This window comes from Caulobacter sp. GW821-FHT09H08 (assembly GCF_059415885.1).
Genome location: NZ_JBWKOC010000001.1, coordinates 998,326 through 1,053,335, shown reverse-complemented (window position 1 = coordinate 1,053,335; position 55,010 = coordinate 998,326). Strand labels below are relative to the sequence as shown.

Genomic DNA, 55,010 nt, shown 5'->3' with positions numbered 1-55,010 from the left:
GGGCGCAGGTGCTCCCTCTTGAATTGCGGGCAGGCCCATGCATTGTCTGCGCCCGTCCGACCTTGAGCGCTCTGGAAATACAGGCGCTTGGGGCTCGTTTCGCCCCGGAGGCGTCCTGCGGCGAAACGACACATCGGGCGATAAGCGAGCAACTCGGGAGCTCGCGGGCGTATTGATGGTAACGCCGTTCTCCAAGGCCTCCGGGCGTTTGGGTCGGCGCAAGAAGTCTTGGCGTGGTCTCCCGAACCTGGTTCGGCCGCCCGACGCCTGACCGGTCACGTCGCGCAACGGAGCGCGGCTGAATGGGGGACGGAACAGGTATGCCGCACAGGCTGGCTCTGCATGAACAGAGACGTCAGACCGCCCTGCTGCTGGGCCTGTCCGTCGCTGTCGTGGCCAGCATGGTGTTCAGCGAGTACCTGACCCGCACCGTCCTCGGCGTCGCCGCCTTCTGGCCCGCCAACGCCCTGATGGCCGCCGGCCTGATCGCCCTGAACGGCTCGCGCCGGGTGTCGCTGGCGATCGTCTTCGCGGTCTTCCACTTCTCGATCGGCCTGCTGGTCGGCGACAGCCTGGTCCGGGCGCTCGTCTACACGGCGGTCGACGGGTTGGAGGCCGTGGCCATCTGGCTTGTGTGCCTGCGGATCTGGCGCGGCGCGCCGCGTCTCCGCTCGATGCGCTCCCTGGCCCTGCTGCCGGCGGTTACCACGCCGGTCGCGGCGGCGATCAGCCTGTCGTGCGCGAGCATACTGGCTGTCGCGTTCGGGGAGCCGTTCCTGCCCAGCCTGCTGGACTGGTTCCTGCGCGGCGCCCTGGGCCTGGCGATCGCCCTGCCCGCCACCCTGGTGCTGATCGACGCCGAGCATCGCCGCTCGTTCCACCGGTCCTGGCGCGAGCAGCTGTTGCTGATGTTCGCCGTCGCCGCCGTCACCCTGCTTTGCGCCCACCCCGCCTCGAGCGCGCCGCCCTTCCTGATCTTCCCGATCGTCCTGGCCACGGCCTATCGCCTGGGCGCGCGCGGCGCGGCCATGGCGTCGTTGATCGTGGCCGTGATCACCCTGCCGATCGCCATCGCCGGGACCTCTCCCCGCTTCAACGGCGCCATGGGCGCGGTCGCGCAGACCCGTACGATCCAGATCTTCATCGCGGTGCTGTTCTACACCAGCCTCGCCGCCGGCCTGGCCCTGGCCCAGCAGGATCGCCTCAAGCGCCTGCTGCTCCGCCGCGAGCAGTTGACCCGCGCCGCCCGCAGCCGGGCGCTGGCCGCCACCGAGGCCAAGACCGAGTTCCTGGCCACGATGAGCCACGAAATCCGCACGCCGCTGAACAGCGTGCTCGGCTTCGCCCAGCTCCTGGCGACGCGTGACGACCTGGCCCCGGAGGTCCGTCGCCAGGTCAATCTGATCGACAGCGCCGGCGCGGCCCTGCTGACCGTGGTCAACGACATCCTCGACTTCTCGCGGGTCGAGGCGGGCCTGATCGAGCTCTTGCCGCAACCGACCTCGGCCGCGACCCTGCTGCGCGACACCGTGGCGATCATGGCCCCCGAGGCCCGCGCCAAGGGCCTGACCTTGGACCTGGAGATCATCGATCCGGTCGACGCCCTGCACGACCTGGACGCCGACCGCATGCGCCAGGTGCTGATCAACCTGCTGAACAACGCCGTGAAGTTCACCGACGAGGGTCGCATCGACGCGCGGCTGGTGATCGAGCCCGGCGACATCGAGGACCGCCTGCGGTTCGAGATCATCGACACCGGCGTCGGCATCGAGCTCGACAAGCAGGCCCTGCTGTTCCAGCGCTTCTCGCAGGCCGACAGCTCGATGAGCCGGCTGCACGGCGGGGCCGGCCTGGGCCTGGCCATCTGCCGGGCGCTGGTCGAGGTGATGGGCGGCAAGATCGGCGTCGACAGCGTGCCGGGGCGCGGCTCGTGCTTCTGGGTCGAGCTGAACGCCCCCACCGCCGAACCGATCGCCGTCCCCGAGCGCCCCAAGACCACGACACCGGGCGCGGCCAAGATCCTGATCGTCGACGACCACCCGATCAATCTGGAGATCGGCGCGGCGCTGCTGACCCTGGTCGGCTGCGAGGTCGACGTCGCCGAGAACGGCAAGGAAGCCGTCGAGCGCGCCGAGACCGGCGACTACGACATCATCCTGATGGACATCCACATGCCGCAGATGGACGGGCTGCAGGCGACCCGGGCGATCAAGGCCCTGCGCACCCCGGCCGGCAAGGTCCCGATCATCGCCATGAGCGCCGACGCCCTGCCCCGGCAGGTCGAGCGCTGCTACGCCGCCGGCATGGTCGACCACATCGCCAAGCCCATCCAGCGCGAGGTGCTGTACGCCAAGGTCGAGCGCTGGCTGAACCATCACAAGGCTGGGGTGGAGGCTTAAGGCTCTCACCAAACTCAGGCGCCGTCATTCCCGCCCTTGTGGCGGGAATGACGGGATGAAATGTGGTGTGCGTTCTGACTTGGAACTCGATCACGCCGCCTCTACCTTCCTCCTCAAATCGAGGGGAACACATTTCATGCAGCGCCGCGCCTTTGTCGCCACTGGGGCCGCCCTGGGCCTGATGGCCCTCCTCGCCGCTTGTTCTCCGGCCAAGAAGGAAGCCACCGCCCCTGCAGGCGAAACCAAGCTGAAGCTGGCCACCGACTGGCGCGGCGAGGCCGAGCTGGGCGGCTACTACCAGGCGCTGGCGACCGGCGAGTACAAGAAGCGCGGCCTGGACGTGACCCTGATCCAGGGCGGGCCGGCGGTGAACGTGCCCCAGCTGCTGGCCACCGGCGCTGTCGATGTCGGGGTCGGCTCCAACAGCTTCATCGTCATGAACCTGGCCCAGCAGAATACGCCGGTGAAGGCCGTCGCCGCCTTCATGCAGAAGGACCCGCAGGTGCTGATCGCCCACCCGGATCAAGGCATCAACGGCATCGCCGACATGAAGGGCCGACCGATCCTGCTGTCGGACGCCTCGATCACCGCCTTCTGGGTCTGGCTGAAGGCCAAGTACCAGTTCAGCGACGACCAGGTGCGCAAGTACAACTACTCGTCCGCGCCGTTCTTGGCCGACAAGCGCGTGATCCAGCAGGGTTATGCCACCAGCGAGCCGTACCTCATCGAGAAGGAAGGCAAGATCAAGCCGGCGGTCTTCCTGCTGGCCGACAGCGGCTATCCCGCCTACGCCTCGATGGCGCTGGTCCCCGACAGCCTGATCGCCAAGAACCCAGCGGCCGTGCAGGCCTTCGTCGAGGCCACGGCGGCGGGCTGGAAGTCCTATCTCTACGGCGACGCCAAGCCCGGCGACGCGGCGATCCTGAAGGACAATCCGGAGATGACCCAGGACGTCCTCGACCAGGCCCGCGAGAAGATGCGCAGCTACGGCATCGTCGGGAAGGACGGCGAGATCGGCCAGATGAGCGACGCCCGCTGGGCCGAGTTCTTCAAGGTCGCCTCCGAGCAGGGCGTCTATCCCAAGGACATGGACTTCAAGCAGGCCTACACGCTGCAGTTCCTGCCCAAGGGCCAGTAGCCGCCGCCATGGACGTCAAGCCTCCGCACGACTCCGGCCAATACCTGCCGCTGCTGGCGATCGCCGTCGCGCTCGCGGGCTGGCTGGCGGCTGCGTTGTGGGCCGGCAGGGTCGGGCTTCCGGGTGTCGGCTGGGTGCGACGCGCCGAGCGGCCGATCACGTTCTGGACGGGCGCTGGCGTCGTGCTGGTCGCCGCCCTGGCGCTCCTGGCTTACTTCCTGAACAGCCAGCCCTGCATATGACCAGCGTCATCGCCAGCCTCTCCGGCGTCGAGGTCGACTACGCCCGGGGCCGCGCCCTGGGGCCGGTCGATCTGGCGCTCGCGCCCGGTGAGATCGTCGCCCTGGTCGGGCCGTCGGGCTGCGGCAAGTCCACGGCGCTGCGGCTGCTGGCGGGCCTCGAAGCCCCGACGCGCGGGAGCGTGACCCGCGCCGCCGGCAAGGGCGAGACGTCGGTCGTCTTCCAGTCCCACACCCTGGCCCCATGGCTGCCGGCGCGGGACAATGTCGCCCTGCCGCTCGAATTGGCGGGAATAGCCAGAACCCAAGCGCGCGCCTCGGCCGATGAAGCCCTGGCCAAGGTCGGCCTCGCCGCCGCGCTCAACGCCCGCCCCGCTCAGCTGTCCGGCGGCATGGCCATGCGCGCGTCACTGGCCCGGGCCCTGGTCACCCGTCCGCGCCTGCTGTTGCTGGACGAGCCGTTCGCCGCGCTGGACGAGATCACCCGCCGCGCCCTGGCCGACGACGTCCTGGCGCTGGCCGACGAACTGAACCCCGCCGTCGTCTTCGTGACCCACAATGTCGAGGAGGCCGTCTACATGGCCCGCCGCGTGGTGGTCATGACCCCCGGCCCCGGCCGCATCGCCGGCGAGGTCGCCATCGAGGGTCCAGTCGTGCGTCCGGCGGGCTTCCGCACCACCGAGGCCTTCCGCGCCGCCGCCGAGGCGGTGTCGTCCCTGCTGGCGCAAGCCACGGAGCGGGCAGCGTGAAGCGCGTTCTGGCCCCGCTGATCCTGATCGCCGTCCTACTGGGCGGTTGGGAGATCGCCTGCCGCGCCCTGGCCACGCCCGCCTATCTGCTGCCCGCGCCCAGCGCGATCTGGACGGCGCTGCTGCAGTCCTGGCCGTTGCTGCTGGGCTCGGCCTGGGCGACGCTGTCGACGGCTCTGCTAGCCTTGGTGATTTCCAGCCTGGTCGCGTGCGCTCTGGCTCTGGCCGTCAGCCTCAACGGCCTGCTGGAAGACGCCGTCCGCCCGATCGCCGTGACCCTGCAGGTGACGCCCCTGGTGGCCATCGCGCCGCTGGTCACCATCTGGGCCGGCATCGACCACCCCGAGCGCGCCGTGATCGGCCTGGCGGCCGTCGTCGCCTTCTTCCCGATCTTCTCGGGCGCGCTCACCGGCCTGAAGGCGGTCGATCCGGACCTGGCCCGACTGTTCGATCTCTATGGCGCGACGCCCTGGCAGCGCCTGATCCGCCTGCGCCTGCCCTCGGCCGTGCCCGCCCTGCTGGAGGGACACAAGGTCGCAGCGGGCCTGGCCGTCATCGGCGCCGTAGTGGCCGAGTTCGTGGCCGGTTCGGGCGGCGCTCAAGGCCTGGCCTGGCGGATTCTGGAGGCCTACAACCGCCTGCAGACGGCCAAGGTGTTCGCCGCCCTGCTGACCCTGGCCGTCCTGGGCGTCGTGCTGCACGCGGCCATGGAATGGGCCGAGCGTCGACTTCTGGACTCTTGGCGCGGGCGTTAGCCCAAGATTAAGCGGCGCGGCCTAGGAAAGGAATTCGATACGAATTCCGTCCGGACCGATCCATGCGTTCCGCCGCCCTCATCGCCGCAATCGTCTGCGCCGCCCTGACCTCCGTGTCGGCGACCGCGCATGCCGATGACGCGCGCGAGAGCCGCTACGGTCCAGCCCCCGATCGCCCTCCCGCGCCACTGGCGGGCCAAGGCCCCGGCTACACCGGCGCGACCTACAGCGGCCAGATGCTGGGCTGGGGCGGCAAGCGCGAGATCGTCGCGCCCGAGGTCCAGGCGGAGCCCGTGCAGCAGCCTTGGTGGGCGCAACAGCAGCCGCAGGTCGCCCCGCAACCGCAGCCCGCTCCGCGCTACGTTCCCCAGGCGCAGTATCAGTCGCAACCGCAATACCAGCAGCCGGTCCAGGCGCCGCAGCCCCAGCAGGCCTACGCCCCCGCGCCGCGCCCACTGCCGCAGACGATCTACGACGCCCCCCAGGCCGCCCCTCAGGCCGCGCCGCCGGCTCCGACGCAGATCGCCTATGCCGCCCCGGTCCAGCAACAGGCGCCGCAGCCGCGCGCGCTGCAGCCCGGCCAGGTCGGCGTGCGCACCTATTCCGTGGGCCGCCAGTTCGGCATGGCTCCCGATCCCATCCCCGCCGCCGGTCCGCCGCGCATGGTCCTGATCGCTCCGCCCGCCACCGCGCCGGACGACGACAAGCCGCGCGAAGACGACGACCGCGACTGGCCGAGCCAGTCGGGCAAGAGCAAGAAGGACAGCGACCAGTGATGCAGTCGCGTCTCAACGACCTGATCTCGTTGGCCAACGAGCCCTCCAGCGCCAAGCGCCGGGAGCTGCTGCGCGGCGTCACCGACATGTTCTTCGAGGGCGAAGGCCATAACGGCGTCGAGATGGGCCTGTTCGACGACGTCATGAGCCAGCTGGCCGGCGAGATGGAAGAAGCCGTGAAGGCCGAGCTGGCCGAGCGCCTCAGCGACGCCCCGGCTCCCCCGCGCGGCCTGTCGCGCGCCCTGGCCTCGGACTCGATCACCGTCGCCGCGCCGATCCTGCGCAACTCGGCCGCCCTGACCGACGAAGATCTGCTGCACGTGGCCCGTACCCAGGGCCAGGATCACCTGCGCGCCATCTCGCAGCGTCCCAGCGTTTCCAGCACCGTCTCGGACGCCATCGTGGCGCGCGGCGACGACGACACCCTGGGCGTGCTGCTGCGCAACGACGGCGCGGTGCTGTCGCGCGAGGCGCACGAGACGGTCGTCGACCGCGCCGCCGCCAATCCGGCCCTGCACGAGGCGGTCATCGACCGCCAGAGCCTGCCGGTCGACCTGCTGAACGAGATGTACTTCATGGTTGAGGCGCGGCTGCGCGACCGGATCATGGAGAAGAACGCCGGGGTCGACCCCGCCACCCTGGAGGCGGCCCTGGCCGCCGGCCGCAAGCGTGTCGCCACCGACGACGGCGCCCTGCCGCCCGACCACGCCGAGGCCGAGAAGGAATTCCGCAGCCTCCGCGCCAAGGCGCAGATCTCGCCGCAGATGCTGGCCAACATGCTGCGCAACAAGAAGACGACGCTGTTCCTGGTGGCCCTGGCCGACATGGCGGACGTCGACTTCCACACCGCTCGCAAGATCCTGGAACGCCGCGAGATGGACGCCCTGGCGGTCATCTGCAAGGCGGCCAACTTCGACCGTCCGCTGTTCCTGACTTTCGCCCTGCTGATCCTGGAACCCTCGGACGAGGTGATGCTGCGGGCCAAGGCGTATGGCGAGCTCTATGCCGCTCTGCCCCGCGAGTCGGCCCTGCGCACGATCCGCTTCTGGCGCCTGCGCCGCCAGACCGGCGACGTGGCGGCGGCCTAACCTCTCCACACTCCAATTTCCCCGGCGAATGCCGGGGCCCAGATGGAAGAGCGTTTGCGTTGGCTCTATGAGCGCCGCGCTCCTCCAATCAGCCCCAGCGCCTTGAGATCTGGGTCCCGGCATTCGCCGGGAAGATCGGATGTTTGGTAGCGGCGTTGAACTTCAGCCTTTCTCGCGCCTTGCTTGCGCCATGGCGGACGGTCAAGGTGCCGCCCTCTGAAATTCTCCTGCCCTGGATTCTCGATGATCAGCGCTTCGCGCTTGGCGCTCGTCGCCGCCGCCGGCCTTTCGGTCGCTGCTTGCTCGCACCTTCCCAAGCCTTCCCTGCCCTTCGCCAAGAAGGACGAGGCCGCCGCTCCCGCCGCCGCCGCGCCGAAGGGCGCTCCGGAAGCGCCCGCCCTGGCCGGGCCCAAGATCACCGACCTCAAGCCCGGGCAGTGGGCGCAGGAGATTTCCGACGTCGCGCCCGATCCGGCCTGGCGTTTCGGCGTGCTGCCCAACGGCATGCGCTACGCCCTGCGCAAGAACGCCACCCCGCCCGGCCAGGCCTCGGTGCGCCTGTGGTTCGACGCCGGCTCGATGATGGAGGCCGACGACCAGCAGGGCCTGGCCCACTTCCTCGAGCACATGGCCTTCAACGGTTCCAAGAACGTGCCCGAAGGCGAGATGATCAAGATCCTGGAGCGCCACGGCCTGGCGTTCGGGGCCGACACCAACGCCTCGACCAGCTTCGACGAGACCATCTACCAGCTGGACCTGCCCAAGACGGACAACGACACGGTCGACACCTCGCTGATGCTGCTGCGGGAAGCCGCCGGCGAGCTGACCATCGCCCCCGAGGCCGTCGACCGCGAGCGCGGCGTGGTGCTGTCGGAGGAACGCACCCGCGACAGCCCCGGCTATCGCGTCGCCATCGCCACCCTGTCGGCCCAGATGGAAGGCCAGCTGCCGCCCAAGCGGATCCCGATCGGCAAGACCGACGTCCTGAAGACCGCGCCCGCCCAGCGCATCCGCGACTTCTACGAGGCCTATTACCGTCCCGAGCGGGCGGTGCTGGTGATGGTGGGCGACTTCGACGTCGACGCCATGGAAGCCAAGGTCAAGACCAAGTTCGGCGACTGGGTCGGCAAGGGCGCCAACGGCAAGAACCCCGACGTCGGCCCGGTGGCCAAGCGCGGCCCGACCGCCAAGCTGCTGGTCGAGGCCGGCTCGCCCTGGTCGGTGCAGATGACCTGGATGCGCAAGCCCGACGGCCTCTTGGAAACCAAGGCCGTCGACGAGCGCGATATGCTGGAGAACCTGGGCTTCGCGGTGCTGAACCGTCGGATGCAGGCCCTCGGCCGCTCGGCCGAGCCGCCGTTCATCGCCGGCGGCGCCTTCAAGGGCGACCAGTACGGCGCGGTGCGCGTGACGACCTTCGGCGCCACGGCCCAGCCGGGCAAGTGGCGCGAGGCCATGACCGCCCTCGACGCTGAACAGCGCCGCGCCGTCCAGTACGGCGTGCGCCAGGACGAACTGGATCGCGAGATCGCCGGCCTGCGCGCCGGCCTGGTCGCGGCCGTGGCGGGCGAGGCCACCCAGCGCACGCCAAACCTGGCCAACCAGCTGGTCAACACCCTGGGCGATGGCGAGGTCGTCACCTCGCCCACCCAGAACCTCGCGGCCTTCGACGTCCTGGTGAAGGGCCTGACCGCCGATCGCGTCAACGCCGTGCTGAAGTCCGCCTTCGCCGGCAACGGCCCGCTGGTCGTCATCGCCGCTCCGACCAATGTCGAAGGCGGCGAGCCGGCGATCCTGAAGGCCTATGACGAGCTGAAGAAGACGCCCGTCACGCCGCCGGCCGCGCCCGGCGTGACCGTGTGGCCGTATTCCAGCTTCGGCCCGACCGGCAAGGTCGCCGAGCAGAAGGACGTCACCGACCTCGACACCGTCTTCGTGCGGTTCGAGAACGGCGTGAAGCTGACGATCAAGCCGACCAAGTTCCGCAACGACCAGGTGCTGGTGAAGGTCCGCTCGGGCCGCGGCCTGCTGGACATGGCGTCCGACAAGCAGAGCCCGCTGTGGTCCGGCTCGGCCTTCATCGAGGGCGGCCTCAAGCAGATCAACGCCCAGGACATGGAGCGGGTGCTGACCGGCAAGATCTGGAACGCCGCGCTGGCGGTCGAGGACGACGCCTTCGTCCTGAACGGCCGCACGCGTCCGGAAGACCTGTCGACCGAGATGCAGGTGCTGGCGGCCTTCGCCAGCGAGCCGGGCTGGCGGCCCGAGCCCTTCAATCGGATCAAGACCGCCTACGGCACCATCCACGACCAGCTGCAGAGCACGACCGGCGGCGTCTTCGGTCGCGACCTGGGCGGGCTGATGCACGGCGGCGACCAGCGCTGGACCTTCCCGTCGCGCGAACAGATCGCCGCCTCGTCGCTGGACGAGCTGAAGTCGGCGGTGGCCAACCCGCTGGCCAAGGGCGACCTGGAGATCGTCATCGTCGGCGACACCACGGTCGACAAGGCCATCGCGGCGGTGGCCGACACCTTCGGCGCCCTGCCCGCCCGTCCTGGCGATCCGGCCCTGCCCGGCGCCGAGAAGGCTCCGTTCCCGGCCCCGTCGGCCGAGCCGGTGGTGCGCACCCACAAGGGCCGCGCCGACCAGGCGGCCCTGTTCATGGCCTGGCGCACGGACGATCTGTTCTCGAACCTGCAGCGCTCGCGCGACGTCTCGATCCTGGGCCAGGTGGTGCAGCTGCGCCTGATCGACGAGCTGCGCGAGAAGCAGGGCGCGACCTACTCGCCCAACGCCTCGTCGACGGCCAGCGTCGTCTTCAAGAACTGGGGCTATCTGGCGGTCAGCATGGAGGTGCCGCCCGAGAAGCTGGACGGCGTCGTGGCCTCGATCCGCAAGATCGCCGCCGACCTGCGCGACAAGCCGATCACCGACGACGAGCTGGAGCGGGCCAAGAAGCCGCGCATCGACGCCATCGAGAAGTCGCGCGTGACCAACGAGTACTGGGTCAGCACGCTCTCGGGCGCCCAGAACGATCCGCGCCTGCTGGACGCCACGCGTTCGGTGGTGGCGGGTCTGTCCCGCGTCACCCCGGCCGACGTGCAGAAGGCGGCCAAGACCTACCTGCCCGACGACAAGTCGTGGCTGCTGCTGGTGAAGCCGGAAGCCGGAGCTCCGGCGGCCAAGTAGGGCGCAAACAAAAAGGCCCTCCCGATCGGGAGGGCCTTTTCAGTTCCAGGCTTTCGAAGCGTCCTAGTAGACGACCCCGCCCACGCCGCCGTCCAGGCTGAAGCTGGTCGTCAGGGTCTGGCGCTCCTGGATCACTTCCTCGCGGTAGGCGGTGTATTTCTCGGTGCTGATGATCGTCAGGACCTTCACGCCGGCGCCGAAGCGACGCAGCAGCGAGCGCTCGTTGCAGTCACGGGCCGGCCGTTGCGGGCGGCAGACCAGGCTGCCGGCGCTGCCTTCGCCGCCGGCCAGGCCGGCGCCGCCGCGACCACCACCCATGCCGGGCACGTGGTACAGGGCTTCGTTCTTCTGGCAGACATAGGTCTGGCCGCCGCCGCTGGTCGAGATGTCGATCCGGCCTTCGTAGTCGGCGATGAAGTACTGCATGCGCGAGCCGGCGATGCAGCGATAGAGCTCGCCATCGTACAGGTCGTCGATGTCGCGGTCGGGGGTGACCTGCGAGGCCGGGTGCGGCACGTCGCGGTCATCCAGGCAGACGGCGCGGATGATCACGCGGCGCATCTTGGTGCGGGTGGCTTCATAGGCCTGGCGACGGCGGGCTTCGCCGCCCTCGACGTTCAGACCCTGGATGTAGCCGGAGGCCATGGGCCCCGAATAGTAGCCGCCGTGACCGCCGCCGCCGTAATAGTTGACCGTGCCGGCGCCCGCGCCAGCCACCGCGCCCGAACCGGCGGCCGCGCCGCTGGTGGCCGAGGCGCTGGCGTTGGCGTTCACGATCACGGTCGCGCCGATGTTCACGTTCACGCCGGGAATGTTGACCTTGTGGCCGCCGCCGCAGCAGTTCGTCGGCGGGGTCGGAGGCTTCGGCGGAGGCGGCGGAGGCTTGCAACACGTCGGAGGCGTGGGCGTGCAGCCGGTGGTGCACCCCGCCGCATAGGCCGCGCCGCCGATCAGCAGGCCGCCCAGCAGGGCGCCCAATGCGATCATCCAGCTTCGCGTGTTCAGTTTCGGCGCCTTCATCGGCGGTTCCCTTCACATCGGGTCGTCTCGCTCTCGGTTAAGCAAGAATCGGGCCGCAACCCTCCGTTCCGCCTGGTTTGCGCCAGAATGGGACGGTCGGGGCCTTGGCCCGGTTCTCCCAGCAAGCTCCGTGCGGTCAAAAACCGGCCGCGCGGGACCCGCCAGGGGACGACGATGTTCCATCCAAGCACGGAACGGTTGATAGACTATTGGCGTGACAAGAAGGGCGACGCCGCCTTGCCCCAGCGCGCGGACATCAATCCGGGCGATTTCCTGGAGCTGCTGCCGCAGGTCTTCATCCTGGGCAAGGACGGCGGCAAGCTGCCTTTCCGCCTGGCCGGGGGCTTCGTCACCGACCTTCACGCCCGCGACCTGAGGGGTCAGGACGCCTTGTCCCTGTGGGCCCTGGCCCATCGCCTGGAGCTGAAAAGCGCCCTGGACGTGGCCCGCAAGCGCCGCACGGCCATGGTGGTCACCGCCGACATCCGCGCCCATGGCGTGCCGTCGGTGGGCATGGAGGTGCTGTTCGCGCCGCTGCAGGGCGCGTCGGGCGAGACCGACCGCTTCCTGGGCCTCTACCAGCCGATCGCCATGATGGCCCGCCTGATGGGTCGTCCGGCCTATGAACTGGGCCTGCGCGAGATCAAGCCGCTGGGCGACGGCAACGAGGACATGCCGCGCCTGCGCCTGGCGACGCTGGACGGGCGGGCCATCGCTTAGACTTTCAAATCCGATTTCCCCGGCGAATGCCGGGGCCCAGATGGAAGAGCGCTTGAGTGGGCTCTAAAGGCACCGCGCCCTTCCAATCACCCCTAGCGCCTTGAGATCTGGATCCCGGCATTCGCCGGGGAAATCGGATTGAGGGTTACCGCCCCGCCTCATCCAGCTTCGCCCACACCGCACCCGGCAATTCCAGCCGGGCCGCGCCCATCAGTTCGTTCAGCTGCTCGACCGAGGTCGCGCTGGCCAGCGGCGCGGTGATCGCCGGATGGGCCATGATCCAGGCCAGGGCGACCTGGGCCTGCGAGGCGCCAACCTCCGCCGCCGCCACGTCCAGCGCCGCCAGCACCGCCCGCCCCTTGTCGTTCCAGTAGTCGCGCAGGATGGTCCGCGCCCGCGCCTTGCCCTCGAAGTCGGCCTCGGTGCGGTACTTGCCGCTCAGGAAGCCGGCGGCCAGGCCGTAGAACGGGATGATCCCCAGCCCCTCGGCCTGGGTCAGGTCGGCCAGCGCGCCCTCGACCTGGTCGCGGTCGACCAGATTGAACTTCGGCTGGATCGTCTCGTAGCGCGCCAGGCCATGGGCCTTCGAGGTCGCCAGGTTTTCCGACAGCCGCTCGGGCGAGAAGTTCGACGCGCCCACCGCCCGCACCTTGCCGGCCTTCACCAGGCGGTCGAAGGCCTCCAGCGTCTCGTCGACGGGCGTCTCGGCGTCGTCCTGGTGCGACTGGTAGAGGTCGATATAGTCGGTCTGCAGCCGCTTCAGCGAACCCTCGACCGCCGCCTCGATATTGGCGGCCGACAGGCCCGGCTGCTTGGGCCACATGGCGACCTTGGTCAGGATCAGAACCTTGTCGCGCTTGCCGCTAGCGTTGAGCCAACGGCCGATCACGCCTTCGGACTCTCCCCCCTCATGCCCGGGAACCCAGGCCGAATAGACGTCGGCCGTGTCGACGGCGTTGAAGCCGCCGTCGACGAAGGCGTCCAGCAGGCGATGCGAGGTCGCCTCGTCCGCCGTCCAGCCGAACACGTTGCCGCCGAAGATCAGCGGCGCGGTCGAAAGGCCGGAACGGCCGAGGGGGCGCATGTTCATGGTGATCGCCTTACTCCGCCGCCACGGCGCGGCCGTCCTCGAACACCGGCACATCCATCGCCGGCAAGGTCGCCTTGCCCCGGATCAGGTCCGAGGCCCGCTCCGCGATCATGATCGTCGGGGCGTTGGTATTGCCGCCCACCAGGGTCGGCATGACCGAGGCGTCGACGACGCGCAGGCCTTCCAGCCCCTGGACCTTCAGCTGGTCGTCGACCACCGCCAGCGGATCGCCCGCCGCGCCCATGCGACAGGTGCCGACCGGGTGATAGATCGTCTCGGCCTTGGCGCGGATCCAGGCGTCGAGGTCGGCGTCGGACTTCACATCCGCGCCCGGCGCATATTCGGACTCGCGATAGGGATCGAAGGCGGCCTGGGCCACCGTCTCGCGGGCGATGCGGACGCCCTCGCGGATGGCGCGGCGGTCCTCGTCCGTGGCCAGATAATTGGCCAGGATGGTCGGATCCGCGAACGGATCGGCCGAGCGCAGGCCGACCTTGCCCCGGCTCTCGGGACGCAGCTGGCAGACGTGCAGGGTGAAGCCGTCCTTCTCGACCACGACCTTGCCGTGGTCCTGCATGATGGCCAGCACGCCATGGATCTGCAGGTCCGGCCGGTCGAGATCGGGGCGCGACTTCAGGAACGCGCCACTCTCCAGGAACTGCTGCCGGCCCAGGCCCTTGCCGAAGACCATGTAGTTGAGGCCAACACCCAGCTTGTTCAGGCCCTTGTTGGCCGAATAGGCGGTCTTGAGGTTCTTGGTGGTCCACGAGACGCAGACGTCCAGGTGGTCCTGCAGGTTGGCGCCGACACCCTTGGACTCGTGGACGACGGCGATCCCATGCGCCTTCAGGTCGTCCGGCGCGCCGATGCCCGAGAGTTGCAGGATGTGCGGCGACTGTACCGCGCCGGCGCTGAGCAGCACCTCGGCGTCGGCATAGGCGGTCTTCTTCTCGGCGGCCTTGCCGACCACATAGTCGACGCCGACCGCGCGGCCCTTCTCGACGATGATCCGCGTGGTGCGGGCCTCGGTCACGCAGGTCAGGTTCGGACGCGACAGGGCCTGGCTGAGATACGCCATGGCCGCGCTCCAGCGCTTGCCGTCGTGGATGGTCAGGTCGTAGGGTCCGAAGCCCTCCTGCTGGAAGCCGTTGAAGTCCTTGGTCGTCTTGTAGCCCGCCTGCCGGCCGGCCTCGACCAGGGTCCCGTAGAAGGGGCTGTCGCTCTCGCCCTTCGACACGCGCAGCGGGCCCGCCTCGCCGTGATAGGCGTCGCCGCCGGCATGGTGATGCTCCGAGCGCTTGAAGTACGGCAGCACCTCCGAATAGGACCAGCCGGACAGGCCCATCTGCCGCCACTGGTCGTAGTCGCGCGCATGGCCGCGGATATAGATCATGCCGTTGATGGCGGAGGAGCCGCCCAGGCCCTTGCCGCGCGGCCACCACAGTTTCCGATTGTCCAGGTGCGGCTCGGCCTCGGTCCAGAAGCCCCAGTTCTGCTCGCCCTTGTCCTTGATCAGCTGGCCGACGCCAGCCGGCATCTTGACCAGGATCGAGCTGTTCTTGCCGCCGGCCTCCAGCAGCAGGACCTTGATGTTGGGATCTTCCGTCAGCCGCGCGGCCAGCACGCAGCCGGCCGAACCGGCCCCGATCACGATGTAATCAAAGCGTTCGCTAGCCATGGCCCCGACGCCCTCCCTCGAAGGTTATCATTGTTAAGGCAGAGAGTGGTCCGGCTTCGCCCGCCGCGCAAGGCTGACAAAAGGTTCACGTAACGTAACGCGAGTGGGGCTTCCACACTCAACCCAAATAGAGTTACATACTACCTATGGACGAAACGGAGCGTGGTTCGCCCGCACCGTCCCGCCGCGACATGACGCCAGTTCGCGGCGGGTCTTCTCGCGCTCGCGTGCCCTGCGCGAGGAGCGGGAGCGCCGCCTCGCATCCCCCCAAGCGACGGGGCGGCGCTCCCAACGTTCCTCAGAAGCTGTCATCCCGGCCAAGCGCGTCAGCGCGCCGAGCCGGGACCGCCGGAAGCTCTGAGTCTGTTGCGGTCCCGGGTCTACGCTGCGCTCCGCCCGGGATGACAGCTATTCAGCGACTTCTCTCAGGTCGCGGACGTAGCGCTTCCAGTTCTCGACATAGTGCAAGGCCGAGCCCTGCAGGATCATGGTGTGGTGCTCGCTGACCTCGCGCACCATCTTGCCCGGCGCGCCCATCACCATGGAGTTGTCTGGGATCTCCTTGCCCTCGGTGATCAGGGCCCCGGCGCCGATCAGGCAGTTCTTCCCGATCTTGGCCCCGTTCAGCACGATCGCGCCGATGCCGATCAGCGAACCATCACCGATCGTGCACCCGTGAAGCATCACCATGTGTCCGATGGTCACGTTCGCGCCGATGGTCAGGGGAACGCCAAGATCAGTGTGGAGAACCGAGCCGTCCTGGACGTTGCTGTTCTCGCCGATGGTGATCGGATCGTTGTCGCCGCGCACGATCGCGCCCCACCAAATACTGGCGTTCTTCTTGAGAATCACATTCCCCATCACACTCGCCGTCGGCGCGATCCAGTATTCACCTTGTGCGGGAAGCGTGGGCGTTGCGGCGCCTAGGGAATAGACAGTCATCCGTATGCCTCGTTTTCTTGGGCGCAATCTTCAGATTAACGCCCTGGAAACCATGTTGCCCCATTGTAGTCAGGCGATTCGAGAGGGAACATTCCTCAAGCGGGAATCATTTTTCTCTCGTGACGGGTCGGGGGCGACCTCCGCCGACGACCCTCCCGCTACGAAGACGAGGTGTCGCTCTTGGCGTTTCGGCGTACAGCATCGCCCCCTGGAACTTCCCTCGGAGGAAGCTCTCCCGAGCCGCCCCGACGCGCACGCGCCTTCGTTTCCATCCAGCTCACATCCAAGGACGACGCCTCACGGCCTCGTCCTTTTTTCATGCCCCAATGGAGGCTTTGATGACCAAGCGAGCCCTGAAGCGAATGGCGCGTGAAGGCGCCTATGAGAGCACTGGCCAATATGACGACTCGAAAGTGCGTCGTCTGCCGGTCGATCACCGCGGCGGCTGGTCGCCCCTTTCCGAGGATGGGGGCGCGAGAGGCGAGAGTCGGGATCAGAGCTACCTAAAAACCATAAAACCGAAATCGCCGGGCCAGGCTCAGTTGATGGAAGCCATCGACGAGAAGAACCTGATCATGGCCCTGGGTCCGGCCGGCACCGGCAAGACCTACATCGCCATCTCCAAGGCCGTTGAGGCCCTGGAAGCCGGCCGCGTCGGCCGCATCGTCCTGTCGCGCCCCGCCGTCGAGGCCGGCGAATCGATCGGCTACCTGCCGGGCGACATGGAAGACAAGCTGGCCCCGTATCTGCGTCCGCTCTACGACGCCCTGACCGACCGCCTGTCGGTCAAGCGCATGCGGGCCCTGATGGCGGAGGGCGCCATCGAAATCGCCCCGGTCGGCTTCATGCGCGGCCGCACCCTCAACAACGCCTTCGTGGTGATCGACGAGGCCCAGAACTGCACCTACATGCAGCTGAAGATGCTGCTGACCCGCCTGGGCTGGAACTCGACCATGGTCGTCACCGGCGACCCGAACCAGTCGGACCTCCTGCCGGGCATCTCGGGCCTGGCCGACGTGGCCGCCCGCTTCGACGAGGTCTCCAACATCGCCGTGGTCCGCCTCGCCGACCGCGACATCGTCCGTCACCCGCTGGTCGCGGAGATGCTGGGCGTCCTCTGATCCTGTCGGGCTGAACCAACGGGGCCGCTTCGTCAGACGACGGAGCGGCCTTTTTTGGTGCGTTTTCACTTTACATCACCCCAGGGTTGAGGGAATTTGATCTTCTTCTTTAGGCTCAGGAAGGACAGGTCATGATCAAGCGTACGACCCTCGCGGCCTTCGCCTTCGCCAGCCTCGCCGGCGGCGCCCTCGCTCAAACCCAGCCGACGCAGTCCGCGCCGACCTATACGCCGGACATGCGTGCGACCGCTCTTCTGCCCCAGAGCCTCATGTTCGAAAGAACGGCGCAGGGCCTGTACTGGAAGCAGGTGATGACGGATCGCGCGCACCTGAAGGCTTCGCCTGAAGAATGGCGCCGCGCCGAACTGGCCGCCAACCTGATCAACGCCAACCAGTGCAACAACGCCTATAAGCTGGCCATCGTCGAGCTGGACGATCGTCTGGCGGAAAACGTCAAGGCGACCTGCACGGGGCGGTCGCACCGCTAGCGGCCTCTTCGCGAGGCGTTTCCAAGCGAATTCTCCTGCTGTCGGCGATTTGACTTACTTCGCGCTGCGTTGGCTTCACGCAACGTTGGCGCCGCGCTCCGCCCCGTCGAGGAACGTGAGCGTCGCGCCCGCGTCGCGGAAAGCCGATCCGCGATGGCCGGCGTGACGCCACTGTTCGGCCTTTTTGGTGCGTTTTCACTTTACACCACCCCAAGGTTGAGAGAGCGTGACCTTCTTCAGGCTCAGGAAGGAACGGTCATGTTGAAACGCTCGGCCCTCGTGGCCCTCGCCTTCGCCAGCGTCGCTGGCGGCGCGGTCGCCCAAACCGAAACCCAACCCTCGCAGACCACGTCGCTGCCGCCCATCGACCGCGCCCAACCGTTGCTGCGGTCTTCCGTCACCGGCGACCTGTACCCGCAATTCTTCTACTGGCGTCAGGCCATGACGGATCGCTCGCAACTCAAGGCCTCGCCGGTGGAATGGAGCCGCGCCAAGCAGGCCGCAGACCTGATCAATTCCAACCAATGCGCAAGCGCTTACAAGCTGGCGGTGGTCGAGAACGACATTCGCCTGGCGGAAGGCATCAAGGCGGTCTGCAAGAACCAAAGGCCGGAATAACGCGAACCGGCGCGGTTCGTTAAAATCGAGACTTGAGTTTGAGGCGGTCGGACGTGCAAGGTCCGGCCGCCTTAATAGTTTTTTGGACATGTTCATGGCCGACACCGAAGCGCCGCGCACAGAATTGACCCTCCGAGGGATCATACTCGGCGTCCTGATCACCCTCGTCTTCACCGTGGCCCAGGTCTATCTGGGCCTCAAGGTCGGCCTGACCTTCGCGACCTCGATCCCCGCCGCCGTCATCTCGATGGCCCTGCTGCGGGCGTTCAAGACCTCGACCATCCAGGAAAACAACATCGTCCAGACCATCGCCTCGTCGGCGGGGACCCTGTCGTCGGTGATCTTCGTGCTGCCGGGCCTGTTGATGATCGGCTGGTGGGCGAACTTCCCCTATTGGCAAGTCTTCGGGGCCTGCGCCGCCGGCGGCATCCTGGGCGTCATGTACTCCATCCCGCTGCGCCGGGCCCTGGTCACCCAGTCCGACCTCCCCTACCCCGAGGGCGTCGCCGCCGCCGAGGTGCTGAAGGTCGGCTCGTCCTCGCGCGAAGGCGCCGAGGAAGGCAAGGCGGGCCTGTTCGCCGTGACCGTCGGCGCGATCACGTCGGCCCTGTTCGCCGCCCTGGCCGCGGCCAAGGTGTTCGCCGCCGAAGTGTCCGGCTTCTTCAAGGTCGGCGCCGGCGCGACGGGCCTGGGCGCCTCGGCCTCGATGGCCCTGATCGGCGCGGGCCACATCATGGGCGTCACCGTCGGTGTCGCCTTCATCGTCGGCCTGATCATCGCCTGGGGCATCGCCACGCCGATCCTGACCTCGCTGGCCCCGTGGACCGGCGACGTCGCCGCCCACGCCGTCTCGGTCTGGAAGAACCAGGTCCGCTTCATCGGCGCCGGCGCGATCGGCGCCTCGGCGATCTGGACCCTGGGCAAGCTGGCCGTTCCCGTCTGGCGCGGCCTGATGGCCGCCCTGGAAGCCGGCCGCGCCCGCAAGTCGGGCGAAGGCGCCATCCCGCGCGTCGAGCAGGACATCCCGATCAACATCGTCGGCCTGGTCACCCTGATCGTCCTGGCCCCGGCTGGGTGGATGCTGTTCCACTTCCTGTCCGGCGGTCCGCTGGCCGGCCTGGCCGCGCCGCTGGTGCTGGCGGGCGTGGCCTTCGTGGTCGTCGCCGGCCTCTTCGCCGCCGCCGTCTGCGGCTACATGGCCGGCCTGATCGGCGCCTCCAACAGCCCCGTCAGCGGCATCGCCATCCTGTCGATCCTGGGCGCCTCGCTGATGATCGGCGCCATCGGCCACGCGGTCACCGGCCCGAACGTCGACACCGCCCTGATCGCCTTCGCCCTGTATGTCACCACGATGATCATGGCCGTGGCCGTGATCGCCAACGACAACCTGCAGGACCTGAAGACCGGCCAGTTGGTCGACGCCACGCCGTGGAAGCAGCAGGTGGCCCTGATCATCGGCGTCGCCGCCGGTTCGGCCGTCATCCCGCCAGCCCTGGAGCTGATGAACCGCGCCTGGGGCTTCGCCGGCGCGGCCAACCTGCAAGCCGTGGCGGCAAATCCGCTGCCCGCCCCGCAGGCGACCCTGATCTCGACCCTGGCCAAGGGCGTGATCGGCGGCCAGCTGGAGCTGCCGATGCTGAGCGTCGGCGTGCTGGTCGGCATCGTCCTGGTGATCATCGACGAGACCCTGCGCAAGACCTCCGGCAACAAGTACGCCCTGCCGCCCCTGGGCGTGGGCCTGGCCATCTACCTGCCCAGCGCCGTGACCGCCCCCGTGGTGATCGGCGCGGTCGGCGGCTGGCTGTACGAGAAGTGGGTCCGCAAGGGTCCGAACGCCGAGGGCGCCGAGCGCCTGGGCGTCCTGGCCGCTTCGGGCTTCATCGTCGGCGAGAGCCTGTTCAACGTCGCCTATGCCGGCCTGATCGTGGCCACCAACAAGGACGCGCCCCTGGCCGTCCCGTTCGCCCCGTCCGAGGGCGTCGGCATGATCTTCGCGGCCATCGCCGGGATCGGCCTGCTGGTCTGGCATTATGTCTGGGCCAAGGGTGCGGCGGCGCGCGCGGCCAAGGCCGGGTAGATCACGGATGTTGAAGGTCTGGGGTCGCCGCTCCTCCTTCAACGTCCAGAAGGTGCTGTGGCTGGTGGGGGAGCTTGGCCTTCCCCACCAGCACATACCCGCCGGCGGCGACCACGGCGGGCTCGACGATCCCGACTTCCTGACCCTGAACCCGCATGGACGGGTTCCGGTCATCGACGACGACGGCGTGGTCGTCTGGGAATCCCACGCCATCCTCCGCTACCTCGCCGCCCGACACGGCGGCCCCGACTGGTGGCCGACCGAGCCCGCCGACCGCGCCAGGGCCGACGGTTGGATGGACTGGGCGCAGACGGCCCTACAGCGCGACTTCCTGACGGGCGTGTTCTGGGGCTGGTACCGGACGCCACCGGAGCAGCGCGACATGGCGGCCGTCGACGTCGCCCTCGCCGCCTGTGCGCGACACTTCACCCTGCTCGATACAGTGCTGGCCGATCGGCCGTTCCTGAGCGGCGACGCGCCGAGCCTGGCGGACATCCCGGTCGGGACGCACCTCTATCGCTATTACGAACTCGAGATCGATCGGCCGCCCACACCGAACGTCGAGGCTTGGTATGCGCGGCTGCGCGAGCGGCCCGCCTATCGCGAGCACGTCATGATCCCGTTCGACGAGATGAAGGGGCGGCTGGCGTACTAGGCCGCTGCCAGGATCGTGAACACCACGTCCCGTCGGCCCCGATACCCCAGCGACTCGTAGAGCCCGATGGCCGTGGCGTTGTCGGCGTAGCTGTGCAGGAAGGCCTTCTCGCCTCGCTCAAGGATCTTGGCGGTCACCTCGCGCAGCAGGCGGGCGGCATAGCCCTTGCCGCGATGGTCGGGATGGACGCAGACGCCGCTGGCCTCGGTGTAGCCGTCGGGCCGCATCCGCTCGCCGGCCATGGCGACCAGCTGGCCGTCGACGCGCACGCCGATGAACTCGCCCAGCTGGTGGGTGCGGCCGAAGAACGGACCCGGCTTGGTCTGGGTGGCCAGGGCCAGCATCTCGGCCGCGTCGGCGTCGCCGAGGTCCAGCATGTCGAAGGCAACGTCCCAGGCCGGCGCGACCTCGACGGCTTCCATCTGCAGGCACAGGGCGCTGGAGAGAACTTGCGTCCCCGGAACCGGCGGCGGCGCGGCGGGCTCGACCAGGCCCACCGTGCCTTGCGCCCGCACCAGCTCGCCCAGGGCCGCCAGGCTCGCCGGGCTTTCGTCCACCGTCCCGGCGAACAGGCCGAAGTCCGGGTGCATCCGCAGCGCTCCGCCATGGTGGACGGCCAGATGGCTCTGGCGACCGGTCAGGGTCGAATAGGCGGGGCGGTCGAGAACGTGGGCGGTCATGCGCCCATTCAAGCCGGACAGTACGCCGCGATCAACGCCTTCACGGCGCCGACGACCGCCTTGGCCGGCTTGTCGTCGCCGTCGAACATCTGGCTGGAGGTGAAGACCCCCTCGATCAGCAGCATCATGGCGTCGCCCAGCCCCTTGGGGTCGGACGCCCCCATCTGGGCGGCCTTGGCGTGCAGGCGATCGCGCAGCAGCTGCTTGTGCTCCTGTGAGACCTGGCGGCCGGCATGCTGGCGGTCGGGATATTCGACCACGGCGTTGGAGAGATTGCAGCCGCGATAGTCGTCGCCGCCGGACCGGTCGGCCAGGCCCTGGAAATAGGCGATCATCTGGGCCTTGGGGTCGTCCGGATACAGCGCCTCGGCGGCCTCGAAGCGATCCCAGAACCCGACCTCGACCTCGCGCAGCACGGCCGCGACCAGCTCGTCCTTGGACTTGTAGCTGCGATAGAGACTGGGCTTGGTCACGCCGGCGCGGGTGACGATCTCATCGACCCCCACCGCGCGGATACCCTCGCGATAGAACAGCTCGCGCGCCGTCTCGAAGATGCGGTCGGCGGCGCGCGGGGTCGAACCGTAAGGCCCGGCGAGGATCTCTTCTGGTGTTCTCTTGGACATTTTCAGATATCGCGCTTGACGATGTTACTTACCGGTACGTATACATCCAATCAACCCCGTACCGATCGGTTACATCCCTGCAAGCCTGAGAGACGACATGCCGACCGCACACCGCCGGCCCTTCGGCCAGAACTACGCCTTCGTGGTCGCCGGTGCGATCTTCCTTGCGCTCCTATCGGCCGCTGGCCTCAGGGCCGCGCCGGGCGTGTTGATCCTGCCGCTGGAAAAGGCGTTCGGCTGGGACCGCGCCTCGATCTCGGTGGCCGCCGGCATCGGCATCTTCCTGTACGGCCTCACGGGTCCCTTCGCGGCGGCGCTGATGCAGTCGTTCGGTCTGCGCAAGACCGTGACCCTGGCCCTGCTCTTGATGTCGGTCTCCACGGGGCTATCGGCGTTCATGAGCCAGTCCTGGCAGTACGTGGCCACCTGGGGCGTCATGGCCGGGGTCGGCAGCGGCGCGGTGGCCATGGTGCTGGGCGCGACGGTGGTGAACCGCTGGTTCGTCGCCCGGCGCGGGGTGATGATGGGCCTGCTGGCGGCCTCGACCGCGACCGGCTCGCTGATCTTCCTGCCCGGCATGGCCCTGATCGCCGACCACGGCGGCTGGAAGCCGGTGGTGCTGACCGTCTCGCTGGTCGCCCTGATCCTGGCCCCGTTGATGTGGCTGCTGATCCCCGAGCGCCCCTCGGACGTGGGCCTCAAGCCCTACGGCGCGCCCGATGACTATGTCGCCCCCGCCCCGGTCAACGGCGCCAACGCCCTGGCCTACGCCTTCCAGGCCCTGGGCCGCGCGGCCAAGACCCGCACCTTCTGGCTGCTGTTCCTGGGCTTCTTCATCTGCGGCCTGACCACCAACGGCTTGGTCGGGGTGCACATGATCGCCTTCTGCGGCGACCGGGGCATGCCCGAGGTCAAGGCCGCCGGCCTGCTGGCGCTGATGGGGCTGTTCGACCTCTTCGGCACCACGGCCTCGGGCTGGCTGAGCGACCGCTACGACGCCCGCAAGCTGCTCTTCGTCTACTACGTGCTGCGCGGCCTCTCGCTGATCTACCTGCCCTTCTCGGACTTCTCGGTAGTGAGCTTATCGGCGTTCGCGGTGTTCTACGGCCTGGACTGGCTGGCGACCGTGCCGCCGACCGTGCGCCTGGCCAGCGAGGCGTTCGGGGACCGCGACGGCCCCATCGTGTTCGGCTGGATCGCGGCGGGCCACCAGATGGGCGCGGCCACCGCGGCGATCGGCGCGGGCGTCATCCGCGCTAGCCAAGGCCAGTATGTCGAGGCCTTCATCATCGCGGGCACGGCGGGCCTGGTGGCGGGTGTGGCGTCCCTGATGATCCGCCGTGTGGTTCCGAAGGCGGTAGCGGCCTAGTCGCCCCACGGGTTGAACATCGGTCCACCCCAAGCCTCGAAGTCTCGCACGTTCCGCGTGACCAGGGTCAGGCCATGGACCTGGGCGGTGGCGGCGAGAAAGGCGTCGATCTGCGGCATGGTTCGGCGGGCGAGCTCCGCCGCTCGTCGAATGCGCGCCTGGGTCAATGCGATCTGACTATCGACCGGCAATATCCGATCGCCGAAATCGACGAGCACGCTGTTCAACCATTGACGCAGCTCATGAGACTTTCGGCCAACCGCGAGACGTTCAACGCCGTAGCCGGCTTCCGCCAAGCTGACGGTGCTGATGAAAAGCGTCGAGGGCGATTGGGCCTTCGACCAAGCGCTGACGGCAGGATGCGGCGACTGCTTGATGGCGTCCGACAGGACGTTGGTGTCGAGAAGAAACATCAGAACTCGATCACACGCCCCGGGTCCTTGTCCCGGGCGAACATCTCGTCGTGCTCTTCGTCGCTTAGGATCTGGAAGCGGGAATCGAGCCAGCTCGCTCCAGGCTCAGCGACGCCTTGCGGCTGGCTGAGCCGCCGATAGTCTTCGGCCGACACGATGACGACCGCGTCCTTGCCGTTCTTGGTCAGGTGCTGTGGGCCTTGCGTACGCGCCCGTTCAACCACTTCGCTGAACTTGGCCTTGGCTTCCGCCAGGCTCCAACTGCCATCGGGCATGACGCCCTCCACCTCGAAAAATGACCACTATGACCAGAGTAGTCAAAGTGGTCATTTTTTCAAGCGACAGCTTAGTCCAGATCTTCGGCCAGGATGGCCATCTCGAACATGAACGAGCCGTCCTCGTCCTCGTCCTGGAAGACGACGCCGATGAATTCACCGGCCACTTCGACCTCGGCCGAGTCCTTCTGCTTCGGACGCGGCTTCACCTGGATGTGCGGGTTGCCGAAGGTGCGCTTCAGGTGCTTTTCGAGCTTGGCGACGGTCGTGGCGTCCACGGGGGGCCTCTTGTTCTGGGGGAGCGCCCGGGAGCGCGTTATCCGCGCGAAACTAGCGCCCGGGGCGAGAGTCGCAAGCCGCTTCCGGCGGATGAGGTGTGGACGCTCCTTCGGCGACCAGCCAATCGCGGAAAAGCAGAGCCTCGTCGGTGGCCCCGTCGGACGGAGTCAGGGCCACGATGCTGGTCTTGCCGGCCGTGAATCCCAACGGCGCGACCAGGCGTCCGCTGGCTAGGTCGCGTTGCACGAAGGCCCACGGGCCGATCGCCACGCCGAGCCCGGCGGCGGCGGCTTCCAGCATGTAGAAATAGTGGTCGAACTCCTGCGTGCTGACCGGCGCGGGCAGACCGTCGACCTCGAAGTTGCGCGCCCAGTCGGACCAGCTTTCCAGGAAGGTGCGGGTCAGCAGACGCGGCAGGGCGCAAACGCGCTCCAGCGTCGCCGGTCCCCCGGCGGCCAGCTCCGGCGACATCACCGGGCCGTGGAAGTGCGGCATGAACGGCGTGGTCTCCGCCGGGTCGGTTCCCAACTCCTGAGGCCGGCGCATGCGGATGGCCAGGTCGATGCCGTCATCGCGGAAGTCGAACGGCCCGTTGGACTCCGCGACCCGCAACGGGATGTCCGGATGCGCGGCCTGGAAGGCCGGCAGGCGCGGGATCAGCCACTTCATGGCGAAGGTCGGCAGGCACGAGACGACCAGGGGGCGCGGTCCAACCTGGACCGGACGCGGCACGGCGGCCTCGATCTGGTCGAAGGCCGGCGACAGGGCCTGGGTCAGCTTGAGGCCCGCTTCGGTCATGCGCAGGCGCGAGCGCGGCCCTTCGGTCAGGGCGACGCCCAGGTGCTCTTCCAGCTGGCGGATCTGACGGCTGACCGCGCCGTGGGTCACGCACAGCTCGTCGGCCGCCAGCGTCATGCGCCCATGCCGACCGAACGCCTCGAAGGCGCGCAGGGCGTTCAGCGATGGCAGGTGGCGACGGGCCATGTGAAGAAACCTCACAGAAGGCCGACCGATAAGTCGTTATCCGGGCAAGCGCAACCAGGGGATAGTCGCGCGCATGTCACCCGCCGCTCCTTCCCGCATCACCCTCCCCCAGGTTCTGGCCGTGATGGCGATCTGGACCGCCGTCATCTACGGCCTCGCGCACCAGCAGCCTGCGGAAGCGGAACAAATCTCACTGAAGACGAAAACGCCGGCCTGCGCGAAAGGCTGAATAGAGAGCAAAGGCTCTCAAAGCCCGCTTTCCTGGGCCTTGTGCCCAGGACCCATGGTTCAGCGGGCATTGCGTTGGGATTCAGCCTCGGCCGACCGCCCCGAAAATCCGGCGAGCCAAGTTCGCCCTCGGGCATGGGTCCTGGGCACAAGGCCCAGGAAGGCGAAGATATTTGTCGGAATGAAAACAGACCCCAGAAAAGGGTTGGGCCCCAGCGGCGTCTCGCCAGCTGGGGCCCGGGTCCGCCCACTAGGTCGGGGGGGCGTAGAGGGGCGGACGTGAGATAAACGCCATCCCCCGAACGCGGTTCCGCCGCCTATCTGGGTGTCGTCAATTTTATTTCGAAGAGCTTCGGCCAGAGCTTCCCGGTGACGAAAAGCCGGTCCTGGGCGGCGTCGTAGGCGATGCCGTTCAGCACGTCGTCGCGGGTCCCGGTGACGCCGGCTTCCTTGAGCAGACCCGCCAGTTCGATCCAGGCGATGACATTGCCGGTCTTCGGGTCGATGCGGGCGATGCGGGTGGTCTGCCAGACATTGGCCAGCAGCTCGCCCTTCACATATTCCAGCTCGTTGAGGTTCCGCACCGGCACGCCGTGGTCGGTGACCTCGATGCGACCGGTCTCCTTCAGGGTGTCCGGATCCAGGAAGCGGATGAACGAGGTGCCGTCGCTCATGATGATCCGCTTGTCGTCGCGGGTCAGGGCCCAACCCTCGCCCGGATAGCTGAACTCGCCGATCCGCTCGAAGCTGTTGATATCGTAGATGAAGCCGATCTCGTTGGTCCAGGTCAACTCGTAGAGCCGGTCCTTCCAGTCGACGATGCCCTCGCCGAAATAGCGGCTGTCGACCATGCGCTCGGCCTCGGAGGCGCCGGTTTCCAGGTTCCATTTGCGGATGAACGAGCGCCCGGCCAGGCCGGTGCTCTCGAACATGAAGCCGTCGCGATAGAACAGCCCCTCGGTGAAGGCGTTGGTGTCGTGGGCGTAGGCCTTCACGACCGTGTAGCCGCCGACCGGAGCCGAAGCCGACCAGGCGGGCGCGCTTACGACGAGAGCGGCCGCGAACGCGAGGCCGCCCAGGTTCCGCAGGAAAGTGCCCACGGGCTTAGATTTCGTACGAATAGACGGTCTCGGCCAGGGTGTGGTCCATGGTCCGGGCCGGTTCCTCGCAGGTCGGGCAGTTGACCAGGCGCGCGGGCACGCCGGCGGCCGTGCAGTGGGCCGGCACGGGGCGCAGCACGACCGAGCCCGAGGCGATCTTGGCGTAGTCGCCGATGGTGATGTTGCCCAGCACCTTGGCGCCGGCGCCCAGCAGGACGCCCTTGCCGATCTTGGGGTGACGATCGCCGCGATCCGCGCCGGTGCCGCCCAGGGTCACGCCATGCAGCATCGAGACGTCGTCGCCGACCACCGCGGTCTCGCCGATGACGATGCCGGTGCCGTGGTCGATGAACACGCCCTTGCCGATCTTGGCGGCCGGATTGATGTCGACCTGGAAGACCTCGCTGGAGCGGCTCTGCAGGTAGAAGGCCAGGGTCTCGCGCCCCTCGTTCCACAGCCAGTGCGACACGCGGTGGGTCTGCAGGGCCAGGAAGCCCTTGAAGAACAGGAATGGCTGGACATAGCCCTTGCAGGCCGGATCGCGCTCGAACACCGCCTTCAGGTCGGCCTCGGCCGCCTCGACGATGGAGGGATCGCTTTCGAAGGCGTCGGCGGCGAACTCGCGCGCCGTCATCGCCCGCATCTCCTGGTCGCCCAGCTTGCGGGCAAGCTGGAAGGTCAGGGCGTCGGCCAGGTTGTCGTGGCTCAGGATCACCGCGTTGAGCAGCGAGGCCAGGGCCGGCTCGTCCTTGGCGGCGTGTTCGGCCTGGTTGCGCAGGGCGACCCACACGGGCGTGTCGGTATCCGGCGTCACCACTTCGAGATGCTTGGCCATCGGGCTCTCCCTTCCCAGCAGGCGGTACTCATAGAGCATCTTCAATGAAGATGCTCCTACTAGCCGACGAACGCCGGTTTCTAAAGGATGAGAGCCGCCAGATCGCCCGGCAGTTCCCCTCGCACCGCCATATGGTGCGTCCGGAGTAGTAACGCCACCGTAATTGCGTCGGGCATGTGGCCGGCGGTCGCCGCGTCCAGCGCTTCGCGGAACGGGACACGGGCGACGGCCAGGTCCTCCGTCTCGTCCGGCGCGGTCCGCGTAGGGGTCAGATCCATGGCCAGGAAGCCGTAGGCGAGCTCGTCGGTGACCGAGTTCGAGAGCTCCATCTTCAGGATCAGGCGCCAGTCGGCGGCCTGGAGCCCGACCTCCTCGGCCAGCTCGCGCTTGGCGCCGTCCAGCGGGTCTTCGCCGTGCGGCGCGCCGCCTTCGGGCAGTTCCCAGCTGTAGTTGGCGAGGCTGAAGCGGTTCTGGCCGACCAGGGTCACCGTGCCGTCGTCATGCAGCGGTACGACGCCGATCGCCTGGTTCTTGAACCCGACCTTGCCGTACAGCGCCGGCCGGCCCGTGGGCGCGATGGCCTGGTATTCGGTCAGGGTGATCCAGGGATTGTCGTAGACGACCTGGCTGGACGAGACGCCCCACGGCTTGCCGTGCGGTCTCAGCCAAGCGGGCTTGCGGTCAGGCGTATCGGACATGGGGCTCCGAACTTATAGGCTGGGCGCGGTATTTATCGGGCGCGGATGGTTCCATCCGGCTCGGCTAGGCCCTACCTGAGCGGGCTTACAGATTTTCGGAGATGACGTCTTGGCCGGTTCCGTTCCCCCCGCCCCCGAATTTGGCCAGACCCTGCCGATCGCGGCCTCGCCCGAGGTCGTCGCGTTCCTGGCCAAGCGCCGCTCGGCCAGCGCCATGAGCCTGACCGCGCCGGGGCCGGACGACGCCCAGCTGGCCGAGCTGCTGCGCATCGCCGCCCGCGTGCCCGACCACGGCAAGCTGTCGCCCTGGCGCTTCGTGATCCTGAAGGGCGAGGCCAAGGACGTCTTCGCCGAGCGGATCACGGAACTGGCCGACAGCCAGGCCAACCCGACCAAGGCCAAGGCCGCCCTGCGCAAGCTGACCCGCCCGCCCGTCTGCGTGGCCGTGGTCTCGCGCTTCGTCGAGGGCGAGATCCCCGAGTGGGAGCAGCGCCAGAGCGCCTCGGCCGTCTGCCACCAGATGCTGCTGGCCGCCTCGGCGTTGGGCTGGGGCGCCAACTGGATCACCGACTGGTACAGCTACGACCCGCGCGCCACGGCGATCCTGGGCCTGGCCGAAGGCGAGCAGGTGGCCGGCTATCTCTATCTGGGCACGTCGAGCGAAGATCCGCAGGAGCGCGTGCGCCCCGACGTGGCGGCGATCACCAGCGCGTGGAGCCCGACCTAGGGTCGGAACGTTGGCTCAGGAGTAGCGAGGACACGACGATGGCGCGACGCAAGGATCCCTGGACGAGTCTCGCCTTCGATAGCTGGTCGCTGGGGCTGGAAGCCTCGACGGTCATCGGCCTTCGCATCATGAAGCTCGCCGCCGGCGGCCCGGCCGCCCAGGCCGAGGCGGAGCTGATGGTGAGTGAGAAGGTCACGGCGGGCATGATGCTGCCGATGCTGGCGATGACAGGACAGCTGGGGGCGAGCGGGCCGGCAGTGGCCGCGGGCTCGCTGGCGCATCTGCGTAAGAAGGTTCGGGCGAACAGGCGACGGCTGGCGAAGGGATGATCGCGGCGCCGAAACCTCGCCCTTCGACAAGCTCAGGGTGAGGTTTCTACTGAACCCATCGAGCCAACAGTAGTCCTCACCCTGAGCTTGTCGAAGGGCGAGGACGGACCCTCACACCTCTTCCAGGCACGCCAGCCCCAGCCGCGACTGCACCGTCTTCACGTAGGTCGGCCCCACCGGCACGGCGACGCCGTCGCGCAGCACCAGCGCGATCAGTCCCTTGCCCAGGCGGTTGACCGCCTCGACCCGGTCAGGGCTGACAAAGGCCGAGCGGTGGACGCGGATCATCTTGGCCGGGTCCAGGCCCTGCTCCAGGGCGCTCATGGTGATGCGGTGGATGTGGCTGCGGGTGGCCGTGTGCAGCAGGACATAGTCCTTGGCCGCCTCGATCCAGTCGATCTCGCTGACCGCCACGCGCACATGGCCCTGGCGGGTCGCGACCCAGATGCCGTCCAGGTCGTTCTCGCGCGCCGGGGCGGCGGCTTCGGCCTGCTGTTCGTAGGCCTTCTGCAGGGTCCGGCGGCGACGGGCCCGCTCGACGGCCTGGCGCAGGCGGTCGAAGCGTACGGGCTTCAGGAGGTAGTCGGCGGCCTCCACCGCGAAGGCGTCGGCGGCATAGACCTCGAAGGCGGTGACGAAGACGATCTCGGGCCGGGTCTCGGCCTGCAGCTCCGACGCCAGGGCCAGGCCGCTGAGCTCCGGCATCTGGATGTCGAGCATGACGAGGTCGGGCGACAGCTCGGCGATCGCCTGGGCGGCCTCGCGGCCGTTGCGGGCCACGCCGACCAGCTCGGTGTCCGGGATCTGGGCGAACAGGGCCGACAGGCGCTCCAGCGCCGCCGGCTCGTCGTCGACCAGCAGGACCTTCAGCTGCATCACGCGGCCCTCGGCTTGAACAGTTTCACGACCTCCAGCCGCAGCGGGATGCGCAGCAGCACCAGGAAGCCCCGCTCGCGCGCAGCGGCCTGCAGCAGGCCGCGAGCGCCGTACAGCACTTCCAGCCGCTGGCGGACATTGGTCAGGCCCACGCCCATGCCCTCCACCCCATTGGCCATTTCCTGGCCGGCGGGCTCGCCATCGTCCTCGACGATGACCACCAGGTCCTCGCCGTCTCGCGACGCCTCCAGGCGGATCGTCACCGGCCGGCTGGTGCGGGCCACGCCGTGCTTGACGGCGTTCTCGATCAGCGGCTGCAGCACGAAGCTGGGGACCAGGGCGTTGCGCAGTTCGTTCGGGCACGAGAATTCCACGCCCAGGCGGTCGCGGAACCGCACGCTCTCGATCTCGAGATAGGCCTGCAGCGTGGCCAGTTCATCCTCCAGCGGGATCATCGCCTCGGGATCGGCCGCCAGGGTCAGGCGCAGGAAGTCGGCCAGCCGCGCCAGCATCGACTCGGCCTCGTCGTTGCGGCCGGTGATCACCGACGAGGAGACCGCGTTCAGGGTGTTGAACAGGAAGTGCGGATTGAGCTGGTAGCGCATGGCCGCCAGGCGCGCGGCGCTGGCCTGGGCCTCGGCGGCCAGGGCGGCGGCGCGGGCGTCGGCCAGCTGCCGCTCGTTCTCGCGCGCCACGCGGACGGCGATCATCATCAGATAGAGCGCGCCCAGCAGGGCGTACATCCAGGCGCCCAGCAGAAACTGGCTGACGCCGCGCGCGATCATCACCCGGGGCAAGGGATGCGCGCCATCGAGCAGGGTTCGGAAGTAACCGCCGATGACGAAATCCGATACCGAGAGCACGACCGCCATGACGAGCACCGTCGGGACCATCGCGACGAACCGCACCGGGCGGTCGTCCTGCGGCGTCCGGGCGGCGCGGAGGTAGATCACCCCCGACAGCAGCGCGCCCAGGCCCATGAACACGAAATGGCTGGCGACCAGCCCCGGCGCGGGGGTCTTGGCGGCGGCGAGATAGGGCAGCCAGAACAGCAGCGTATCCAGCCCCCACAAGCTCAGTGTGAGAAGCAGCGCCTGCCTGAAAAGGTCCGACTTCAGCCCGACGTCGATATCTTTCATGGTCGCAGTCTAGCCGAAACGGCGCCGAACGCAGCCCGCGTCCGCCGCACCAGCGTCGGCTTTCGTCGCTCCGCCGCAGCCTCGCGCCCGCCCGTCGCAGCGTGCGCGACGCGAGACGCGGGGCAGGCCATCAAGTGGGCGACCTTCCTGGACGTTCAGAGCGTCCCTACCCTTTCCCTCATTCGGACGGGGACGCCCTACCGCCATTCCCAAGGGCGTTCGGGAAGGTCGCTCTTCGCTGGAGCCCCAGGATGAAGCTCGGCTACCTGGCGGCCCTTCTGCTGCCGCCCAGAACGCAAAAGGGGCGCGCCCCGCAGAACGCGCCCCCTTCGATGGTCAAGCAGCCCTTTTTTGATCGTCTCGGCGATCAGCCCCGGCCGCGATAGGGCGCCACGCCCTGGTCCGGGACCCACAGGCCTTCCGGCGCCGGGCCGGTCTGCCAGAAGACGTCGATCGGAATGCCGCCGCGCGGATACCAGTAACCGCCGATGCGCAGCCAGCGGGGCTGGGCGATCTCGACGATCTTGCGCGCCACCTTGACCGTGCAGTCCTCGTGGAACGAGCCGTGGTTGCGGAAGCTGGTGAGATAGAGCTTCAGCGACTTGCTCTCGATCAGCCAGTCACCCGGCGCATAGTCGATCACGAGGTGAGCGAAGTCCGGCTGGCCGGTGACGGGGCACAGCGAGGTGAATTCCGGCGCGACGAAGCGGGCCAGATAGAGCACGTCGTGCTGCGGATTGGGCACGCGCTCGAGGACGGCGACCTCGGGATTTTCCGGCGCGTCGACGACTTGGCCCAGCTGGGTGACATTCAGATCGGTCATCGCCGCGATTTAGGCCTCACGAGCTCAAGAGACAAGCCGCACGCGCCTCGCTACAACGTCGCAAACAGTTGTTCGCCAAATGGCGCGGGGAGGATGCGATGCGGGACTTCGACGGCTTCACGGTGGTGATCACGGGCGCTTCGACGGGTCTGGGCCGGGCGATCGCGGTCGAGGTGGCGCGACGGGGCGCGGGCCTGGTCGTCGTCAACTACGCCAGCAGCGCCGACGAGGCCGCCGAGACCGCTCGCCTGGTCGAGGCCGAGGGCTCCAAGGCCGTTCTGGTCCAGGGTGACGTCGCCAACGACGAGGACTGCAGGAAGATCGTCGCGGCCGCCGAGCCCACGGGCCGCATCGACGCCCTCTTCAACAATGCCGGCATGACGAAGTTCGCGCCAAACCACGCCGACCTCGACGCGGTGAACGCCGAGGACTTCCTGCGGCTCTATTCGGTCAATGTGGTCGGCGCCTTCCAGATGGTGCGGGCCGCCCGCGCCCTGCTGGAGGCCGCGCCTTCGCCGGGCGCCGTGGTCAACACCGCCTCGATCGCCGGCGTGATGGGCAACGGCTCGTCGGTGCCCTACGCCGCCTCGAAGGGCGCGATGACCACCATGACCCTGTCGTTGGCCAGAGCGCTGGGTCCGCGCATCCGCGTCAACGCGGTCAATCCAGGCTTCATCGACACCCCGTGGTTCAAGAACCTGCCCGACGACTCGATGGAACGCCTGCGGGCCGGCGCGGCGGCGGCCACGCCGCTGAAGGTCGCCTCGAAGCCCGAGGACATCGCCGGCGCCGCTGTCTTCCTGGCCTCGCCCGCCTCGCGCCACGTGACGGGTGAAACCTTGCTGGTCGACGCAGGGCTGCACCTCGGGGGCGCAAGCCTTTCTATGCGGTAAAGCAACAGCCAAGCCGGATTCGCTTTTCAGGCGCCTGTTGCATGCCTGCGCACGTTCTGAAGCATAATCGTCACACTCGGCCCAAAGTTTAGGCGCCTGGCGCCCTTCTCGCTGGCGTTCGGAGTCCTCGGATTGCAACTAAGGGCGGGTCCCCGACTAATCGGTCGGGGACGCAATGCGCTTGCAGGCGCCGTCGGAGCTCGGGAACCAACCCGGGAGACGACACAGATAAGGGGATAGAACCAATGAAAGCCATGAAGATCGCGCTGGCCGCCGCCACCGCCACCGTCGCCCTGTCGGGCGCCGCGATGGCCGAGGAGCTGAAGCTCTCGTACAATGTCGGCGTCACCAGCGACTACGTTTTCCGCGGCGTCAGCCAGACCCAGGAAGATCCGGCCATCCAAGGCGGCATCGATCTGTCCTCGGGCATCGTCTATGCGGGCGTCTGGGCCTCGAACGTCGACTTCGGCGCCTCCGACCCGACCGCTGAAATCGACCTGTACGCCGGCATCAAGCCGACCGTCGGCGACACCTCGTTCGACTTCGGCGTCTATTACTACGGCTACGTCGAAGACAAGGGCCTGACCCCCGGTCAGTTCGGCTACTTCGAAGCCAAGGGCGCCGTCTCGAAGGCCTTCGGCCCGGCCACCCTGGGCGCCGTCGTCTACTGGTCGCCGGAATATCCGGGCAAGGGCGGCAACTCGACCTACATCGAGGCCAACGCCGCTCTGCCGATCGCCGAGAAGCTGACCCTCTCGGGCGCCGTCGGCCACCAGGCCATCAAGAACTACGGCGACTACAACACCTGGAACGTCGGCGTGTCGTACGCCCTGACCGACAAGCTGTCGGCCGACCTGCGCTATCACGACACCGACGAACACAACTACGGCAAGATCTACGACAGCCGCATCGTCGTCGGTCTGAAGGCCGCGTTCTAAGCCTTACCGCTTGGATCGAAGGATCAGCCGCCCCGGTTCGCCGGGGCGGCTTTTTCTTTGGGCCGTCCTCGCCCTTCGACAGGCTCAGGGTGAGGACTACTGCTCGCTCGGCGCTTCAGTAGAAACCTCACCCTGAGCTTGTCGAAGGGCGGGGTTTCGGTTCCTAAGCGACGGGCGCCTTCGGCGGCCGCATCGCCAGCACCGCCACGAACACCACCGCCGTCACCGCCGCGAACAGCTGGAAGGTGGGCGAGAAGCTCCCCAGCCGGTCGCGCATGGCCCCGGCGATGAACGGCCCCGCCGCCGAGACCGCGCCGACCAGGCAGGTCAGCGAGAAGAGCTCCAGATTGCTCTGGCGGCCGTAGTAGTTCAGCAGCAGCACGGTGACGGCCAGGACGGTGAGGCCAAAGCCCACGCCCGTGCCGATGGCGTAGACCAGCATCAGGGCCGGATTGGCCGCCTGGGCCAGGGCCAGCAGGCCGACGACCAGCATCCCCTGCGCCAAGATCAGCAGCCAGCGCGGATCGACGCGGTCGCCCAAGGCGCCGCCAGCCAGGCGGGCCAGGGTCTGCATCAGCGATTCCAGGCTGAGCATCTTGGCGGCCAGAGCGGCGGCGGCCACGGCGGCGATCCCGGCGGCGATCCCCAGCTCGGTCAGGTGCGAGACCGAGACGCTGGCCACGGTCACCCCGACCAGCAGGTGCGAGAAATAGGCCGCGACCAGGATGTAGAACTGCGGGGTGCGCAGGGCCTGGGGCACGGTCCATTCGTGGGCGGTGCGGTAGACGCGGGCGTTGGCCGGCGCCTCGCGGGCCTCCTGCTCGACCTCCAGATCGACCTCGTGCGCCGCTTCGGCCAGCCACTTGGTCCCACCGACCATCATCGCGCAGACCAGGCCGACGATGGCGGCCAAGGCCGCCTGGACGATCCAGTAGAGCCGCCAGTCGTCACCGCTGGCGCCCATCAGCGACAGCGCCATCCACGGCCCGGCCGCGCCGCCCAGGGAGCCAAAGGTGAAATAGACGCCGAACGGCAGGGCGCGCTTGCGGAACAGCGACGAGAGGACGTGCGTCCCGGGGATCAGCGCCGCCATCTGGAAGCCCACGCCACAGGCGGCCGCGCCGACATAGTAGCTGAGCAGGCTCTCAGAATTGGCCAGCCCCAGGAAGCCGCCCGCCAGCACGGCCGCGCCGGCCAGCAGGGTCCCGCGCACGCCGATCCGCCGGATCAGGATGGCCGGCAGCCACGACGAGGCGCCGGTGAAGACGCCTAGCACCGAGAACCCGAGGAACGCCTGCTCGAAGCTCCACTTCAGCTCGCCGATCATGGCCGGCAGCACCACGCCCAGCGAGCCGTAGGTCGAGGCGGTGATCAGGAACAGCAGCAGGCTGAAGCCCGCCAGCAGCAGCCACGGGCGGAAGCGGTCGTGGGAGTCGGTCAAATCAGAACGTCCGCTTCAGGGTGGCCCGCCACTCCCTTCCCTTGCCCGGCAAGGCGCCGAGGTTGGCGTAGGTGTCAGCGTCGGGGGTGAAATAGAACTTGTCGAACAGGTTATCGACATTGACCGACAGAGTGTAAGGCCCCCGGTTCACGAAAGCGGAGGCGTTGACCAGGCTGTAGGCAGGATAGCGCACCGCGTTCTGCACGGTGCCCGCCGTGCGACTGACATGGCTGACGCCCAGCGTCGCGCCGGCCTGGCCCCAGTCGTAGCCCTTGCTGGTGTAGGTGCCGTAGAGACTCACCACCGACTTCGGGATCAGGGTGTAGGCGTAGTCGCCGCTCCGGCCCGGTAACCCTGCGAAGCTCCACACCACGTACGAGCCGCCATAGGCCTGCGCGCCCGGGACGCCGGCGGTGTAGGCCGGAATGTACTGGAACGAGGTGTCCGGCCCCTTCACCGTCGTGCGCTGGCTGTTGCCGGCGAAGGTGAAAGACAGGCGCTCGGAGGCAAGCCAGCGGACCTCGACCTCGACGCCCTTGGCGCGCGTGCCCTGCACGGTCGGCGGGGCGATGGCGCCGGCGATCTGGGTGCGGTTCTGCTTGTAGGCGGCCAGCGAGCCGATCAGGGTCCCGCGCAGCAGCTGGAACTTCACGCCCGCCTCGGTCAGGTCCGAGCTCGACAGCCACGAGCCGTCGGCCACCAGGTTGGGGGCCAGATCACCGGCCTGGCTCATCTCTAGGGCGGCGGCCTTGGCATAGCTGACATAGGGCATCAGGCCGATCGGCAGCTTGTAGGTCAGGCTGGCGCTATAGGTGGCCTTGTTGCGGTCGTCCGCCTGCTGGCCGGCGACGACATAGCTGAGGAAGCCGATGTCCTGGCTCTCGACGCTGTAGTGGTCCCAGCGCCCGCCGAGGACGAGGTTCAGGCGGCCGACGTCGATGTCGGAGGTGACGAACACACCGGTCTGCTTCCAGGTCGAGCGGTTGTCGTTCTCCCACTTCAGGCCGATGCCGCCAGCCTCGGTGTCGAACGGGCTGTCGATGGTATCGGTGGGCGTGGCGCCGAAGGCGATGTCGCGGCGGTCCAGGGCGATCAGGCCGCTGTTGTAGCTCTCGCGCCGACGGCCCTCGAACCAGCGGTGCGAGCCGCCGACCAGGGTGCGGGCGCTCGCCGCGCCGAAGGTCGTCGGGAAGGCGTAGGTCAGGCGGACTTCGCTGACCTCGGCGTCGACCGCCGAGGGATAGCCGTACGAGACGAAGCGCTTGTTGTCCTGGCGGTCGTGGAACAGCTGCAGCTTGATCGAACGGTCCTCGCCCAGGTCCTTGGCCAGGTCGAAATAGAAGGTCTGGGTGTTGGTCTTCGAGAAGTCGGCCGGGCTGATATAGACCGTGCGGCGATCCAGCTTCGTCGTGCCCACGCCCGTATCCAGCGTGTGGTTCGCGTCGCTGCTGTAGAAGCCGTAGTACGGGATGTAGAGCGCGCTGGCGTAGGGGTAGAAGCCGACCTCGTTGGGCGTCAGCTTGCCGTTGCCGTCGGCGTCCTTCAGCGTCGTGTCGCGCCCGGTGATGTAGGTGCGGTTGTCGATCAGGTCCTGGGTCAGGCGGTTCCAGCCCGGCGTCTGCACGTCGCCGCTCGAATGGAACAGCATGCCGCCGAAGGCCGCGCTCCAGCCGTTGCCGAGATCGAAGTCGGACGACACCTCAAGCGTCTGGTGACGCGGATAAATGCCCTTGTAGTAGCTATGGCTGTCCTCGACCTCGCCATAGACGTAGAGGCCGCCCTCGGCCTTGCCCAAGCTCACGGGCGCGCCGAACTGGCCGGTGACCAGCTTCTTGTTGTAGCTGCCGAAGGTCGCGGTGATCTCGCCTTCCGGCTCGGCCAGGAAGCGGCCTTCGTCGCGGGCCGATTTCGGGATGAAGTTGACCAGGCCGCCGACCTTGCCGGCGCCGTAGACCGGCGTGGGCGGGCCGCGCAGGATCTCGATGCGCGCCGCGCCGCCGATCGGGGTCGAGTAGGTGCCGCGGTTCTCCACCCGCTTGAAGCCGCGGAAGTAGTTCTCGGCCAGGGTGCCGCGGATGTTGAGCGAGCCGGGCACGCCGTAAAAGCTGGCGGTGTGGGTCCCCGGCGAGACCTTGGTCGCGCCGTCCAGGGTCAGGACGCCGTAGCGCTCCAGGGTCAGGTCGCTGACCAGGCTGGCCGAGCGCGGCGTCTCGATCAGCGGCTTGTCGATGCCGAAGACCGTGTTGCTGGGCTGTTTTTCGATCAGCCCTGCCTTGTCGCGCGCCACGATCACCACGGCGTCGACCTGAGAGGCTACCTGGTCTTCCGCCAAGGCGGGAACGGCGGTCATGGTCGAGAGCGCCAGGATACTGGCGGACAGGAGAGCGCTTCTGGACGGCATCTTGGTCGGAACCTTCACGCCGCCGGGTGGGGAGTTCCCGGCGGTCTAGGTTCCGATATCTGGGGATGCACTCGCGTTCGTCAAAATGCCTTCTGACATTTCAGATTGAATTGCGAAGGTGCTGTGGCGGGAAAGTCGCAGCTTACGTAAGGGTCAGGTCAGGCGGCGCCGACGTGCGGTCGAGTCTGGGCCTCGGGCTGCACGTTGAGGATGCGGAGCATGGCGTTGCGGGAGGCCTCGGCGTCGCGGCTGGCGATGACGCGGGCGACCTCGCGATGCTCTTCGATCTCGTCCAGCAGCTCCTGCTCGGTGGCCCCGTTGAACGAGAACACCCAGAAGCGGGCGGCCTTGTGCTGCAGCGGGATCAGTATCCGGGCCAAGGCCAGGTTGCCGGAGGCGCGAGCCACCAAGGCATGGAAGCGCAGGTCCATGGCCACCAGGGTCGGCAGGTCGCAGGTCCGCGCGGCCTCCTCCCCTTCGGCGAACACGTCGTACATGGCCTGGGCCTCGGCCTTGGAGGCGTGCTTGGCGGCCAGGCTGGCGCAGTGCGGCTCGATCAGCACCCGGGCGTCGTAGCCCTGGCGCAGCTCGACCAGATCCAACGGCGAGACCGTGGTGCCCGAGCGGGCGCGGCGGATGATCAGTCCTTCCAACGCCAGACGACCGAGGGCGTCGCGCACGCCGGCCAGGCCGGTGTCGTAGTGGGCGGCCAGCGACTGCTCGTCCAGCCGCGCCCCGGCCGGCAGCTCGCCCAGGATCAGGTCCAGCAGGATGCGCTCATAGACCTTGGTCTTCTGCAGGTCCGGCGACCAGTCCTCGAGCCCCGAGGAGTTGGCGACGTCGAGCACCAGAGTGCGGGAGGCGGGCGATTTCAACGACGGCGGGGCCATGCGGGGTCCGTGAGCGGCGGTCGCTGATAGGTAGTGTGAAATGTTAGAGGTTGCTAGCTCCCCTTCTCCCCTTGCGGGAGAAGGTGTCGCCAGAGGCGACGGATGAGGGGTCGCGCAAACAGAAAAGCCGCGACAGCGGCAAGGCTGTCGCGGCGGATGCTTTCTTCAACCCCTCACCCGGCCCTGCGGGCCACCCTCTCCCGCAAGGGGAGAGGGAAGAAGGATCAGAACGCCGGCACCACCGCGCCCGCGTACTTCTTCTCCATGAACGCCTTCACGTCCGGCGAGGTCAGGGCCGCCGCCAGCTTCTTGACGCGAGGGTCGTCCTTGTTGTCCGGACGGCCGACCAGGTAGTTCACATAGGGGCTGGTCTTGTCCTCGATGATCAGCGCGTCCTTGGACGGGTTCAGCTTCGCATCGAGCGCGTAGTTGGTGTTGATCACCGCCAGGTCGACCTGGGGCAGCACGCGCGGCAGGGCCGGGGCTTCCAGTTCCTTGAACTTCAGGTTCTTCGGATTGCTGGTGATGTCCTTGAGGCTCGAGAGCTCGTTCTTGATGTCCTTGAGACCGATGACGCCGTTCTTGGCCAGCAGGATCAGGGCGCGGCCCTCGGTCGAGGCGTCGTTCGGGATGGCGATCGTCGCGCCGTTCGGAACCTCGGCGATCGACTTCCACTTGGCGGAATAGGTGCCGATCGGCTCGACGTGGACGCCCTGGATCGGGATCAGGTTCGTACCCTTGTCGTGGTTGAAGCTCAGCAGATAGGGCAGCGTCTCGAAATAGCTGACGTCGATGCGCTTCTCGGCGACCTGGGTGTTGGGCTGGACGTAGTCGTTGAACACCTTGATCTCGATGTTCAGCCCTTCGGCGGCCAGCTTCGGCTTGATGAATTCCAGCACCTCCGCGTGCGGCACGGCGGTGGCGGCGACGGTCAGGGTGTCGGGCGCGCTGGCCTTGGGCTCTTTCGGGCCGCAAGCAGCAAGAGCCATGGCGGCAAGGCCGAGAACGAGGAAAGCGCGGCGGGCGACCATGAACGGCTCCATAAGGCGATCTAACCGGTAGGGTTTTACCCGGTCAGGCGTCGAAGAGAAAATCAGATTTCCTGGGGAGAGGTCGAGAAGAGCCCGAACGTTCCCTGCCGCGTCGCCTCAGCCGGCGTCGGAGGCCTTCAGCGTCCAGGTCGAGATCAGGTCGGGATTGCGAACGACGTCCCCGTTCTCGTTCATCCGATACTCGCCGAGGTCCGCCAGGCGGAACGCCCGCGCATCAGGCGGCAGGGTCAGGGTCTTGCCTTCGCGGCCGCCGCGCAGCGACACGCGGAAGCCCGTCTCGGGATCGGCGCTCTCGATAACCCCGTGCATCTGGGAGCGCTTCACGAGCGCGCCCGCGTCGTCGACATAGTGGAGCGCCACCAGCAGATACCGGCCGGGCGCATAGACCTCGAGTCCCTCGTCCCAGGCGGGCGAATGGTTTTCCTGGGACACGGACACCCTAGGCCTCCTCGTCGTCGTTCGCGGCCTCCGGCACGTCCGGCAGGCCATGGATGATCCAGTTGGCCACGAAATCGGGCTTCTCGCCAGTCAAGCTTGTGACCCCCGGCTCGGCTTTTTGGATGGCCGAGGTCTGGGGCGGCAGGGTGTAGGTGTCGCCGTCGTGCTCGCCCATCAGGTCCAGCACGATGCCCTCGTCGAGGGTCGCGTCGATAACCACGCCGAAGAACTGCTGGCGCTCCTGCACCTCGCCATCGTCGTCGAGGAAGGTGAGGTTCATCAACAGGGTCTTGCCCAGCAGGGTCAGGACGAAGTCGGCGTCCCAGTGGTCGTCTCCGGGAGCGCCTAGCTCGGTGTCGAAGTGTTCGTCGGTCATGCCTTCAGCCTACTTGTGCGAAACGCGGCGCACCACCGCGTCGCCGATCATCTGCAGCACCTGCACCAGCACCAGCATCAGCACGACGGTCACGATCATGACGTCGGTCTGGAAGCGCTGGTAGCCGAAGCGGATGGCGAGATCGCCCAGGCCGCCCGCCCCCACGACGCCGGCCATGGCGGTGTAGGACACCAGGGCCACGGCGGTCACGGTCGCGGCGGCGACCAGGCCCGGCAGGGCTTCGGGCAACAGCGCGCCCAGCACCACCTGCCGCCGCTTGGCGCCCATGGCGAAGCTGGCCTCGATCACGCCCTTGTCGACCTCGCGCAGCGCGGTCTCGACCAGGCGCGCGAAGAACGGCGCAGCGCCGACGACCAGCGGCGGGATGGCACCCGCCACGCCCAGCGAGGTGCCGACCAGGGCGACGGTCAGCGGGATCATCACGATCAGCAGGATCACGAACGGCACCGAGCGCAGCACGTTTACCAGCAGCGACAGCAGGCCGTTGGCCAGCCGGTTCTGCAGCATCTGGCCCCGGCCGGTCAGGAACAGGATCACGCCCAGCGGCAGGCCGACGACGATGGTCAGCACCATCGAGCCGCCCAGCATCGCCAGGGTGTCCAGCGTGGCCTGGCCGATCTCCGACCAGTCGATGTTCGAGACGCTCATCGGGCGGTCTCCCCGCTCAGTTCATCCACCCGGACGCCCGACGCCTGGAACTGGGCGATAGCCGCGGCCACGTCGCCGCCGGTCAGGGCCAGGGTCAGCTGGCCGTAGGGCGTCTCGCGCAGGCGATGGATACGCCCGCCCAGGATCGAATAGTCGACGCCGGTGGTCCGGGCGACCTCGCCCAGCACCGGCTTGTAGGTCGCCTCGCCCTTGAAGGTCAGGCGCACCACGCGGCCGCCGACACCCGGCGCTGCGGAGACCTCACCGTCGGCCTCGCGCACGAAGCGGACGGCGGTGTCGCTGGTCGGGTGCAGGAAGACCTGCTCCACGGCGCCCTCCTCCACCACGCGGCCGGCCTCCAGCACGGCGACGCGGTCGCAGACGCGGCGGACCACGTCCATCTCGTGGGTGATCAGCACGATGGTCAGGCCCAGCTCCCGGTTCAGGCCCGAGATCAGGTCGAGGATCTGTTCGGTCGTCTCGGGATCGAGCGCGCTGGTGGCCTCGTCGCAGAGCAGGACCTTGGGATTGGTGGCCAGCGCCCGGGCGATGCCGACCCGCTGCTTCTGGCCGCCCGACAGCTGGGCGGGGAACTTGTCGGCGTGGGCGGTCAGGCCGACGCGCTCCAGCAGCTCTGCGGTGCGCGCCTTGACCTCGGCGGCCGGACGGCCAGCCAGCTTCAACGGGAAGGCGACGTTCTGGGCGACCGTCTTGCCCGACAGCAGGTTGAAGTGCTGGAAGATCATCCCGACCCGGCGGCGCAGGGCGCGCAGGCCCTCGACGCCCAGGGCCGCAACATCGTCGCCGTCAACGACCACCCGGCCGCCGGTCGGCGTCTCCAGGCCGTTGATCAGCCGGATCAGGGTCGACTTGCCCGCGCCCGAGGCGCCGATCACCCCGAACACCTCGCCGGCGTTCACCGACAGCGAGACCTCGCTCAGGGCCGCATGGCCCGCCGAATTGCCCTGGGCGGCATAGGTCTTGGAAACGGCCTCGAAGGCGATCACGAGCGCTGGGACCTTTCGCGGAACGGGCCGGGGTGATCGCTCACGTGGCTCCTTGGGTCAAGCAGGCCCGAAAACCTCGCCCTTCGACAAGCTCAGGGTGAGGTTTTCTACGACAGCGCCTGAAATCGTCCTCACCCTGAGCTCGTCGAAGGGCGAGGACGACTCCGAAACGGCGCCGCCCCTACTTCGCCTTCGGCGGGGCGTTCTTCACGTACTTGTCCATCCACTGGGACATTTCCCAGAGGGTGTGGCCGGTCGACTCCCGCGCGCGGTAGCCGTGGGCCTCGTTCGGCAGGGTCACGTAGCGGACCGTCGCGCCGGCGCCCTTCAGCGCGGCGTAGAAGCGCTCGCTCTGCACCGGGAAGGTGCCGGAATTGTCGTCCGCCTCGCCGTGGATCAGCAGGATCGGATCCTTGATGCTGGTCGCGTAGGTGAACGGGCTCATCTTCGTATAGGTGTCGGTCGCGTCCCAGTAAGTGCGCTGCTCGGCCTGGAAGCCGAACGGCGTCAGGGTGCGGTTATAGGCGCCCGAGCGGGCGATGCCGGCCCGGAAGAGACGCGTGTGAGCCAGCAGGTTGGCGGTCATGAACGCGCCGTAGCTGTGGCCGCCGACGGCGATCTTGTCGCGATCGGCCACGCCCAGCGCCACCACCGCGTCAACGGCCGCCTGGGCGTCCGCCGTCAACTGCTCGATATAGGTGTCGTTCGGCTCGGCGCCGTTCTGGCCGATGATCGGGAACGCGGGATTGTCGAGGATCGCGTAGCCCTGGGTCAGCAGGAACAGATGGCTGATGCCGCCCGGACGGGTGAAGCGGTTGCCCTCGTCCACCGTCTGGCTGGCGACGGCCGCATCGGTGAACTCGGCCGGATAGGCCCACATCAGCAGCGGCAGCGGGCCGTCCTTGGCCTTGTCGTAGCCGGCCGGCAGGTAGAGCACGCCCGACAGGGTCACGCCGTCGGCGCGCTTGTAGGTGATGGTCTGCTTGCTGACGCCGGCGAACTGCGGCGCCCGGTCGGGGAAGCTGGTCAGGGCCCTGGCCTTGGCGCCCTTGGCCGCGGCGTGGACGTAGTAGTTCGGCTGCTCCTTGGCGCTTTCGCGACGGGTGATCACCGACTTGCCGGCTTCATCGGCCAGGCCCACCGGAACCTCGTAGTAGGGACCTTCGGCCTGCCATAGCTTGGTGGTCTTGCCATCGGCCAGTTCCATGCGGCCGATGAAGGGGAACTCGCCCTTGGCCGAGGCGCCATCGCCCGCGACGAACACCGCCTTGCCATCCGGCGTGAAGTGCAGGACGTCCTCGCCCTCGGCGTTGCGGCGCGTCAGGGCCCGGCCCGGGTCGTTGTACTTGTCCTGGTAGTTGCGCTCGATGATCACCCGGCCCGCGCCGGGCTTGCCCGGATCGATGGCGATGAGCTTCTGATTGCGGGTCTGCCACCAGCGGCTGGTCAGCAGGGCGAAGTCGCCCTTGCCCCACTCGATGCCGCGATAGCGCTGGTCCAGGTCGATCAGCTTGGTCGGCGCGGCGGTGAACGGCGCGGACAGCATGAAGACGCTGTCGTGCACGGCCACCTTCTTGCGAGGATCGCCGCCGTCCTGAGCCTCGGCCCAGGCCAGGGTCGCCGGCGCGTCGGCGCGCCAGCTGACCGAGCGCACGCCCGTCGACACGGCGTCGAACGCCGGCGGCAGGGTGTCGGCCAGCGGACGGTCGACCAGGGTCTTCACCGGCTGGCCGTCGATGGTCGAGACGGCGATCTCGGTCGGGAACAGGCCCGCCGGCACCAGGTAGCTGTAAGGGCGCTTCAGGCGGTTGGTCAGGACGTACTTGCCGTCCGGCGAGATCGCGGCGCTGGAGATCACGCCCGGCTTGCCGACCGCCGTGGTCTTGCCGTCGGCCAGGTCCACGCGGGTCAGCTGCGAGGTGAAGTAGTAGTCGAACAGCGCCTCGTCATGGGCGTTGGTGAGCAGGTCCTGATAGGTCCGGATCGCGGCGGTCTTGCCCTTGGACTCCTGGATGGTCGGGCCGGTCGGCGTGGTGCTTTCGCTCGGCGGCGCACCACGGCCGGCAACCACGGTCTGGACCAGCAGGCTGGCGCCGCCCGGCAGCCAGTCATAGCCGGCGCCGAACACGGCGTTGACGACGGGCTCCGTCACCTTGCGGGCCGTGGCGGTCTTCACGTCGACGACCCACAGCTCCAGGCCGGTCTTGGCGTCGAGCAGAAAGGCCATCTTGCTGCTGTCGGGCGACCAGCTGGGCGACAGGAAGCGGGCGCCGGCCGGCAGGGCCACGGCGCGGACCTTGCCCGTCGCCACGTCCTCGAACGACAGGCTGTTCAGCCAGGCGGCGCGAGCCTCGATCGGGCCGTTGGTGCGCGGGTTGATGCGGGCGCCGCCCAGGCGAAGGATCGGCTCCGAGACGGCGGCGATCGAGGGCAGGTTCTCGCGGCCCAGCAGGGCCAGGGTCTTGCGATCCGAGCTCACCGCGACGCCCGGCGTCGGGGCGGCGTCCAAGATCTGGGCGATCGGCGCGGGCGGGGTCTGGTAGCCGTCGGCCGCCAGGGCGACGCCGGCGGCCAAGGCCGAGAAAGCGACCGACGCGGCCAGCGCCAGCGCGCGGCCTCGGAACGAAGTCTGGAACATGCAGGAGCCCCTCACTTGAAGCGCGCTCCTTGAGCCGGTGCGCCGAACGGGAGGCATGGTTATGCAGGCTTTGGCCGGAAGGGAACCGAATTTAGTCGCAATTCGGGGCTATGAGTGCATTTCGCGCACCATTTTTTGCGGAAAGCGGCGGAATTCGATTTCGCCGATGCAACATGGTGTCGGCGGGGAAATTCTGAGCGCTCTTGCCCGTCCTCGCCCTTCGACAAGCTCAGGGCGAGGACTACAACCGATCAGTAGAAAACCTCACCCTGAGCTTGTCGAAGGGCGAGGTTTTCGCAGCGCCCTACGGCTTCTTCACCACCGCGCCGCCCTTCATCACGAACACCGGCTTCTCCAGCGTCGTCACGTCGGCCAGCGGATCGCCCGCCACCGCGATCATGTCGCCCCAGAAGCCGACGGCCACCTGGCCCACGCCCTTGCTCTGGCCCAGGGCCTCGGCGGCGGTGATGGTCGCCGACTGGATGGCCTGCAGGGGCGTGGCGCCGTAGCGGACCATGATCGCGAACTGCTTGGCGTTGTCGCCGTGCGGATAGACCCCGGCGTCGGTGCCGTAGATCATCTTCACCCCGGCCTTCAGGGCCTTCTTGTAGTTCTGGCGCTGGATCTCGCCGATGTCGCGGTCCTTGCGGAGGTTGTCCTCCAGCACGCCGTTCTTCTTGCCCTCGGCCTGAGTGTAGTCGGTGTTGTAGATGTCCATCGAGAAGTAGGTCCCGTGCTGGACCGCCAGCTTGATGCCCTCGTCATCGACCAGGCTGACGTGCTCGATGGTGTCGATGCCGGCCTTGATCGCTTCGCGGATGCCGCTGGCGCCGTGGGCGTGGGCGGCGACCTTGATGCCGGCCATGTGGGCCTCGTCGGCCACGGCGTGCATCTCGTCATAGGTCAGCTGCTGCTGGCCCGGCTCGTCGCCGCGCGAGAACACCCCGCCCGTCGCGCAGATCTTGATCACCTGGGCGCCGTACTTCTTCAGCGTCCGCACGACCTTCCGCGCCTCGTCGGGGCTGTCGATGTTGTAGGGGCTCTTCTCGTCCATCGAGGGCGGGAAGAAGGTCGAGTCGCAGTGCCCGCCCGTCGCGCCGATCGCGTAGGTGGCCGTGACGATGCGCGGCCCGACCACATAGCCGGCGTCGATCGCCTCGCGCAGACCCACGTCGTCGAAATCGGCCGAGCCGACATTGCGGATGGTGGTGAAGCCGGCCTCCAGCGTCTTCCTGGCGTTGGCGACCTGCACCACGCTCCAGAAGCGATCGCTGTATTCCAGGCTGTTGTAGCCGCCGATCTCGGCCAGGCCGTCGATATGCGTGTGCATGTCGATCAGGCCCGGCAGCAGGGTCGCGCCGGGCAGGTCGACCACCTTGGCTCCGGCCGGAACGGCGTCGCCCTTCTTGCCGATGCTGGTGACGCGCCCGTCGGTGACGATCACCAGCGGATTGTCGACATACTTGCCGGTGGCGACGTCCAGCAGGCGGGCGGCGGTCACCGCCTCCACCTCGGCCGCGCCGGCGCCGCCGGCCATGAACAGTCCGACCGCGGTCATCGCCGCGATCTTGAGGCCCTTACCCATTCGATCCGTCCCCGTGCAAACTTGAGCATGGAGACGCTAGCAGACGGGAGGGAGCCGTCGAGCCTTACTGAGGGACAACCTCGCTGGGGCGCTGCATGACTTCCTGGGCGCGCTGCGCCTGGGTCCGCAGCGCCTTGCGCTGCTCGGGCGTCGTGCAGACCTTCACCGGGAAGTGGCTGCCGGTCGGGATCTCCTTGCGGCAGATCAAGCCGTCCTTCTTCTTGTCGGCGGCCGGCGCCGGTGCGGCGGTTTCGGCGGCGGTCGGCTGGACCGGCGGCTGGTCGGGAGCGGGCTGGGCCGAGACAGACGTCGCCAAGGCGAAGGACAACACGGCGACGGACGCGAAGAAACGCATGACACCCTCTGGTTCACGAAATGCCCGCCGATAGGCGAGAGCGGGACCGGACACGTCAAGTTACGACATGTCCATCTGCGACCAAACCAAGCGTTGAGGATACGAACGGGTCGTTTGATGCGCTCGACGCCCTTCAACCGATCCGCTAAGCCTCGCGACCTTAAGCGGGCGTGGCGAAACTGGTAGACGCACCGGACTTAAAAGCCTATGCGCGCCGCTAAAATCGATAAAAATATCAATAAAATCAAATGTAAGCAGATTTCTTCGCCCTCCAGAAAGAAGCACAAATCTAGCACAAACGCCCCAGCCGCTAGCACAAGCGCCAGAAGTCTGGCTCGCGCAGCGGAGCGAGGCCGCCACACCGTGATGGATGGCAAGGTTCAGCTCTACCGACGCTCCGGCAGTCCGTACTGGCAGTGCGCTAGCTCTGTCGGGGGGCGGCAGCGACGAGCCAGTACGCAGGAGGACGACCTTACGCGGGCGGTCACCTTCGCCCGCGATTGGTACGTCAAGCTGCTGAGCGGAGATCGCCTAACGCCGGAGACGGTGTCGACCCAGTTGCCGAAGACTGCGCCTGAGCCCCTTCAATCCTTCCGAGAGGCCGCAAGGCGCTTCATGGTCGAGTACGAGGCCATCACCCAAGGTCAGCGTAGCGTGATCTATGTCGAGGGCCATCGACGGCGCTTAGCCAACTACCTCGTGCCGTTCTTCGGCGACCATCCGGTCACCGCCCTTACCTCCGGCATGATCGCCGACTATCGCATTCACCGCATGCACGGCGGCAGACGTGGAAAACCACCTGCGCGAAGCACCCTGCACCAGGAGATCGTCTGCCTGCGCCAAGTCCTCAAATCGGCCATTCGCCATAGATGGATCGACCATCTCCCCGACCTATCGGTGCCCTACGGCCGGTCGGGGAAAGTGTCTCGCCGCGCCTGGTTTTCGCCCGAGGAGTGGAAACTATTCGAGGCCGCCGTACGCGATCGAGCGAAGAACCCGCTGAAAGAGCGGTGGCGCAGCGCCAGTGAGAACTTTCGCGACTGTGTGCTCTTTCTGGTCAACACGGGCCTGCGGCCCGATGAGGCGCTTCGCCTTGAGTATCGTGACGTCGCCATCGTCGCCGACGCCGGTACGGGCGAACGCATCCTGGAGATCGCCGTTAGGGGCAAGCGTGGAGTGGGCTGGTGCAAGAGCATGCCTGAAGCCGTAGCGCCTTTCAGGCGGCTCAAGACGCGCAATGCGGGCCAGGCGATGGAACGCCTCTTCCCTTCCCTCCAGCACGAACTGTTCAACGCCATTCTCAGCGAGCTGAACATGAAATTCGACCGCGAGGGACAGCGTCGGACCGCCTACAGCCTGCGGCACACCTACATCAGCACCCGGCTGATGAACGGCGCCGATATTTATCAGGTCGCCAAGAACTGCAGAACCAGCGTCGAAATGATCGAAACCTACTACGCCTCGCATATCAAGAACGTCATCGACGCCTCGGCGATCAACGTTCGTAAGGCCCCGACCTCTCGCTCGCGGGCCAAAGCATCTCCAGCCAAGCTCTGACCGAATGGTCGCCAAAAGGCCGGAACCGGCCGACGCGACCATTGGCGAAGGGATGGACCGAACGGTCCGTCCCGGTGGCGTTCGCGCTCCGCACGGAGCGCAGCCATCGCCGCGCGCCGGGTTCGGCCATCGTGCACCCGGTCAGCGTCGCGATGGCGGCGCTGACCGGCCGATAAACCAATAGCTAACCGCCACCAGAAGCCCATCGCTAATCTTTGACTGCCAGATTTCCTGCCCCCAACAGCGGAAGGCAGTGCGTTGACGGCGCGACACCAACTCATGGACGGCAGGGTGCAAGTCTATAGGCGCCCCGGCAGCCCTCACTGGCAGTGCGCCTGCACTGTCGCCGGTCAGCAGCGGCGGACGACGACTCGCGAGGAGAGCCTGGCGCGCGCCAAGGACGTCGCCAGCGACTGGTACCTCGGACTCTTGGGGAAGTATCGGTCAGGCGAACTCAAGGCGGGCAAGACTTTCGCCCAGGCAGCGGATCGCTTCATCAACGAGTTCGCCGTCATCATGCAGGACGAGCGCAGTCCGATCTATGTCGATGGCCATCGCAACCGTATCAAGAACCACCTCACCCCCTTTTTCGGGCAGACCCCCGTAGGCGAGATCACCGCGGGCATGGTGCAGGACTATCGCCTCCATCGAATGTCGACCGGTCGCGGCGGCAAGCCTCCCGCCCGCAGTACGCTGCATCAAGAAATCGTCTGCATCCGGCAGATCTTGAAAACCGCCCACCGTCATCGATGGCTGGAGCATCTGCCCGATCTTTCGACGCCCTATCGGACGTCGAGCAAGATCTCGCGCCGGGCCTGGTTCTCCCCGGACGAATACAAGCGCCTCTATGCCGCTACGCGCGAGCGAGCCAAACACCCCAAGGCGGCGCGCTGGCGCGCCGCCTCTGAAAACTTGCACGACTTCGTGCTCTTCATGGTCAACACCGGCCTGCGCCCCGACGAAGCCTTGGGTCTCGAGTATCGCGATGTCGCAGTCGCGTCCGACGAAGCGACAGGCCAGCGCATCTTGGAGATCGCCGTGCGGGGCAAGCGTGGGGTCGGCTGGTGCAAGAGCATGCCGGGCGCCGTGACACCATTCACGCGCCTTCAGACGCGGAACGCGGGGCAGCCGACGGACCGCCTGTTCCCTTCGTTCCCCCGGCAGCTCTTCAACACCATCCTCGGCGAACTGGACCTGAAGGTGGACCGCGAGGGGCAGAGGCGTACCTCCTACAGCCTTCGCCATACCTACATCTGCATGCGGCTCATGGAAGGGGCCGACATCTACCAGGTGGCCAAGAACTGCCGGACTAGCGTCGAGATGATCGAGACCTACTACGCGGCGCACATCAAGAACATGATCGACGCCTCCGCGATCAATGTGCGCAAGACCCGCCCGTCGCCCGCCCGTTCCGCCAACACGGCAGTGCGCCTGGGTTTGTCGCGCACGCGGTCGAAACCCTCGACGCCCAGAGCCTAGCCGACTATAGCTCGGCTCGGTTTAGGCGGGCGTGGCGGAACTGGTAGACGCAACGGACTTAAGCCAAGGATTGAGTGCGCCCGGGGAAACTCGGGACGTAGAACTGCTCAAATTCGGGGAACCCTGTCAGATGGCGATCCCGAGCCAAGCCCCTCCGGGGAAGGTGTAGAGACTAGACGGGCAGCACCTAACCTCTGGTCTACCGGAGCACGGTGAAGGGATAGTCCAGACCACGAACGGCCCGGTCGACGGGCGGGCGGCGAAAGTCGAAGTGGTACGAAAATCCGTCAGCCGAAAGGCTATGCCGGTTCGATCCCGGCCGCCCGCACCAGAACTCCTGGAAGTCCAGCAAGGCGCGGAAGGCGCTAACTCTACCAAATCCGCTGGAAGGCGCGCTGCGAGCGCTCCTGGGCTCATCGAGAGGGCATCCACAGATCGAGCAGGTATAGACGCCGCTCAACCAACTCCATTTTTGCGATGTACAAGGGCAGCCGCCCAACTCACTCAACCAATTGCCGCAGGGTAATTCCCCGAGGCGGATGTCTAAAGCTCCGACGGGGCGGACCGCCTCGACCAAGGCGGCGCACTAAGCTGCGCGCCCACCGGCTTTGTCTGACGCCTGTATGATCCGCGTCTAACTTCCGTCTGACACCGCCTGCTTATGCAGCTTCGGTCTGTATGAAATTCGTCAAATCGGTGTCCGACTCTTGTCTCATCTCCGTCCTACCGAGCCGGCCGGTAGCCAACGAGTAGCCGGCTTGTCGCCACCTCGTAGCCGGCGCGTAGCCAAGTCGTCGCCAGTTTGTCGCCAACTTGTCCCTGGCGCTCCGAAATGTACCCAGATCGTACCCATCTAGTCCTCAAGGGGTACCCAAAGCCTACCCTGATAGTACCCAAAGCGTCGCTTCGGGAGCGCCCTGACGGGCGCGTGGTTGGAGACCCCCTTTTTTGGAGGTTGTGGGGTGTGGAATCTCCACGTTTTACGCCCTTAAATTTGGCGACACACCATACGCACCTCCAGAATGGAGGTAAGCAACTGTAATAACTTGGAAAATCTCAATTTTCACATTTTTTAGCGACTACATTTTACAATACACGACATGTAAATTTGTGTTATTTTTCAGTGACTTTTGATATCACAAAACACCACAAGGGAGAATACATGCGTCCTCGCCAACTCTCCGAACCGATCCAGGTCCGCCTCACCCCGCTACTTCTCGCCCAAATGCGCAATGAAGCGGCTGCGCGTCCGATGTTGATCTCCGAGCTTATCCGGGAGCGACTGGACCTAGCCCAGATGGTCCAGGACCGCATCGACGACCTTCGAGACGACATCGCCTTCAGATTGGGCCAACACGATGCGCGCCAGCCGCCGCCAGCGCTAGACAACACCTTGTTGGTGGAAATCCTGCTGACCCTTCGCGCTATCGCCTCACCGCAAAAGCTTGATATGGTCAGAGGCGATATGCGCTACCAAGGCCTCGAACCATGGACTCCAAAGTAGGAGCACCCAACTCGCGGCAAGGCAGCACTTGAAAGCAGCAGACTTCGAACGAAACCTTGCACTCTTGCGATTTGGCGCGAGCGCTAGCGACGATGGCAGACATGGAGTTTCAGGCCGCAAGCCCGTCGAGCCTTCCCGCCAATCGACCTGCGATGCAGTTTGACAGGAGCGCACGGCGACAGCTATCGGCCGGGGCTATTCGGTTGTTCCTGGGAGCAACAGAAATCCTACGGCTATCAACCGAAGAGCGTAGAGCCCTTCTAGGGGATGTCCGGCCCTCGACCTATCGCGTATGGTGCAAAGATCCAGCGCGGATCGTATTGGCACACGATCAATTCGAGCGAATTTCGCTTCTATTGGGGATCATCAAAGCCCTGAGACTGGTGTTCGCCGATGATAGCAAGGCCTGTGAATGGCTACGGGCGGCGAACTCCCTCGCCCCTTTCGATCAGCGCACGCCAGCCGAGCTTATGGCCGCTGGCGGTATCATCGGCCTTTACAGAACCCGTCGACATTTGGACGCTTGGTCCGGATGAATACCTGGCGGTGAAGCTGGCCGAGGCTTCGCGGTAGTGGCGTGGTGCTGTCAGCCTAACGCTAACCGGTCTCCGCATCATGGTGCGGGCCAACCCGTCGGCGGAGACTGAGTTTGAAACCGCTATCGTTCAAGCGCCACCGCTTCCCGGCCGACGTCATAAGACACGCCGTCTGGCTCTATTTCCGTTTCAGCTTGAGCCTCCGCGACGTCGAATGCCTCCTCGCCGAGCGCGGAATCGAGGTCAGCTATGAGACGATCCGGTGCTGGACCAAGAAGTTTGGGCCGCTCATCGCCAGGCGCTTGAAGAAGCTCCGTCCCTCCCCTTCGCCCCGTTGGCACCTAGACGAAATGGTCTGCCGGATAGGCGGCAGGCACATGTACCTTTGGCGCGCGGTCGACGACGAAGGCGAGGTTCTGGAACTGTTGATGCAACGTCGCCGAGACACGAGGGCAGCTCGAGAATTCCTCAAACGACCGCTGCGCCGCCAGCCGGTCGAGCCCGAAACCATCTCCACCGATGGCCTGTCGTCCTACTCGGCGGCCCTGCGGGCGCTGGATTTGGAGCACCGTCATCGGCCAGGACGGCTCCGGGAGAACAATCGAGCCGAGAACTCCCACCTTCCGATCCGGCAACGAGAGCGGAGGATGCAAGGCTTCAAAAACCAGCCATCAGTCCAGCGCTTCCTATCCATCCACGCCGCCGTCTACAACACCTTCGCCATTCAGCGACATCTGATCAGCCGACCCAACCTTCGCCGCTTCCGCGCCGAGGCTCACAGCGCGTGGACGAAGGCCACCGTCTGAAGCGGCCAAGTCTAGGCCACCTGCGACCTGCGGAACTTAACCTGACAGGGCTCTTGCCAAAGCCAGCGCCAAAGTCACCAATTCCCCGCACGGGAGCGCGTTTCGCCATAGAGACGGATGACCCGGCCGGGATCGTCAGCCTCAAGGGCCCGAGCGCGACACCATTCAGCCAGGTAGGCGATCAAGACCTTGACCTTCCTGGGGACATCGCCGCCTGGCGCGTAGGCGGCATAAAGCGGCCGGCTTTCCAGCTGAACGTCCGGCAGAATCTGCCTGAGCGCGCCGCGTTCGATATCGGAGGCCGCGACGCGTCGCGGCAGCATCACGATGCCCAGGCCGCCGACCGCCGCCGTGCACAGCGTCAAGAAGCTGTTGGAGCAAAATCGCGACTGTACTCGAAGCGACACCCGCTCGCCGTCCAGCACGTGCCAGATCGGTTCGGCCGGTTGGGTGAGACAGTCGTGATCCATCAGCTCTTTGTAGGTCTGCGGCTCCCCCCGCTCCGCCAGATACGAGGGCGCAGCAACCAAGGCGTATCCGATCTCGCCGATCTTTTTGACCATGATGTCGGAGTCGCGAATGTTGTTCGGCTGGATGCAGACGTCATATCCGCGATCGAGGAAGTCGTAGGGGTTCGCGGAGATTTCCCCGATATGGAGCTGCATCCGAATTTTGGGATTGAGCACCGAGAATTCTGTCAGAGCCTCGGAAATATCGAAGTTCCCGATCAGCTTGGGACAGAGCACGGAGATATTGCCCGAGACGTCACCCTTGATGGTCGTGATCGCATCTTCGCCCGAGCGGATTTCGGAGAGGACGCGAAGGCACATCTCGTAGTAGCGCTGACCAGCTTCAGTCGGCGTGACCGAGCGCGTGGTGCGATTGAGCAGGCGCACTCCGAAGTGAGTTTCCAGGTCGGTGACGTGGCGCGACACGAGCGCCCGCGAAATCCCCAACTCCTCGGCCGCGGCGGTGAAGCTCGAATATTTCGCGACCTTGGCGAAGGTCGCCATCGTGGCAAGGCGATCCATTGTCGCTTCACTCCCCAGATCGGTCTGACCCCGATCTTATCGGAATAGAGCCGCTGGGGTCGATCGAGGTGATAAGTTCTGCGTTTCGGCTCATCGGATCAGTCGGGGCGCAAAGCGCGCTTCTAGCGCGCCCACTCCCACTGCCAACCAGCGCCTCAAAAATGGGATTGTTGCATAACCCGCAACTGATGCGCCGGTCCGATCGCGTTGACCCGCGTCGGAGGACAGCTACGATTTTCCTCGAGTTCGACCCCAGGCTTGGGCTTTCCGAGAATGGACGGGGCTCCACGAAACCGTCGCCAAATGGCGTCGCGAAACAGCCCAAAAGAGACTTAGAGGACGACGCTTAATGACAACGCCCAGCTTGCAGGACGGTATCGACAAGGCCGGCTCACCCATCCAACTCCTCTGGAAGCCCAATCCACCCGTGCAGAAGGTGCCGGTGGTGCAGCCCGAATTCATCGGCTGGGCGGCAGAGCAATCGGCTTGGCGCGACGGGGTCATCCTCTACGACCTCTGCCACCACATGAACGATCTCTTCATCGAAGGGCCTGACGCAACCAAGCTGCTCAAGGCGGTGAGCGCAAACGACTACGAGAACTTCGTCATCGGCCAAGCCAAGCAGTTCATTCCCGTCACCCCCAAAGGCGACATCATCACCGACGGGATTCTGATGCGGATGGAGCCCGAGAAATACATTCTCAGCGGCGTGCCAGCGTCCCAGACCTGGGTCCGCTACCACGCTCAGAAGGGCGGCTACGACGTCACATGCGTGGCCGATCCGGACTCGGCCAATCGTCGCACTGGCGGACCGCCGGTCATGTTCCGCTATCAGTTGCAAGGCCCCAAGGCCATGGAGGTCATGGAGCGCGCGCTAGGTGGTCCGGCGCCGAAGGTGAAGTTCTTCCATTCCGAGGAAGTCACGATCGCGGGCCGCAAGCTGCGCGCCTTCCGCCATGGCATGGCGGGCCAGCCTGGTTTCGAGTTGCTGGGCCAATGGGAAGACAACGACGCGGTGAAGGGCGCGCTGCTGGCCGCCGGCGAGCCGTCCGGACTGGTCCAGATCGGGGGCTTGGCCTACTATACCAACGGCATCGAGAGCGGCTGGATTCCGACCCCTACCCCCGGCATCTACAGCGACCCGGATCTGGAAGACTATCGCAAGTTCTGCAGTCTGTTCTCGTACGAAGGCCAAAAGCCGATCCACGGCAGCTTCTTCTCCGAGAACATCGAGGACTACTACATCTCACCGTATGAGTTGGGATACGGCCGCTCGATCAGCTTCAACCACGAC

General features: G+C 67.0%; 55 protein-coding genes and 1 pseudogene (1 of these 56 running past the window's edge). 28 read left to right on the top strand and 28 right to left on the bottom strand.

Annotation, left to right across the window (positions count from 1 at the left end; all coding sequences use genetic code 11):
- The first annotated feature begins 320 nt into the window (after positions 1–320).
- The 8 genes from AC07NN_RS05195 to AC07NN_RS05160 all read left to right on the top strand — a co-directional run bounded on the left by AC07NN_RS05195 (position 321) and on the right by AC07NN_RS05160 (position 10,333).
- Positions 321–2,399, top strand: a complete 2,079-nt coding sequence (locus tag AC07NN_RS05195) for a hybrid sensor histidine kinase/response regulator (protein ID WP_494638119.1) — start codon at positions 321–323, stop codon at positions 2,397–2,399.
- A gap of 136 nt (positions 2,400–2,535) precedes the next feature.
- Positions 2,536–3,537, top strand: coding sequence for an ABC transporter substrate-binding protein (locus tag AC07NN_RS05190; RefSeq protein WP_494638117.1), 1,002 nt, complete (start codon positions 2,536–2,538; stop codon positions 3,535–3,537).
- Between the two features lie 8 nt (positions 3,538–3,545).
- Entirely contained in the window at positions 3,546–3,779 is a 234-nt protein-coding gene (locus AC07NN_RS05185) for a hypothetical protein (RefSeq protein ID WP_494638115.1), read from the top strand.
- The gene (locus tag AC07NN_RS05180) at positions 3,776–4,525 is read left to right on the top strand and encodes an ABC transporter ATP-binding protein (RefSeq protein WP_494638113.1); all 750 of its coding nucleotides are present in this window, start codon (positions 3,776–3,778) and stop codon (positions 4,523–4,525) included. Before AC07NN_RS05185 ends, AC07NN_RS05180 begins: the two co-directional genes overlap by 4 nt.
- Positions 4,522–5,280, top strand: a complete 759-nt coding sequence (locus tag AC07NN_RS05175) for an ABC transporter permease (RefSeq protein ID WP_494638111.1) — start codon at positions 4,522–4,524, stop codon at positions 5,278–5,280. Before AC07NN_RS05180 ends, AC07NN_RS05175 begins: the two co-directional genes overlap by 4 nt.
- A gap of 62 nt (positions 5,281–5,342) precedes the next feature.
- On the top strand, positions 5,343–6,056 hold the full coding sequence (locus tag AC07NN_RS05170) for a hypothetical protein (protein WP_494638109.1): 714 nt from the start codon (positions 5,343–5,345) through the stop codon (positions 6,054–6,056).
- Positions 6,056–7,144: a DUF2336 domain-containing protein gene (locus AC07NN_RS05165; protein WP_494638107.1), complete on the top strand. Its 1,089-nt coding sequence runs from the start codon at positions 6,056–6,058 to the stop codon at positions 7,142–7,144. Before AC07NN_RS05170 ends, AC07NN_RS05165 begins: the two co-directional genes overlap by 1 nt.
- A gap of 243 nt (positions 7,145–7,387) precedes the next feature.
- Complete coding sequence (locus AC07NN_RS05160) at positions 7,388–10,333, top strand: M16 family metallopeptidase (RefSeq protein ID WP_494638105.1); 2,946 nt, start codon at positions 7,388–7,390, stop codon at positions 10,331–10,333.
- A gap of 63 nt (positions 10,334–10,396) precedes the next feature.
- Here the strand turns inward: AC07NN_RS05160 and AC07NN_RS05155 are convergent, their stop codons facing one another.
- Positions 10,397–11,353 (bottom strand): hypothetical protein, encoded by a 957-nt coding sequence (locus tag AC07NN_RS05155; protein ID WP_494638103.1) that lies wholly within the window; start codon positions 11,351–11,353, stop codon positions 10,397–10,399.
- A gap of 174 nt (positions 11,354–11,527) precedes the next feature.
- Between AC07NN_RS05155 and AC07NN_RS05150 the strand changes: the two genes are divergently transcribed.
- Complete coding sequence (locus AC07NN_RS05150) at positions 11,528–12,073, top strand: PAS domain-containing protein (RefSeq protein ID WP_494638101.1); 546 nt, start codon at positions 11,528–11,530, stop codon at positions 12,071–12,073.
- 145 nt (positions 12,074–12,218) lie between these two features.
- On the opposite strand, the gene AC07NN_RS05145 is transcribed toward AC07NN_RS05150, so the two are convergent.
- From AC07NN_RS05145 to AC07NN_RS05135, 3 genes are all read right to left on the bottom strand, one after another.
- Positions 12,219–13,163 (bottom strand): aldo/keto reductase, encoded by a 945-nt coding sequence (locus tag AC07NN_RS05145; protein ID WP_494638099.1) that lies wholly within the window; start codon positions 13,161–13,163, stop codon positions 12,219–12,221.
- Positions 13,164–13,173: 10 nt separating this feature from the next.
- Complete coding sequence (locus tag AC07NN_RS05140; RefSeq protein WP_494638097.1) at positions 13,174–14,841, bottom strand: choline dehydrogenase; 1,668 nt, start codon at positions 14,839–14,841, stop codon at positions 13,174–13,176.
- Positions 14,842–15,249: 408 nt separating this feature from the next.
- Entirely contained in the window at positions 15,250–15,783 is a 534-nt protein-coding gene (locus AC07NN_RS05135) for a gamma carbonic anhydrase family protein (protein ID WP_494638095.1), read from the bottom strand.
- Positions 15,784–15,963: 180 nt separating this feature from the next.
- Here AC07NN_RS05135 and AC07NN_RS05130 point away from each other — a divergent pair, with 180 nt between their 5' ends.
- The 6 genes from AC07NN_RS05130 (at position 15,964) to AC07NN_RS05105 (ending at position 20,742) form a co-directional block, all read left to right on the top strand.
- Positions 15,964–16,122 (top strand): hypothetical protein, encoded by a 159-nt coding sequence (locus AC07NN_RS05130; protein WP_494638093.1) that lies wholly within the window; start codon positions 15,964–15,966, stop codon positions 16,120–16,122.
- Positions 16,110–16,904 carry a PhoH family protein gene (locus AC07NN_RS05125; protein WP_494638091.1) on the top strand — a complete coding sequence of 265 codons (795 nt, stop codon included), beginning with the start codon at positions 16,110–16,112 and terminating at the stop codon, positions 16,902–16,904. The genes AC07NN_RS05130 and AC07NN_RS05125 overlap by 13 nt, the downstream gene beginning before the upstream one ends.
- A gap of 131 nt (positions 16,905–17,035) precedes the next feature.
- Positions 17,036–17,392, top strand: coding sequence for a hypothetical protein (locus tag AC07NN_RS05120; RefSeq protein ID WP_494638089.1), 357 nt, complete (start codon positions 17,036–17,038; stop codon positions 17,390–17,392).
- A gap of 153 nt (positions 17,393–17,545) precedes the next feature.
- Positions 17,546–18,010, top strand: a complete 465-nt coding sequence (locus tag AC07NN_RS05115) for a hypothetical protein (RefSeq protein WP_494638088.1) — start codon at positions 17,546–17,548, stop codon at positions 18,008–18,010.
- 88 nt (positions 18,011–18,098) lie between these two features.
- Positions 18,099–20,087, top strand: a complete 1,989-nt coding sequence (locus tag AC07NN_RS05110) for an OPT family oligopeptide transporter (protein WP_494638086.1) — start codon at positions 18,099–18,101, stop codon at positions 20,085–20,087.
- Between the two features lie 7 nt (positions 20,088–20,094).
- A complete protein-coding gene (locus tag AC07NN_RS05105) occupies positions 20,095–20,742 on the top strand; it encodes a glutathione S-transferase family protein (RefSeq protein WP_494638084.1) in 648 nt (215 codons plus the stop codon).
- Here the strand turns inward: AC07NN_RS05105 and AC07NN_RS05100 are convergent.
- Together AC07NN_RS05100 and AC07NN_RS05095 are read right to left on the bottom strand one after the other, a co-directional pair.
- A complete protein-coding gene (locus tag AC07NN_RS05100; protein WP_494638082.1) occupies positions 20,739–21,422 on the bottom strand; it encodes a GNAT family N-acetyltransferase in 684 nt (227 codons plus the stop codon). The genes AC07NN_RS05105 and AC07NN_RS05100 overlap by 4 nt on opposite strands.
- Before the next feature lie 8 nt (positions 21,423–21,430).
- A complete protein-coding gene (locus AC07NN_RS05095; RefSeq protein WP_494638080.1) occupies positions 21,431–22,045 on the bottom strand; it encodes a TetR/AcrR family transcriptional regulator in 615 nt (204 codons plus the stop codon).
- A gap of 97 nt (positions 22,046–22,142) precedes the next feature.
- Here AC07NN_RS05095 and AC07NN_RS05090 point away from each other — a divergent pair, with 97 nt between their 5' ends.
- A complete protein-coding gene (locus tag AC07NN_RS05090; protein ID WP_494638078.1) occupies positions 22,143–23,414 on the top strand; it encodes an MFS transporter in 1,272 nt (423 codons plus the stop codon).
- Here the strand turns inward: AC07NN_RS05090 and AC07NN_RS05085 are convergent.
- The 4 genes from AC07NN_RS05085 to AC07NN_RS05070 form a co-directional block, all read right to left on the bottom strand.
- Entirely contained in the window at positions 23,411–23,827 is a 417-nt protein-coding gene (locus AC07NN_RS05085; RefSeq protein ID WP_494638076.1) for a type II toxin-antitoxin system VapC family toxin, read from the bottom strand. The two genes, AC07NN_RS05090 and AC07NN_RS05085, sit on opposite strands and share 4 nt — an antisense overlap.
- The gene (locus AC07NN_RS05080) at positions 23,827–24,102 is read right to left on the bottom strand and encodes a type II toxin-antitoxin system Phd/YefM family antitoxin (RefSeq protein WP_494638075.1); all 276 of its coding nucleotides are present in this window, start codon (positions 24,100–24,102) and stop codon (positions 23,827–23,829) included. The genes AC07NN_RS05085 and AC07NN_RS05080 overlap by 1 nt, the downstream gene beginning before the upstream one ends.
- 71 nt (positions 24,103–24,173) lie before the next feature.
- Complete coding sequence (locus AC07NN_RS05075) at positions 24,174–24,380, bottom strand: DUF3126 family protein (protein WP_494638073.1); 207 nt, start codon at positions 24,378–24,380, stop codon at positions 24,174–24,176.
- A gap of 52 nt (positions 24,381–24,432) precedes the next feature.
- The gene (locus AC07NN_RS05070) at positions 24,433–25,365 is read right to left on the bottom strand and encodes a LysR substrate-binding domain-containing protein (RefSeq protein WP_494638071.1); all 933 of its coding nucleotides are present in this window, start codon (positions 25,363–25,365) and stop codon (positions 24,433–24,435) included.
- A 73-nt stretch (positions 25,366–25,438) separates the two neighbouring features.
- Here AC07NN_RS05070 and AC07NN_RS05065 point away from each other — a divergent pair, with 73 nt between their 5' ends.
- Positions 25,439–25,594: a hypothetical protein gene (locus AC07NN_RS05065; RefSeq protein WP_494638069.1), complete on the top strand. Its 156-nt coding sequence runs from the start codon at positions 25,439–25,441 to the stop codon at positions 25,592–25,594.
- 316 nt (positions 25,595–25,910) lie between these two features.
- On the opposite strand, the gene AC07NN_RS05060 is transcribed toward AC07NN_RS05065, so the two are convergent.
- The 3 genes from AC07NN_RS05060 to AC07NN_RS05050 all read right to left on the bottom strand — a co-directional run bounded on the left by AC07NN_RS05060 (position 25,911) and on the right by AC07NN_RS05050 (position 28,226).
- The gene (locus AC07NN_RS05060; RefSeq protein WP_494638067.1) at positions 25,911–26,693 is read right to left on the bottom strand and encodes a glutaminyl-peptide cyclotransferase; all 783 of its coding nucleotides are present in this window, start codon (positions 26,691–26,693) and stop codon (positions 25,911–25,913) included.
- A gap of 4 nt (positions 26,694–26,697) precedes the next feature.
- On the bottom strand, positions 26,698–27,528 hold the full coding sequence (gene cysE, locus AC07NN_RS05055; RefSeq protein WP_494638065.1) for a serine O-acetyltransferase: 831 nt from the start codon (positions 27,526–27,528) through the stop codon (positions 26,698–26,700).
- 80 nt (positions 27,529–27,608) lie between these two features.
- Positions 27,609–28,226 carry an NUDIX domain-containing protein gene (locus tag AC07NN_RS05050; RefSeq protein ID WP_494638064.1) on the bottom strand — a complete coding sequence of 206 codons (618 nt, stop codon included), beginning with the start codon at positions 28,224–28,226 and terminating at the stop codon, positions 27,609–27,611.
- Positions 28,227–28,335: 109 nt separating this feature from the next.
- Between AC07NN_RS05050 and AC07NN_RS05045 the strand changes: the two genes are divergently transcribed.
- Positions 28,336–28,953: a nitroreductase family protein gene (locus AC07NN_RS05045; protein WP_494638062.1), complete on the top strand. Its 618-nt coding sequence runs from the start codon at positions 28,336–28,338 to the stop codon at positions 28,951–28,953.
- A 38-nt stretch (positions 28,954–28,991) separates the two neighbouring features.
- Positions 28,992–29,282 (top strand): hypothetical protein, encoded by a 291-nt coding sequence (locus AC07NN_RS05040; protein WP_494638060.1) that lies wholly within the window; start codon positions 28,992–28,994, stop codon positions 29,280–29,282.
- A gap of 111 nt (positions 29,283–29,393) precedes the next feature.
- Here AC07NN_RS05040 and AC07NN_RS05035 read toward each other — a convergent pair whose 3' ends face one another.
- The 3 genes from AC07NN_RS05035 to queF all read right to left on the bottom strand — a co-directional run bounded on the left by AC07NN_RS05035 (position 29,394) and on the right by queF (position 32,120).
- Positions 29,394–30,158 carry a LytR/AlgR family response regulator transcription factor gene (locus AC07NN_RS05035; protein ID WP_494638058.1) on the bottom strand — a complete coding sequence of 255 codons (765 nt, stop codon included), beginning with the start codon at positions 30,156–30,158 and terminating at the stop codon, positions 29,394–29,396.
- On the bottom strand, positions 30,158–31,297 hold the full coding sequence (locus tag AC07NN_RS05030; RefSeq protein ID WP_494638056.1) for a sensor histidine kinase: 1,140 nt from the start codon (positions 31,295–31,297) through the stop codon (positions 30,158–30,160). The genes AC07NN_RS05035 and AC07NN_RS05030 overlap by 1 nt, the downstream gene beginning before the upstream one ends.
- 367 nt (positions 31,298–31,664) lie before the next feature.
- Complete coding sequence (gene queF, locus AC07NN_RS05025) at positions 31,665–32,120, bottom strand: preQ(1) synthase (RefSeq protein ID WP_494638054.1); 456 nt, start codon at positions 32,118–32,120, stop codon at positions 31,665–31,667.
- Positions 32,121–32,218: 98 nt separating this feature from the next.
- On the opposite strand from queF, the gene AC07NN_RS05020 reads away from it, so the two are divergent.
- Together AC07NN_RS05020 and AC07NN_RS05015 are read left to right on the top strand one after the other, a co-directional pair.
- Entirely contained in the window at positions 32,219–33,013 is a 795-nt protein-coding gene (locus AC07NN_RS05020; protein ID WP_494638052.1) for an SDR family NAD(P)-dependent oxidoreductase, read from the top strand.
- A gap of 245 nt (positions 33,014–33,258) precedes the next feature.
- The gene (locus AC07NN_RS05015) at positions 33,259–33,951 is read left to right on the top strand and encodes a TorF family putative porin (RefSeq protein WP_494638050.1); all 693 of its coding nucleotides are present in this window, start codon (positions 33,259–33,261) and stop codon (positions 33,949–33,951) included.
- Between the two features lie 163 nt (positions 33,952–34,114).
- On the opposite strand, the gene AC07NN_RS05010 is transcribed toward AC07NN_RS05015, so the two are convergent.
- From AC07NN_RS05010 to AC07NN_RS04970, 9 genes are all read right to left on the bottom strand, one after another.
- Entirely contained in the window at positions 34,115–35,392 is a 1,278-nt protein-coding gene (locus AC07NN_RS05010) for an MFS transporter (protein ID WP_494638048.1), read from the bottom strand.
- A gap of 1 nt (position 35,393) precedes the next feature.
- Positions 35,394–37,793: a TonB-dependent siderophore receptor gene (locus tag AC07NN_RS05005; RefSeq protein ID WP_494638046.1), complete on the bottom strand. Its 2,400-nt coding sequence runs from the start codon at positions 37,791–37,793 to the stop codon at positions 35,394–35,396.
- Between the two features lie 158 nt (positions 37,794–37,951).
- Entirely contained in the window at positions 37,952–38,683 is a 732-nt protein-coding gene (locus tag AC07NN_RS05000; RefSeq protein ID WP_494638045.1) for a GntR family transcriptional regulator, read from the bottom strand.
- A 224-nt stretch (positions 38,684–38,907) separates the two neighbouring features.
- Positions 38,908–39,726 (bottom strand): MetQ/NlpA family ABC transporter substrate-binding protein, encoded by an 819-nt coding sequence (locus AC07NN_RS04995; RefSeq protein WP_494638043.1) that lies wholly within the window; start codon positions 39,724–39,726, stop codon positions 38,908–38,910.
- 105 nt (positions 39,727–39,831) lie between these two features.
- Entirely contained in the window at positions 39,832–40,167 is a 336-nt protein-coding gene (locus AC07NN_RS04990) for a hypothetical protein (protein WP_494638041.1), read from the bottom strand.
- Positions 40,168–40,174: 7 nt separating this feature from the next.
- The gene (locus AC07NN_RS04985; protein WP_494638040.1) at positions 40,175–40,549 is read right to left on the bottom strand and encodes a hypothetical protein; all 375 of its coding nucleotides are present in this window, start codon (positions 40,547–40,549) and stop codon (positions 40,175–40,177) included.
- Between the two features lie 9 nt (positions 40,550–40,558).
- Positions 40,559–41,218: a methionine ABC transporter permease gene (locus AC07NN_RS04980; RefSeq protein WP_494638038.1), complete on the bottom strand. Its 660-nt coding sequence runs from the start codon at positions 41,216–41,218 to the stop codon at positions 40,559–40,561.
- Positions 41,215–42,225: a methionine ABC transporter ATP-binding protein gene (locus AC07NN_RS04975; RefSeq protein WP_494638036.1), complete on the bottom strand. Its 1,011-nt coding sequence runs from the start codon at positions 42,223–42,225 to the stop codon at positions 41,215–41,217. The genes AC07NN_RS04980 and AC07NN_RS04975 overlap by 4 nt, the downstream gene beginning before the upstream one ends.
- A gap of 181 nt (positions 42,226–42,406) precedes the next feature.
- Positions 42,407–44,863, bottom strand: a complete 2,457-nt coding sequence (locus AC07NN_RS04970) for a S9 family peptidase (RefSeq protein WP_494638034.1) — start codon at positions 44,861–44,863, stop codon at positions 42,407–42,409.
- A gap of 203 nt (positions 44,864–45,066) precedes the next feature.
- Here AC07NN_RS04970 and AC07NN_RS04965 point away from each other — a divergent pair.
- Positions 45,067–45,158 (top strand): annotated as a pseudogene (locus AC07NN_RS04965) (hypothetical protein); the annotation flags it as partial.
- A 9-nt stretch (positions 45,159–45,167) separates the two neighbouring features.
- Here AC07NN_RS04965 and AC07NN_RS04960 read toward each other — a convergent pair.
- Both AC07NN_RS04960 and AC07NN_RS04955 read right to left on the bottom strand, forming a co-directional pair.
- Positions 45,168–46,448, bottom strand: coding sequence for a Xaa-Pro dipeptidase (locus AC07NN_RS04960; RefSeq protein ID WP_494638032.1), 1,281 nt, complete (start codon positions 46,446–46,448; stop codon positions 45,168–45,170).
- Between the two features lie 64 nt (positions 46,449–46,512).
- Positions 46,513–46,803, bottom strand: coding sequence for a hypothetical protein (locus AC07NN_RS04955; RefSeq protein WP_494638030.1), 291 nt, complete (start codon positions 46,801–46,803; stop codon positions 46,513–46,515).
- 615 nt (positions 46,804–47,418) lie between these two features.
- Between AC07NN_RS04955 and AC07NN_RS04950 the strand changes: the two genes are divergently transcribed.
- The 5 genes from AC07NN_RS04950 to AC07NN_RS04930 all read left to right on the top strand — a co-directional run bounded on the left by AC07NN_RS04950 (position 47,419) and on the right by AC07NN_RS04930 (position 52,685).
- On the top strand, positions 47,419–48,360 hold the full coding sequence (locus AC07NN_RS04950; protein WP_494638028.1) for a tyrosine-type recombinase/integrase: 942 nt from the start codon (positions 47,419–47,421) through the stop codon (positions 48,358–48,360).
- Positions 48,361–48,639: 279 nt separating this feature from the next.
- Positions 48,640–49,839, top strand: coding sequence for a tyrosine-type recombinase/integrase (locus AC07NN_RS04945; protein ID WP_494638027.1), 1,200 nt, complete (start codon positions 48,640–48,642; stop codon positions 49,837–49,839).
- A gap of 1,162 nt (positions 49,840–51,001) precedes the next feature.
- Complete coding sequence (locus AC07NN_RS04940; protein WP_494638025.1) at positions 51,002–51,343, top strand: hypothetical protein; 342 nt, start codon at positions 51,002–51,004, stop codon at positions 51,341–51,343.
- A gap of 92 nt (positions 51,344–51,435) precedes the next feature.
- Positions 51,436–51,879, top strand: coding sequence for an antitoxin Xre/MbcA/ParS toxin-binding domain-containing protein (locus AC07NN_RS04935; protein ID WP_494638023.1), 444 nt, complete (start codon positions 51,436–51,438; stop codon positions 51,877–51,879).
- Between the two features lie 113 nt (positions 51,880–51,992).
- Positions 51,993–52,685, top strand: coding sequence for an IS6 family transposase (locus AC07NN_RS04930; RefSeq protein WP_494638021.1), 693 nt, complete (start codon positions 51,993–51,995; stop codon positions 52,683–52,685).
- A 74-nt stretch (positions 52,686–52,759) separates the two neighbouring features.
- Here the strand turns inward: AC07NN_RS04930 and AC07NN_RS04925 are convergent, their stop codons facing one another.
- Positions 52,760–53,716: a LysR family transcriptional regulator gene (locus AC07NN_RS04925; protein ID WP_494638019.1), complete on the bottom strand. Its 957-nt coding sequence runs from the start codon at positions 53,714–53,716 to the stop codon at positions 52,760–52,762.
- Between the two features lie 349 nt (positions 53,717–54,065).
- Between AC07NN_RS04925 and AC07NN_RS04920 the strand changes: the two genes are divergently transcribed.
- Positions 54,066–55,010, top strand: the 5' portion of a protein-coding gene (locus AC07NN_RS04920; protein WP_494638017.1) for an aminomethyl transferase family protein. Its footprint extends 393 nt past the window's final position; the window shows 945 of its 1,338 coding nt (coding positions 1–945); the start codon lies at positions 54,066–54,068; the stop codon falls past the right edge of the window.

Excerpts from the sequence above, each read along its gene's own strand:
- AC07NN_RS05195 (WP_494638119.1), top strand. The coding sequence starts at position 321 with ATGCCGCACAGGCTGGCTCTGCATGAACAGAGACGTCAGACCGCCCTG.
- AC07NN_RS05190 (WP_494638117.1), top strand. The coding sequence starts at position 2,536 with ATGCAGCGCCGCGCCTTTGTCGCCACTGGGGCCGCCCTGGGCCTGATG.
- AC07NN_RS05185 (WP_494638115.1), top strand. The coding sequence starts at position 3,546 with ATGGACGTCAAGCCTCCGCACGACTCCGGCCAATACCTGCCGCTGCTG.
- AC07NN_RS05180 (WP_494638113.1), top strand. The coding sequence starts at position 3,776 with ATGACCAGCGTCATCGCCAGCCTCTCCGGCGTCGAGGTCGACTACGCC.
- AC07NN_RS05170 (WP_494638109.1), top strand. The coding sequence starts at position 5,343 with ATGCGTTCCGCCGCCCTCATCGCCGCAATCGTCTGCGCCGCCCTGACC.
- AC07NN_RS05165 (WP_494638107.1), top strand. The coding sequence starts at position 6,056 with ATGCAGTCGCGTCTCAACGACCTGATCTCGTTGGCCAACGAGCCCTCC.
- AC07NN_RS05160 (WP_494638105.1), top strand. The coding sequence starts at position 7,388 with ATGATCAGCGCTTCGCGCTTGGCGCTCGTCGCCGCCGCCGGCCTTTCG.
- AC07NN_RS05155 (WP_494638103.1), bottom strand. The coding sequence starts at position 11,353 with ATGAAGGCGCCGAAACTGAACACGCGAAGCTGGATGATCGCATTGGGC.
- AC07NN_RS05150 (WP_494638101.1), top strand. The coding sequence starts at position 11,528 with ATGTTCCATCCAAGCACGGAACGGTTGATAGACTATTGGCGTGACAAG.
- AC07NN_RS05145 (WP_494638099.1), bottom strand. The coding sequence starts at position 13,163 with ATGAACATGCGCCCCCTCGGCCGTTCCGGCCTTTCGACCGCGCCGCTG.
- AC07NN_RS05140 (WP_494638097.1), bottom strand. The coding sequence starts at position 14,841 with ATGGCTAGCGAACGCTTTGATTACATCGTGATCGGGGCCGGTTCGGCC.
- AC07NN_RS05135 (WP_494638095.1), bottom strand. The coding sequence starts at position 15,783 with ATGACTGTCTATTCCCTAGGCGCCGCAACGCCCACGCTTCCCGCACAA.
- AC07NN_RS05125 (WP_494638091.1), top strand. The coding sequence starts at position 16,110 with ATGGAGGCTTTGATGACCAAGCGAGCCCTGAAGCGAATGGCGCGTGAA.
- AC07NN_RS05120 (WP_494638089.1), top strand. The coding sequence starts at position 17,036 with ATGATCAAGCGTACGACCCTCGCGGCCTTCGCCTTCGCCAGCCTCGCC.
- AC07NN_RS05115 (WP_494638088.1), top strand. The coding sequence starts at position 17,546 with ATGGCCGGCGTGACGCCACTGTTCGGCCTTTTTGGTGCGTTTTCACTT.
- AC07NN_RS05110 (WP_494638086.1), top strand. The coding sequence starts at position 18,099 with ATGTTCATGGCCGACACCGAAGCGCCGCGCACAGAATTGACCCTCCGA.
- AC07NN_RS05105 (WP_494638084.1), top strand. The coding sequence starts at position 20,095 with ATGTTGAAGGTCTGGGGTCGCCGCTCCTCCTTCAACGTCCAGAAGGTG.
- AC07NN_RS05100 (WP_494638082.1), bottom strand. The coding sequence starts at position 21,422 with ATGACCGCCCACGTTCTCGACCGCCCCGCCTATTCGACCCTGACCGGT.
- AC07NN_RS05095 (WP_494638080.1), bottom strand. The coding sequence starts at position 22,045 with ATGTCCAAGAGAACACCAGAAGAGATCCTCGCCGGGCCTTACGGTTCG.
- AC07NN_RS05090 (WP_494638078.1), top strand. The coding sequence starts at position 22,143 with ATGCCGACCGCACACCGCCGGCCCTTCGGCCAGAACTACGCCTTCGTG.
- AC07NN_RS05085 (WP_494638076.1), bottom strand. The coding sequence starts at position 23,827 with ATGTTTCTTCTCGACACCAACGTCCTGTCGGACGCCATCAAGCAGTCG.
- AC07NN_RS05080 (WP_494638075.1), bottom strand. The coding sequence starts at position 24,102 with ATGCCCGATGGCAGTTGGAGCCTGGCGGAAGCCAAGGCCAAGTTCAGC.
- AC07NN_RS05070 (WP_494638071.1), bottom strand. The coding sequence starts at position 25,365 with ATGGCCCGTCGCCACCTGCCATCGCTGAACGCCCTGCGCGCCTTCGAG.
- AC07NN_RS05065 (WP_494638069.1), top strand. The coding sequence starts at position 25,439 with ATGTCACCCGCCGCTCCTTCCCGCATCACCCTCCCCCAGGTTCTGGCC.
- cysE (WP_494638065.1), bottom strand. The coding sequence starts at position 27,528 with ATGGCCAAGCATCTCGAAGTGGTGACGCCGGATACCGACACGCCCGTG.
- AC07NN_RS05050 (WP_494638064.1), bottom strand. The coding sequence starts at position 28,226 with ATGTCCGATACGCCTGACCGCAAGCCCGCTTGGCTGAGACCGCACGGC.
- AC07NN_RS05040 (WP_494638060.1), top strand. The coding sequence starts at position 28,992 with ATGGCGCGACGCAAGGATCCCTGGACGAGTCTCGCCTTCGATAGCTGG.
- AC07NN_RS05035 (WP_494638058.1), bottom strand. The coding sequence starts at position 30,158 with ATGCAGCTGAAGGTCCTGCTGGTCGACGACGAGCCGGCGGCGCTGGAG.
- AC07NN_RS05030 (WP_494638056.1), bottom strand. The coding sequence starts at position 31,297 with ATGAAAGATATCGACGTCGGGCTGAAGTCGGACCTTTTCAGGCAGGCG.
- queF (WP_494638054.1), bottom strand. The coding sequence starts at position 32,120 with ATGACCGATCTGAATGTCACCCAGCTGGGCCAAGTCGTCGACGCGCCG.
- AC07NN_RS05020 (WP_494638052.1), top strand. The coding sequence starts at position 32,219 with ATGCGGGACTTCGACGGCTTCACGGTGGTGATCACGGGCGCTTCGACG.
- AC07NN_RS05015 (WP_494638050.1), top strand. The coding sequence starts at position 33,259 with ATGAAAGCCATGAAGATCGCGCTGGCCGCCGCCACCGCCACCGTCGCC.
- AC07NN_RS05005 (WP_494638046.1), bottom strand. The coding sequence starts at position 37,793 with ATGCCGTCCAGAAGCGCTCTCCTGTCCGCCAGTATCCTGGCGCTCTCG.
- AC07NN_RS05000 (WP_494638045.1), bottom strand. The coding sequence starts at position 38,683 with ATGGCCCCGCCGTCGTTGAAATCGCCCGCCTCCCGCACTCTGGTGCTC.
- AC07NN_RS04995 (WP_494638043.1), bottom strand. The coding sequence starts at position 39,726 with ATGGAGCCGTTCATGGTCGCCCGCCGCGCTTTCCTCGTTCTCGGCCTT.
- AC07NN_RS04985 (WP_494638040.1), bottom strand. The coding sequence starts at position 40,549 with ATGACCGACGAACACTTCGACACCGAGCTAGGCGCTCCCGGAGACGAC.
- AC07NN_RS04980 (WP_494638038.1), bottom strand. The coding sequence starts at position 41,218 with ATGAGCGTCTCGAACATCGACTGGTCGGAGATCGGCCAGGCCACGCTG.
- AC07NN_RS04970 (WP_494638034.1), bottom strand. The coding sequence starts at position 44,863 with ATGTTCCAGACTTCGTTCCGAGGCCGCGCGCTGGCGCTGGCCGCGTCG.
- AC07NN_RS04960 (WP_494638032.1), bottom strand. The coding sequence starts at position 46,448 with ATGGGTAAGGGCCTCAAGATCGCGGCGATGACCGCGGTCGGACTGTTC.
- AC07NN_RS04955 (WP_494638030.1), bottom strand. The coding sequence starts at position 46,803 with ATGCGTTTCTTCGCGTCCGTCGCCGTGTTGTCCTTCGCCTTGGCGACG.
- AC07NN_RS04950 (WP_494638028.1), top strand. The coding sequence starts at position 47,419 with ATGGTCGAGTACGAGGCCATCACCCAAGGTCAGCGTAGCGTGATCTAT.
- AC07NN_RS04945 (WP_494638027.1), top strand. The coding sequence starts at position 48,640 with ATGGACGGCAGGGTGCAAGTCTATAGGCGCCCCGGCAGCCCTCACTGG.
- AC07NN_RS04940 (WP_494638025.1), top strand. The coding sequence starts at position 51,002 with ATGCGTCCTCGCCAACTCTCCGAACCGATCCAGGTCCGCCTCACCCCG.
- AC07NN_RS04935 (WP_494638023.1), top strand. The coding sequence starts at position 51,436 with ATGGCAGACATGGAGTTTCAGGCCGCAAGCCCGTCGAGCCTTCCCGCC.
- AC07NN_RS04925 (WP_494638019.1), bottom strand. The coding sequence starts at position 53,716 with ATGGATCGCCTTGCCACGATGGCGACCTTCGCCAAGGTCGCGAAATAT.